A 54,958-nucleotide genomic window follows, 5' to 3' on the forward strand; every position below is an offset into this window, starting at 1 on the left:
ATACCAGCTAGTCAGCAACGCCATCAGCGGCATCGGTATCAGTGCGATCAGCGTCAGCTTCCAGCTGATTGTCGCTGCCATGGCGATGATGACAAATCCACCCGTTGAAACAGAATCGACAAACGTAAGAACACCTGCACCAGCTGTCTGCTGGATTGCCGAAAGATCATTCGTGGCGTGCGCCATCAAATCGCCCGTTCTCCTTTTCTGGTAAAAGGATTGCGACATGCTTGTGAAATGATCATACAGCCGGCTCCTCAACAGACGAGCCAATTTTACAGCCGACCCAAAAATCATGATTCGCCAGTAATAACGGAGGGAATACATCGCCAACCCTGAAGCAGCCAGTACAAACATCCATGTACCCAGCTTCCCTGCCGTAAGTGTACCTTCCGTTATTTCATCAACAATAATGCCGATGACCCGCGGCGGCACAAGCTGGAGCAGCGCGACAAACAGCAGCAGGATGATTCCTGATATATACGCTTTTTTCTCCGCTTTAAAATACCACATCAAATCTTTGAATACGCTCATATGTATATCCCCCAAACCCCTCAAATGCTTAAATAGTTTAACAAATATTTGTAAAATGGGGAAGATTTTTTATCTTCTACTCAAATAAGATTTGGTCTTTCATGGTCTCCCATATAAGAATTTTTCCCATAAGAAAAAGGGCATTAGCGCCCTTTTTTCAAATTCTTATTCTAAAGCTTGCTTCAAATCCTCAATCAGGTCTTCTGCATCCTCGATTCCGACTGAAATACGGATCAAGCCATCAGTTATGCCTAGTTCAGCCCTTCTTTCTGCAGGAATGGATGCATGAGTCATCTTTGCCGGTACAGAAATCAAACTTTCGACTGCTCCCAGACTTTCAGCGAGGGTAAAATAGTTAACCTTCCTTAATACTTCAGCCGCTTTTTCTGCACTTCCAACATCAAAGCTCACCATTCCCCCGTATCCGCCAGCCTGCTGCTTGGCGAGTGAATGCTGCGGATGCGTTTCAAGGCCCGGGTAATATATTTTTTCCACACTGGAATGACTTGAAAGGAACTCGACGATTTTTTTCGTATTTGCTTCGTGAGCCTCCATTCGCAGTCCAAGTGTTTTCATCCCTCTCACCAGCAGCCAGGAATCTTGCGGACCTAAAATCCCGCCAGTTGAATTTTGAACAAAATGAAGGTCTTCTGCAAGTTGATCATCATTAGCAACGACCAATCCGGCAACAACATCGCTGTGGCCTCCGAGATATTTCGTTGCAGAATGAAGGACAAGGTCCGCCCCTAGTGTAAGTGGTGTCTGCCAGTATGGTGTGCTGAATGTGTTATCAACGATTGTAAGCAAGCCATTCTCCTTTGCCAATTGGGCACATGCACGAATATCCGTCACTTTTAACAGAGGATTCGTCGGCGTCTCGATATACAGCGCTTTTGTGTTTGGCTGAATGGCTGCTTTCACCTTTTCCAGATCCGTTGTGTCTACAAAAGTGGACTCAATGCCGATTCGGTTAAGGACTTTGCTCATGATTCGATATGTGCCGCCATAGACATCGTCTGTCAGGATGACATGGTCACCCGAACTGAACAGCATCATTACTGCAGTAATAGCGGCCATCCCCGAACCAAAAGCAAAGCCTCTTTTCCCCTCTTCCAGATCCTTGATTAATTCTTCAAGGGCAAACCGTGTCGGGTTTCCTGTCCGTGAATATTCATATCCACTATGAATTCCCACATCCTCTTGTTTGTAGGTGCTAACCTGGTAAATGGGAAAAGATACTGCGCCCGTCGTTTTATCGCCGGGAATACCGCCATGGATCAATTTTGTTTTCCGTTTCATTTAGATACCCCCGTTATAAATTTTTTTGCTTAAATATCGCTCGCTTCCATCCGGAAAAACTGTAACTATATTTGTTCCGGATGAGGCTTTCCTGGCTTCGATCAATGCAGCATGCAAGACAGCACCGGATGAACTGGCCGCAAGGATTCCCTCCCTGGAAGCCAGCTGTTTCACCCGTTCGAATGCGTCTTCATCTGAGATGGTATGGATTTCGTCGAAGTAAGCCCTATCCATATAGCCTGGCAGAAATTCCATGCCAATGCCTTCTGTTTTGTGCGGACCTGACTGGCCGCCGTTAAGAATCGATCCTTCTGGTTCTACAATCACAGTCTTTACATCTGGATTTTTCTCTTTTAAGTACCTTGCTGTTCCCATGAAGGTACCACCTGTACCTGCTCCTGCTAAGAATATATCAATCTCTCCATCCAGATCTGCCCAAATCTCCGGACCCAGTGTTTTATAGTAGGTTTCGGGATTCGCCGGGTTGGAGAATTGCGAAGGCGAGTAGGAGCCAGGAATTTCCTTTAACAACTGTTCCGTTTTGCGGATTGCTCCTTCCATTCCTTGTGAAGTAGGAGTATGGATGATGTTTGCCCCAAGTGCCTTCATGATCGCCTGTTTTTCCAGACTGAACTTCTCCGGGACCACAAATATCACGTTAATTCCTTTATTGATTGCTGCCAGCGCCAATCCAATCCCAGTGTTGCCAGCAGTTGGTTCGATCAAAGTCCCTCCATGAGCTAATTTGCCTGTCTGGAATGCCTCATTGATCAATTCCATTCCCAGCCGGTCTTTAATGCTTCCCCCAGGGTTGAGGTATTCCAATTTGGCAAACAAACGGACATTTTCGGGCAAATCGAATTGTGTCAACTCTATCATCGGTGTATGTCCGATCAGTTCATGGATGCTTCGATAAACCGTCATTTCACTCTCTCCTTATTCTGCAAATACCTGGCGCCACTCATCTTTCTTCTCAAGCATCTTAGCAGCGATCTCCTTGGCTCCCTCGAGACTGTGGCTCGCTGCCCATCCGCATTGAATTTCATTGCAGGCAGGGACTTCGTCTGCAGCCAGTACATCATTCAAGGTTTCTTCCAGAACCTCGAGAATGTTATCATAATCATCATGATTGATTACCGATAAATAAAAGCCAGTTTGGCATCCCATTGGACTGATATCGACGACTGTGTCGTGATGATTGCGGATATTCTCTGCCATCAGGTGTTCCAAAGAGTGGAGACCTGGCATTTCCATATGTTCCTGATTCGGCTGGCAAAAACGGAGATCATACTTATGTATGACATCGCCGTTTGCACCCTTTGTGGTACCTGCCAAACGGACATATGGCGCGACAACCTTTGTATGATCCAAATTAAAGCTTTCAACATTCATTTTCTTGACCATTATTTCTTCAGCTCCTCTAACATTAGTAAAATCAATTCTGCGGAATTTTTAGCGGCCGTAACAAGGTATTGGTCGAATGATATATTCGAGTCCTTTCCGGCGATATCGGATAGCGACCTGATAATCACAAAAGGAATGGCAAACTGGTGTGCCACCTGCGCGATTGCAGCAGCTTCCATTTCTGCCGCGTATAGATCCGGCAGCTTTGAACGGATGAAGTCTACCCTTGCAGGATCATTCATGAACGAATCCCCTGAAGCAATCAAGCCCTTCATGACCTTGATGTCCTTGATCTGCTCTGCGCTTTTAACTGCGACATCGACCAGATTTTCATCCGGTGCGAAATATGCCGGCATTCTTGGGACCTGCCCGTATTCGTATCCAAAAATGGTCACATCCACGTCATGATGCCTAACCTCTGTTGAAATCACAACATCGCCCACATTCAGCTCCTCGTGGAACCCACCTGCAGACCCTGTATTGATGATAAAATCTGGCTGATATTCTTGAACCATAATTGCCGTCCCCATGGCTGCGTTCACTTTGCCGATTCCTGACTTCAGCAATACAACCTCAAGGCCATCAATTTTCCCAAGGTAAAAATCACTTCCTGCCAGATTGGTATCTTCCCTGTCCTGAAGTTTGCTGCGAAGCAGCTCCACTTCTTCATCCATTGCCCCGATAATTCCAACTCTCATAGCTACGACTCTCCTAAACTATCGTTATTTTTTGCTTCCTTTCACGGCTTCCATCAGCCAAACATAGGTATTTAACTTCTGGAACTCGACAAGGAAACCATTTTGCCGAAAGATCTCCTCCAAGACTTCAAGGGTTGTATAATACTCTCTCTGCAGATCCTCAAGGAGGTTTTCATATCCATGTTCCTTTACAAGTCTATGTCTTTCTTTGCGGTCATCTTCATTCAAATAAGCCGTATCTGCAAATACAATTTTTCCGCCATCTTCTAATAAATCAGCATACCGTTTTACCGCCGTGTCCTTTTCGGTATCCGTCAGATGGTGAAAAGCATATGTGCTGACAATTGAATCCACTTTTTCAGGCAGCTCAGGAAATTCAATAAAATCTCCATCATATAAAGAAAGATTCATGAAGCGCGCTTTTGTTTTCTCCCTCATGATTTTGGAAGGCTCGACTCCATATACTTTCCTGCCAAGCGCAATCAATTTCTCCGTGAGATTTCCAGTACCGACGCCAAACTCAAGCACGATACCCTCCGACTTACTTGCCACCACGTCTAATATTTTATCATAATCTTCAAAAACTTCTTTATACTCAGCATCGTTACCTGAGACGGTTTCGTCATAAAACTCTGCCCAATCATCAAACAAAGGGATGAATTCCCTGCCCATTTTTTTCACTCCGTTTTTATATTTTATAATTCCTATAAGTATACTATGAATTAAAACGTTATAGGTCACATATTAGCATACGAAGATTCTGAAATCAATTTATAATTTCCGGAAAAGAATCCCTTCAACTGAAGAAAACAACAAGCTGGTAGTGTATACTTAATTTAATCATGAATTTTTCAGGGGGAAAACATGGGTAAGAGAATTCTGGTTGCTGAGGATGAAGTACGAATCAGCCATTTATTAAAAATGTATCTGGAAAGAGAAACATATACAGTTGAATTGGTTGCTGACGGAGAACTGGCATTAAAGAAAGCTCTATCGGAATCATTCGACCTCATCATCCTGGATATATTAATGCCAGGTAGAGATGGCTTTTCTGTTTTAGAGGAAGTAAGAAAAACGAAAACCACTCCCGTCATCATGCTTTCTGCCAAAGGTGAGTCTCAGGATTTGAAACGAGGAGAAGAGTTAGGAGCGAACGAATACATCCTGAAACCGTTCAGTCCTCGGGATGTCGTCACAAAAATAAACGCACTGCTAAGCTAAGAAATGCAAAGCCCTCCATCCACGGAGGGCTCTTCAAATTAATTATGTAATACGTCGAGCTGCTTACTATCTAAGGATTTTTCCCTCTCCGCACTTCATTGATCGCTCCGCATAATTCGATTTCATTGCCATTGACAATGATTCCATCTTCTTCTCCACAAGCAAAAATGCTGGAGTCGTGAACCATTGAGTAATCAAGAATGGCTCCCTGCTGCTGATCATAGGATTCCCAGTGGGGAAAAAATTCAAAAACAACCAGCCCCAACCCGTCTAACTGGTCCAATTGCACCTCGTTTTCATCAAAGTACTTGGCTATTTGGATTGTTTCACACATAATTATACTCCCCGCGCTTACTCCAATCAACGGCTTACCGCTTTCAGCCATCTGCTTGATCAGGGGCAGAACACCCTTTTCCTTTAAGTTCTTCATAAAATAATAGGTATTGCCCCCAGAGAGAAAAATTCCATCACAGTTGGATAATTCTTCTACTATATTCTCCTGGCATTCCTGGTCCACATCCACATAAAGAAACTCTGTAACTCCTAACGCTTCAAGTTCCGGTTTGGCCATGGAGAAATACTTTTTATCCCAATCAGTTTGGGATGGGATGTATGCAAGCTTAAATCCTTCACTGCCAATCAGCTTCGAAATCTTCTCTTTTAAAAAAGGATTTTTCACGCGCACATTACTTAATAAAGCCAATCTGTACATATTCACACCTCTGATTTTACATCGATATATAAATAATGTTTCGTCATAAACATCGGATGTTCCTCTGCAGAAAAGCAAAAAGCCCGACTGAAAGTCAGGCACGCCACATTTACTTCCTGTTTGCCCAAATAACAAAGGGGATCAGGATGAGCGACAGAATGCCGCCAGCAAGTGACAGGAAGGCAAAACTGGAATTGGCTACTACCATACCGGAAAGCATACCGCCCGTTGCTCCGGATAAGGCAACCATCACATCAATACTACCCTGCATTTTAGCGCGGTTGACCGGATTGGTTGCGTCGACAAGCAACGCTGTTCCGCTGATCAAACCAAAGTTCCAGCCTAGGCCGAGAAGGATCAGCGCGAGTGTAATCCAAAGCATCGATTCACCTGGTGCAATGGAAGCCACTACCCCCGAAATCAACAGTGTCACACCTGACGCGATCGCCATCGTCTTACGGCCGATTTTATCGACTAAAACGCCCGTCAATAGGGATGGCAAATACATTGCTCCGATATGGAATCCAATTACCATTCCGACTGCACTTAAACCATGCCCGTGGTGGCCCATATGGACCGGTGTCATGGTCATGATCGCGACCATCACAAGCTGGGAAAGTACCATGATTAAAGCGGCAACCCCAATCCCGCGCCTATCAGTCGAATAGGTTTCTTCAATATAATCTTTAGCTTTGCTGGCATTCCGCTCGGCCAGCGCAATGGCCCTTGCTACAACAAATGGGTCAGGGCGAAGGAAAAACAACAGCACCAACCCGGCTATGATATAGGCTGCAGCTGCCAGAATGAATGGTCCTGACAAGGCAGGGACCCCGACTGACAAAGCAAACTCTCCCATCGCCTCAACCAGGTTAGGGCCGGCAACCGCGCCGAAAGTAGTCGACACCATTGCAATACTGATCGCTGTTGCACGCTGCTTCTCATTCGCTAAATCTGTACCTGCATATCGAGCTTGCAGATTTGTCGCGCTGCCTGCACCATAAATCAAAAGTGAAGCAAAAAGAAGATAGATGTTATTGGTCACTGCAGCGAAGATGACACCAATAGCCCCAATGCCCCCTGTTAAAAAACCAGAAGCCAAACCTGCCCGCCTGCCATACCGCTGCGAAAGCCTGCCGACAACCAGGGCGGCTCCTGCCGAACCGAGGGTAAATAGGGCGGTAGGCAAACCGGCCACTGTATCGGTACCGAGCATATCCCTTGCCAGCAAAGCACCGACGGTAATGCCTGCAGCCAAGCCAGCACCACCAAATATTTGGGACAGGACCACAATCAGAAGGGTCTTTTTATACAGTGCTTTTTGTTTCTCAGGTGATTCTATATAGCTCTGCAGCCAGGCTGGCTGGTCATTTATGGCCGCTGCATCGTCAGACTGTTGTTTCATATCTCAGCTCTCTCTTTCTGAATATCATTTGTAACTACATAATACCACTTCAGGTATATTATAAGTGCACTTTCTACCTGCCTTTTAAAAAAAAATATATTTAGGTGAAAACCGCAAAGTTATTCGAACTTATTAATTCTTCCCTGATTGATTCTGATAATTCCTGATGATCATTCCCGATGACTTGATCATCCCCATCTGTTCATAATAGGGCTGCAGGTTTTCGTCACACATCAGGTCAATCATATAAGTGCCCTCCAGCTCTTTAAGCATCCGACTTACCAGCTCCTTGCCAACCCCCTTGTTATGATATGCTGGCAATACCTCTAGAAATGGAATATAAGCGGAAAGAGTATGATCTGTTATGGCTGTAATAAAGCCAATTACCCTATTTGCTTCCTCATCTACCGCAATGATGACTTTATCACTTTTCTTTAGCAATTGGATATGAGTTTCTGTGTCAGGAGCATCCGGCCAACCGACAAAGAATCCTTCCAGCATTCCAGCTGAAATCCCCGCGGCATTATTTTTATATATCATGATAATCCCCCTATCGATGGCCGTCTTTACGTGCCTGGATATACCCATAATAGGCATAAGTCCCATTCTGACTCAAATCTTTAACCTCGAACCCGCATTTTTTATAGAAACTGAAATTATTGGCAGATGTATGGGCAAACCAGTCTCCGTGAGGCAATTTTTGCAGGCAAAGTTCCACCAGCTTTTGGCCAATGCCTTTACCGCGGTACTCCGATAGGATTGCTAGATCCATGATATTGGCGGCCATGATTTTATCAGAAATAACCCTGACCATTCCGACCATTTCCTCCTGGTCCCATACCGTGAATGCCCAAGTTGAATTCTCGAAAATCAGCGTAAACTTTTCCTTCTGCCATTCTGGCGTATTCCTTACCCAGCCGGCATCCTTGAACAATTTCTCCACCATCTCTGCAGGAACCCCTTCTGTTCCTTCTAGGATAACCAGTCCGTTAAAATACTGATACATAAATGATTTCCCCCTTTTTTATAAGGGATTATATTCTTTGCAATAGATGGAATATCCTGCCAATTTTACCATTTGGGATTGACTGTTTAATTTACTCCATAGTAGCAAAGCCTAATTTCAGGAGGTGTGTATGATGGTAAGAATCCACAATCCAGTAACCGGTGATAAACGCAAAAGAGGGATAGACGGACAGCTGCACGGAGGAATGCTCGAAACTGCTGACGAGTTTTTCGATTCGATCTTCCAGCAAAAAGCAAAGAAACAGGACGAATCGGAACCTGATGAACAAAAATAACGCCTGGTTGGCGTTATTTTTTATACATTCAATACAACATTGATCATCCTGGCTACCAGCCCATAAAGAAAAGCACCCATTGAATTGGGTGCTTTTCCTCTATTATTTTCCTGTCTGCTTGTTCATTGCTGACATCATTTGATTGATTTTCTTCTGGGATGGTTTCATTCCCATTTGCATCATCATCATTTTAAGCATTTGTTCATTGATTGGCGGATTCTTCTTCAGGTAGCTCTCCATATATCTGCGAGCAATGAAAAATCCTAGCGCTACACCGGCAAGCAATGCCAGGAAGCCAACTAGAATATAAGTCCACATAAAAAACTTCCTCCTTCATGTTGTCTAACATACAGTGTACTAAACCAAAAGCTATTATACAATATCTGTCGATTTTTTTCTCTATAATTTCATCATATATTTATATATATTTTCGTTCCTTGATCGGCTTTAGCCAGCCGTATTTTGTTGAATCTAGGTCAATTGCCAAAAAAGAAGACTCGCATTTGCGGAGGATTTCAAAAAATACTGTCTCTGCGTCAACGGGGCCGCGTGAATCCAATTCAAGCCATCTATCATGGACCTTTAATGTCGCTGAGCTATTATTAGATTTATTTTCAAAAATATAAACTCCGTCTTCCAGTTTAAATCCTTTTACTTTAGAAAGCTGTTGATGCAGCAGCTGATGGATGCGCAGTACAGGTATCGATTTCGTAACAAATCCGACCTGTTTCGCGAGGATTGATTTTAATTCGCCGTTTGCTTGACTATATTCCAAAAACAATTGATAAAACATCCGTTCTCGACCAAAATAATGAGAGGCAAATTCATCTTCAATTAGATATAGCTGGTAGGATCTCACTAGATCCCCTCCTCTGCAGACAAGCTTTTATTTTATTATAGGAAAACGTTTGGCCTGCGTTTGTCTAAAGATGCTGCAAAAATCAACTAATTTTGTCGAATTCAAAACTTTCTTACATTTAATTATAAATTTTCCCATTTAAATTGTCACGGAATTAGAAAACTGCCAAATTGTTCAGCTGAAATGGAATACTTGCCGATTTACAGGGGAATATATCATTGTTGAAAAGAAAGAGAAAGGATGAATGAATTTGGCTACCGTACTTTATATTACAGCAAATCCTAAACCCGTGGAGGAATCCTTCGGTCTATCTGTCGGAGAGGAATTCCTCAAAGCTTATCGCGAAAACAACCCTGATGATGAAGTCATCAGACTTGATCTTTATAAAATGGATATTCCGCTAATTGATACAGATGTTTTCAGCGGCTGGGGGAAGTTGCAACAGGGTTCTGCATTTGATCAGTTAAGCGACGACGAAAAGCATAAGGTCAGTGCCATAAACACGCTGACAGACCAGTTTATCTCTGGTGATAAATATATTTTCGTAACACCTTTCTGGAATTTCAGCTTTCCTCCTAAGATGAAAGCTTATATTGATAATATCGCAATTGCCGGCAAAACCTTCAAGTACACTGCTGATGGGCCTGTAGGCTTGCTGGGCGGCAAGAAATCCCTCCATATCCAGGCTCGCGGCGGAATCTATTCAGAAGGTCCAGCGAAGGATCTTGAATTCGGCGACCGTTACCTTCGTGCCGTTTTAGCATTCATGGGTATCACCGATATTGAAACACTGGCAATTGAAGGCATGGCGGCAATGCCAGATAAAGCACAGGAAATCAAGCAGCAAGCCATCCAGCGCGCCAATGAGCTGGCAAAACAATTTTAACAACAAAAAAAGCCTGGAAACAGGCTTTTTTTCTTACTTATTTTATTCCGTCCAAAGGAATCTCTTTGCGATGGTCGAAACTGAATAAAGTCCCTTCAGCAATCGCCTGTTCTTCTGCAGCCCCCTGCTGTGCAGCCTGGTTCAGTACCGCACCTTCCAATGGAATATCCTTTCCATATTCGAACATTGCATACACCTCCTGATATTTAGTATAGGTATTTGTTACTAATATATTTACCATGTTAAGTCTTTTTTCCTGCTGACTTGGGAAATTTTTTATATTTATATAGATATGATTACAAAATAAAAAAACACCCGAATTTTTTTCGGGTGTGTCAAAATAAATTGATATTGGAATTAGAATGACCGCTTTGTCATGGATTCACCCAGATCAGCCGGAATGCTGACAGTGATGGTTTCCATATGCTGGGCTACCTTGGTACTGTAGGTGAAATCACCATAACAGTAAGGATAGCGAAAATTGTTTTTATCGCCTCCGCAATTGTAGATTTGCGGGTTTTTCTCAACCTGCATCATCGAAAACTTCTTTGCCAGACCCTCACTGTGCTTGCCTCCGTTTATGGCGACAAAGTCGATGTAGCCGATTCCCATATTATAGGCCTGGATGACAGTCGGGAAATCAACCTGTTTTTGATTTCCATAGGTAACGGCCCGTTGGAAATACTTCACGCCCTGCTGGATGCTCTGCTGAGGGTCCTGTATCGTATTAGGGGCCAGTCCCAATGATTCAGATGCCTGCATAGGATCGCCTCCTCTTCCCCTGCTTTCTTGCATCATCAACGCTGACACCGTGATAGTATGTTCATCGAGTCCGACTTTTTTCAGTTCTTCTTCAATGATCGGAGTATACTTTGCGACCTCTCCGATTGAATTGTTAACATCAAGATTGATTGTCTGCACTCTCTGATGATATAAATCAAAGAATCTATCAAAAAGAATAAATCCAACAAATAACGTGAACAGCAAAAGAACAAGATTGAAATTACGTTGGACCTGTTTTTTCTTTTTGGATTTCTTTTTATTGTATTTCATCGTTTCTCTCCCAAATCATATACTTGATTTCTATTTTATTATTAATCAAAGAAAGATGAAAGGGAGCCGCTATTATTTTGCAGCTCCCTACTCATTATTCTTCATAAATCATTTTTCTCGTCATTCCGCCGTCGATGACTAAATCCTGCCCGTTAATGAAGTCATTCTCCGGATCAGCCAGATAGAGACATGCTTTTGCAATATCTTCAGGATTCCCAACACGATTTGACCAATGCTGAAGATGGTCCTTTTCCCTCAACTGATCGTAATCCTCCGTTTGAATCCAGCCAGGGCTGATGGAATTGACCGTAATTCCATTTGGCTGAAGTGAAGCTGCGAGAGCATGGGTCAAGGAAACGATTCCACCTTTTGAAGAAGCGTAAGCCTCTGAATTGGGTTCAGACATGGTCGCCCTGGTAGACGCGATATTGATAATCCGTCCACCCTCTTTCATCCTCCGAGCCGCCTCACGGGAGCCTATAAAGACACTTCTGAGATTCGTGAATACGACGTCCTCCCATTCCTCTGTTGTCAGTTCAAACAAAGGCTTGAATCTGGAGACCCCTGCATTGTTGACCAGAATATCAATCCTTCCAAAGTCCTTCATTACTCGATCTATCAGATTTAAGATGTCCTCTTCTATGCTGACATCTGTCCGATAAAAGACCGCTTTCCCGCCTGCCTCTTCAAGTAATCGTACAGCCTCTTTCCCCTTTTCTTCATCCTTGTCCGCTATACAAACGATCGCCTCTTCTTCGGCGAACGCTTTTGCAATCCCTTTGCCAATCCCATTTGCACCACCAGTAATGATGACTGTGGCCCCGGTGTACTTTCCTTTCATACTCTCATCCTTTCATTCCAAGAATTGAGTTCAATGCAGAGCACTCTCTCTTTACATTACCACAGATGCAAGTCTTGTAATTAAGGCTTACTTCATTTTATGTAACTGGACATCAAAAGCATTAAGCAAGAAAATGACCCAAATAGCAGACAGTCCCCATGTCAAAAGTGGATTTTTAAAGTGCAGCCTTAATAAAGAAAACATAACAATATTGAATAGAACAGACCATCCAATATTCCAGCCGCCATGATGATTTATTAAGTTCAAATACCGTTCGTTTATGTGTTCGATCAATGTGTATACTCCTACCCAGGTGAAAACCCACAGGATCTTTTTCCAGCGGACACTCGGAAACCGGCCAAGATAGATCAGGATGGTAGAAGGGTAGACGACAAACATAATCATTAAGGCAATGACTGTATGATTAACAAGAATCGATTGCCCGAAAATCGATTCTTGATACGTCCATTTCATTTGATTATAAAGCAGGACACCTTTGAGCAAATCTCCAGTAAAGAAAAACAGGATGGTGGGATAATACTTTTTCCACCCTTTCCAGTCCCCCCATATTATGGCGGCTATTAGAAACAAAGCGTTATAAACAAAGTGCATGGATTTCACTCCAACTTTTTTTTTAGTTTTTCCCATTCTAATAAAATCATGAAACCCATGCACCATTTTTTGAAACGGCGAAAAAAGGCCAGACTGGAAGCCTGGCCTTTTCGTTTATTTTTGACTCTCAGCAGAAACTTGCCATTGTACGCCGAATTTGTCTGTAACCTGTCCATATGCAGGACTCCAGAATGTTTCTTGAATAGGCATTGTGACATTCCCGCCATCCTGCAGCTTTTCAAAGACTTCGTTCGCTTCTGAAACATCGTTGATCAATAGAGCAATCGTCACCTGAGATCCGAGCTGGTACGGACCTCCAGGAAAATTATCGGAAAGCATTAAACTCGCATTGCCGATTTTCATCTGGGCATTCAATACCAGGTCCTTTGCTTCTGGCGGCAGCGGATTCCCCGGATTTCCGGGCATGTCACCGAAAGTTTGAAGACTGAGCACTTCAGCTCCTAATGCATGCTGATAAAATTTCACTGCTTCCTGGCCATTTCCATTTGTTACAAGATAGGGAACAATACCTGTGATCATGAGAGCACCTCTTTTCAAATTTAAGAACAAACGTTCGTTTTTAAGCTTACCAGAATTTTCATAAATAAACAATATTTCATTTTGCCCAGATTCTAGTTAACACAAACAAGTAATTGAATGCAAAAAAAGCGGAGGGGGCCCGCTTTTCAATAATTAATATGGAAAGTCATTTCCGCTCTTATCCCGGATAATGACCTCATATTCATCATTTTTTACAAGTGAGTTTGCTTTTTCCATTTCTATGAAATCCTCAATCTCGCTGCGAATTTTCTCTACCGTCTTTTTTGCGTTTTCATCCGAGGGCTTCAGGCTGGTTTTGATGAACATTTTCATCTTACGATCTTTATAGGAATAGCCATAACCGGAAACCTTATACTCTTTTTTCATGCCAAGCCCTTCAAAGATACTTCTTAAATATGATGTCCATATTCCTTCTCGCTCATTTTTCTCTACATCCACATCTGTAATGAAAACATCTTTTTCAGAACCAGCTGCTTTTGCAATCTCAAGGGCTGCTTTTCTAATTTCTTCTCCCCTTGCTTCAGTAAGTGGAATCTCAACTTCGATTTTCTCATTGAATGGGTTGACCATTAAGATTTCATACCCTAAGGATTTAAGTTTTTCGTCTACCTGTATTCCCAGTTCTTCATCCTTTTTCTCTTCGACTGTCATCGGCGTATATTCAGGCATGTATGATGATACATGAACTTTATAGGAATCATACCCTTTGCTTTTCATCACCTTATCGATGATCATGGTGATTTTTTCCCGTTCACGGTCAGCATCCTTCTCCGACCCTTCAATGGATACAGAGATTTCTTTCGTTTCTCCTGGACGCAACCCTAAAGCGAAATGTTTATAACCTTCCTCTTCCATCGCTTCCCAAAGAAGAACATCCATAGGTTCTGATTTGAAAATCTGGCCTAAATATGGAATTTTAGATGCCATTTCAGCAACTGAAGGATTAAGGAACGCTGAAGAGGTCAGAACGCCAAATCCGATAATGGCCGCTGCTGCAAAGTGAAAACTCTTCCTGCTTCTTTTTCTTCCTGTTGTTTTCTTTATTGGGTCCGCCTCAGTTTTTATATTCTTAGCAAAATCATATAAGGATGTGGGTACCTCGATTTTATCCAAATCTGCTTTTATCTCGTTTTTAATCTGATCATCCATCTTCATTGTGTGCTCACCCCTAAAATTTGATTTTCCGATAATCTTTCTTTTAAAGCGTTCCTGGCCCTATGAAGATGGGATTTTACTGTTGAAACTTTTAATCCCAGCAGATCTGATACTTCCTGTATCGATAGCTCCTGGTAATAGTAAAGGAGCAGGACATTACGATAATCGCTGTTTTTTAATGAATGGATTCCCTGTCTGATCTCATGATCGGTCTCCTCTTTTATAACAGTTTCCAGTACTTCTCGTTTGTCCTTTATGTAGTCCAACTCAATTACGGTCTCTTTCATTCTTCCGTTCTTTCTTAAAATATCGATGGACCGATGTGTAACCAATTTATAAAACCATGTACTGAAGTAGATAATTTCTTTCCCGCTCATGATATTCCGGTATGCTTCAATCATCGCGTTTTGAACGACTTCTTCTGCCTGCTCCTTAGAACGGACAATACTGAAGCTGGTTCTGTAGCTTTTTTCAATCAGCGGATTAATAAGCTCAGCGAATGCCGCATCTTCACCGTTTCGGATCCGTTGCATCAATTCCTTCTGTTCCATCGGCAGCACCTCCTTATTTGTTCTATTCTTTAGGCGCATGTAGTTGAGTAAAGGTTGCGTTTCCCTAAAAAAAATTCATAAAGAAAACCCGCCTGCTGGCGAGTTGTTTATTCAGAGATATTTAAGCTTTTGTCTTTATGCCAAACTTAAACACAGGTACATAATATGATTCATTCGCCTTCATATTAACATTCTTTTCCAATAAATTGCACAAAAAAACGAGCATGATAAATTCATGCTCGTTTTAGTAGTGATTAGTTTTGTTGAAGCAATGCTTTCACTCGTGCAACGACGTTGTTCACTGTGAAACCATACTCTTCCATGATTTTTTCACCAGGAGCTGATGCACCGAATGTATCAATCCCTAGTACTTCTCCTTCGTCCCCAACATAGCGGTGCCATCCGAGAGAAGATCCCATTTCAATGCCCAGACGCTTCTTAACAGACTTAGGAATGACACTTTCTTTGTATTCCTTAGATTGCTGTTCGAAACGATCCCATGAAGGCATACTTACGACTGCAACGTCAATTCCTTCAGAAGCCAGTGCTTCCTGTGCTTTTACAGCAAGTCCAACTTCAGAACCTGCAGCAAGAAGCAATGCATCTGCTGTATCTTTACCAGCTGGGGAAATCACATAAGCACCCTTAGATACACCATCGTAGGCGTTATTGTCAGTGTCCTTGATTGTCGGCAAATTCTGGCGAGTCAATACAAGAGCTGTAGGTGTCTTAGTTGATTCTACCGCAAGTTTCCATGCTGCTGCTGTTTCGTTTCCGTCAGCTGGACGAATGACACACAGGTTTGGCATAGCGCGAAGGCCCGCCAACTGTTCAACTGGCTCGTGAGTAGGCCCATCTTCTCCTACTGCGATGCTGTCATGCGTGAAAACATAAGTGACAGGCAAGCCCATCAATGCTGCAAGTCTGATCGCAGGCTTCAGGTAGTCAGAGAACACAAAGAATGTTCCGCCGAATACTTTCAATCCTCCATGAAGAGCCATACCGTTCATAGCTGCACCCATTGCGAATTCCCGCACACCGAACCAGATGTTGCGGCCTTCGAATGAACCAGGGAAGAAGTCACCTGTTCCCTTGATCATCGTTTTATTTGAACCCGCAAGGTCCGCAGATCCACCGATAAGGTATGGAAGATTCTTAGCGATTCCGTTTAGTGCTTCTCCAGATGAAGCACGGCTCGCCAGGCTCTTGCCTTCTTCATAAACTGGAATGTCTTTATCCCAGCCCTCAACCAGCTCACCCTTCATGGCTTTTTCAAGCTGGGCACCCAGTTCAGGGTATTCACTCTTGTACTTGGCAAATAGCTCATTCCATGCCTGCTCAGTTTGTTCGCCTTTATCTGCGATTTGCTGCTTGAAGTGATCATAAACTTCACTTGGAACATGGAAGTCTTCCTCGAACGTCCACTTATAAGCTTCCTTGGTAAGCTTCAATTCATCAGCACCTAGTGGAGCACCGTGAACATCCGATTTACCAGAAAGGTTTGGTGAACCGTATCCAATAATGGTTTTAACTTCAATCAAAGCAGGGCGGTTTTCGTCAGTCTTCGCTTCTTCGATCGCTTTGGCGATTTCGTCAAGATTGTTGCCGTCTTCTACACGGATGTATTGCCATCCATATGCCTTGAAACGATCAGCTACACTCTCAGAGAAGGATTTGTCCAGATCGCCATCCAATGAAATGTCATTTGAATCGTAAAGAACGATCATTCTGCCCAGCTTCAGGTGAGCTGCAAGGGAAGCGGCCTCAGCCGATACACCTTCCATTAAATCGCCATCACCACAAATGCTGTATGTATAGTGGTCTACAATATTGTAATTGTCCTTGTTGTATACAGCCGCAAGATGACGCTCTGCCATTGCCATACCAACAGCCATCGCAATCCCTTGACCCAGAGGACCAGTCGTTGCATCTACCCCTGCAGTGTGTCCAAATTCAGGGTGACCCGGTGTTTTGCTTCCCCACTGGCGGAAGTTCTTGATATCATCCATTGATAAATCATATCCTGCAAGGTGCAGCAAGCTGTAAAGCAACATGGATCCGTGTCCTGCAGACAATACAAATCGATCACGGTTGAACCATTCAGGATTTTTAGGATTGATGTTCATGTATTGAGTCCATAGAGTGTAAGCCATCGGAGCAGCGCCCATCGGCATGCCAGGGTGGCCCGAATTTGCCTTTTCAATTGCATCAATCGATAATGTACGAATGGAATCAATTGAAAGCATATCAATTTTATTAAACATTAAATACATCCTTTCTATAAGTACTGACTACATCCTTAATATTATAGCGAGAGAAATTATTATACAACAAATTGTGCCTGAAGGAGACAGAAAAGGCCGTATTGTTATTTATTTTGACACAAACTCGCTTCTGTTATGTAAAGCTAGCAGAGTTAGCATTTATAAATACAAATAATTAAGATAAAACTGAAGTTCCTCAACCGTGTTTTTCTCATATCTTGAAGTTACTAAACACTGCATTTAAATCCTGGCTCAGGAGCCTGCTTGATGTGTAAAGAACACACATGGAAAATAAAAAAGGAATACACTATTTTACATGTATCCCTGAGTATATTAATGCAGCTTGTTCTTTGCTTTTTCTTCCTTAAGCTTTTCTGGAGTAACATCGTTTCCTTCTGGGTCAACAATGGTAACTCCTTTAAGCGTGTTTAGCATGGAAGAGCGGAAAGACTGTAAATATTCAGCGCGAAGCTTTGTTTGTTCTTTGGCTTCAGCTTCTGTCAGCTTTGATGACTTTGCTTTTCTTGCCAGTTCATTGATTCTAGTAATTTTATCACTTGATAGCATGGTAAAGCTCCTTTGTAAAAAAGATACGTCAAAAGTCATCTTACTAAAAATAGAGTGTTTTTACAAGAATTGAGCTCCTCATTCTTTTGTTTCCATGTACTCCAGGTATCTTCGATTCACCGTTGCCTTTGACACATCATAGCCGAAGCCTCTCAGTGTAGCGGCTATTTCTGCAAAAGTGAGACCATTGTTTCGAAGCCTGATGATTTCTTCAATCGGCATTTCTTTTCGATCCCGTCCAGCGTGGTCTCCTTGATTCTTAAGGTTTCGCTGGGGCTTGTACCCGTGATCGATGGCACGTTTCATGCCGCGTTTAATTTTTATATTGTGGATTTTCCGCTGGTATTCTTCGACCATACTGACTATTTGCAAAACCATCGAATCAGATTCCGACAGCTGCAGCTCCCCATTGTGGGAAATACTGTATAGCTTCACATTTTCTTTCAATATACAATGAAGAATGGCTACTTTCGCGTTTCCCCTTCCAAGGCGTGTTTCATCCTGGATGAGCAAGGCATTGACTGAATCGTCCTTGATTAATTCCAACAGTTCCAATATACCATCTCTTTCAAGGTCATATCCGCTGGCCTGTTCCTTTATTATCCTGGCGACTTCGAATCCGCAATGACTTGCCAGGCGAAGCAATTCCTCCTCCTGTCTTGCCAGGGAGGTTTCCTGTGTTTCCTTTGTTGTGCTCACACGGCAATAGATTAGTGCTTTCATGGTGTCTCCTAATTCCAGCTATGATTTATTCTTCCGCTCCTGCAATCTGGGTGGGTTCCAAATGATCGGCGATGACAGGGATGACGATTTCATCACCTGGATAAATTCGTTCACCGATAATTCCATTCTCTTTCTCGACCCAGCTGATAAATTCACGATCTGAAAGATTGTGTTTATGTCCGAAACTCTCGGACAGCTCCCATAATGATTGCCCTTCTTCTATAGTAACAGTTATGTATGCATCATCGGTATTCAAATGGACTTTCGCCACTAAGGTAAACATCAGGCTGACAGCCAGCAACACGATTGCGTATGAATAGTTATTCCATAATTTTTTCATATCCAACACCTCTTAACGAATATATGTTCGGTTTATTTGTTTTCATTATAAATCGAACATTTGTTTTGTGTCAACTCATATATTCGAACTTATGTTTGTATCTATAGGAAGGACATGGTATAATAAGGACAAGAAAATATACGAGGTGCGTGAATATGACAAAATTATCAAAGCGTCAACAAGATATATTTGAATTCATAAAAGGCGAAGTCAAGAAAAAAGGATATCCACCATCCGTACGTGAAATAGGCGAAGCTGTTGGACTTGCTTCAAACTCCACTGTCCATGGCCATCTTGCTCGCCTTGAGAGCAAGGGCTTGATCAGACGCGATCCAACCAAGCCTCGTGCTATAGAAATCCTTGAAATAGAAGAAGATAGCCGCATCCCTAAATATAAGGTGGTTAACGTACCTGTTGTCGGTAAGGTAACAGCTGGTATGCCGATCACGGCGATTGAAAATGTAGAAGAGTACTTTCCTCTTCCGGATCGTCTTGTTCCACATGATGAGCAGGTATTCATGCTTGAAATCATGGGAGACAGTATGATTGAAGCCGGCATTCTCGATGGCGATTATGTAATCGTTAAACAACAGAAGACTGCCAACAACGGGGACATCGTTGTAGCGATGACGGAGGATGATGAAGCGACTGTTAAGCGTTTCTTCAAAGAAAAGGATTATTTCAGACTCCAGCCGGAAAACCCTACAATGGATCCGATCATTCTTCGCAATGTATCGATTCTCGGAAAAGTAATCGGAGTATATCGCCATATGCACTAAAAGCAAGCGTCCATCGCTTGCTTTTTTTCATTCTATTAAACTTATAAAGACGTACCTAATGGGAGATAAGCACATTTTAGCTTGGAAATGGGTAGATGCACTAGCGCCTTGTCCTAATCTACATATGATGTACTGTAAGTATTTTACGGATTGGGAAGGAGTTGAAAATGTTATGGGATACCATCGTAGTGATAACGATGTAGCTGGCATTTTTTCCCCTCACAGGGACAGAGACAGGGATCGAGTCAGGGCTACTGTAGATTTTGATGACCTGTGCCGTGCTGTCCGCCGCTGTATTATCGAAGACCTTCGCGACGCTGACCGTCGTGACCGCCGTGATGATCGCCGTGACCGTCGTGACGACCGTCGCGACCGCAAGAGATGCGGATGCGGATTCTGGTAATATCAAAAAATCCCGATTGGCAACTAGCCTCTCGGGATTTTACTTTTCAACAAGGATTAAACCTTTTCTATTTTAACTTTATATCTGTAACAGGCAGTACATCTGTTATGGCAGCCATGTAATCTTCTTTCTGTTTTTCAGTAACCCACAGATGGACCGCGCCTTTATCCTGGCTCGTTCTGATCAGACGGCCCATTCCCTGTATCAAACGCAGCAGCATATATGGTATATCTACTTCTTTGTTAGGATTTTTCGCATGCTTCCGTTTGGCCTGGAATACAGGATCGTGCGGCGGGAACGGCAATGAAGAGATAATGACCTGGGTCAATGACTCTCCTGGCACATCCAACCCCTCCCACAAACTGTATGAACATAGGACAGCAGTCACCTCATTCTGGAAGTCCTTGACGGTTTCGCTGATTTCCCGGTCCCCTTCAAACAAGATATTGAATTCCCATTCCTGGTTATCCGACCAGCTCCTGAAGCGCTCCATTTCTTGCATGGACGAAAACAGGACAAGCGAACTGCCTCGATTGTTCCTTAGATCTCCACCAATAGCCAGCCATTTATTCGATTCATCATTCTCAACATGTACTGCCATTTCCATTTGTGCTTCATAATCGAATGGAGACGCCACAGTAAAAGAAGAATATTTCTCTATACCGAGACTCTTTGCGATATATTCAAAGTCACCGGCCTGCGATAATGTCGCAGAAGAGAAGACAAAAGGAATGTTTTGCGAGAACACTTCCTTCTTCAGAATGTCCTCAACAAGCCGGGGCATAATCACAAGAGAAGTTTGCACTTCATTTTCCTCAAGCCAGAAAATCCCCTCATCATTTTTCAGGAAAATGGATAAACCATATGCGAAAAACTCAAGATATTCTTCCATGATTTTTAAATGGTACTCGTCGATAAGGAACATTTCAGCATCAAATACCAGCTGGTCCATTAACTCACTGACCTTTTTCTCAAGTGTCTCAGCAGTATTTCTAATCACAGGAAGCATAGGTACTTCCTTCCGAGTTGACCCTTCGACCGCTGATGAGTTCTCAATCAGCAGATCAAACCATGCATCGTGCAGCTCGAGAATATCCTCTATCAAGTACAATGAGTCTTCCCTTACGTCCTGATGCATATATCCTGTCAGGACAGTGGTCAGTGTTTGTGAGTTAAAACGGTACGTCAAGCCTTTTTGGGCTGCAAATTCCAGTAAGTGCCCTTCGTCGAAAATGACGGTGCTTGCTTCTGGAAGCAACGGCATCTGCCCTTCACGCTTGCGTGATTCTTTTGTCCACACATGCTCCATATAGAAGTCATGGGAGCAAATGATCAAATCACCTGCGTGACGGTAATAATCGCGATTCAATGTCTGTCCGCAGCGATGACGCCAGCTGCAGGTTGAACATTGCTGCAATGGGTCCCAGGCGATGGAAGACCATTTTTCATTCGTTACCCAAGGGTATTCTTTGCGGTCTCCATACCGAGAGAACGAGTTCATTGAAATTCCTTCATCAAATATAAAATCAGGAAGCTGATCGTGGACATCGAGAATTTCAAAGTCATCAGACGTATTGGATAGATCGTCCAGCTTTTTAACACAGACATACTGTTCCCTTGCCTTTGCAAGGCGGACGTCTACCTTCAAGCCTAATGCCTGCTCGAGTTTCTCAATATCCCCGCCCTCTTTGACAAGCTGTTCAATGAGCGTTTCATCCGAGCAGGAAACGATTGCAGGCTTTCCCATATAACGAGCATATAGGATGGCATAAATCAGGTAGACAAAAGTTTTTCCAGTTCCTACCCCTGCTTCGGCAAAGACGATTCCCTTATTTTTAAACGCCTGCTCCACCTGGAACGCCATATAAATTTGTTCATCACGCAGTTCATAGCCTTTCTCAGGCAATATATCGTAAAACACATCACCAATATAATCACCCAATAAATCAAAGAACGTATCATTCTTGGTAATGGTAAATGGAAGTTTATTTGTCATGCATGTTCTCCCTCACAATTGATTCCCGGCAAAAAAGCCAGCTTTTATCATAACAGAAAACGAGTCAGATAGTGAAAAAAATGTCTTCATAATTTGGTTTTAAATTAAGATTTCAGTTTTGGGATTTTCTGCTAAAATTTTTTAAGGGAGGTGGAGTATGTTTGAGAAAAACAAGAAGTATATATATATCGCAACGATCGCAGTATTGCTTATAGTAATCGTTTATCAGAATAACCGATTTTCAGATTTAAAAACGGCAGTCGGAAGTGGCTATTTTAGAGATGTTCGGTCCGCTATTTTTCTCCTGGAACAAGATGGTGACGTGGACTTTTGGGTTCAAACTCTGAAACAGGCAGAAGGGCAAATAACCTTAGAACGGCATCTAAGCGAGATGACTCTTTTAGGCAGGAAGTTCATGGAAATGGACGGGAAAATCCTGCTTATCGGCGAACAATTGAATTTGCTAGCGGATCAGTACCGAGAACTAGCCGTGAATATTCATAATGGTATGTCCTATGACCATAACGCAGAGGAAATTATCCGGAATTCATCCTTTTTGCAAAAAGTTCTAAAAGAAGCCGAAGCTATTTCAGGTGAAAATGGAAAGAAATATTATCAGGAGTTCACCAATACCGATTCAGAAACATCGAATCTGGTTTGGAAAGAATATAAAAAGTTTGTTGAGGAGGCTGAGGAATGAATTATTTTATCCGGCCAGAAACCGATCGCGACATCCAAGGCATTCAGGAAGTAAATTATTTAGCTTTTAACAGTCAGGAAAACGAGGCCCGCCTGGTAAAGCTCATCCGCACTTCAGAATATTTTGTACCTGAGCTAAGTCTTGTGGCAGTGAATGAAGATGAGGAAATCGTCGGCCATATTCTTTTCAGTCTAATCCATCTTGTAACAGAAGAAGGAACTGTACCCACTCTCGGTCTCGCCCCCATGGCTGTAAAGCCGGGATGTCAAAATAGCGGTATCGGTTCTTCCCTTGTCTCCAAGGGATTAAATGCCTGCAAGACTTTAGGCTTTAAACATGTGTTTGTCCTGGGACACCCAAATTTCTATCCACGATTCGGCTTTTCACCTGCCAGCGGGTTTGGAATCAGCTCCCCATTTCCTGTTCCTGAAGAAGTGTTCATGGCTCAGGAACTTGAAAAAGGATCGCTCACTGGGCTGAAAGGAAAGATTGAATATCCTCCTGCTTTTAATGCAGTAAGCTAATACTTAACAAAAGTGTCTTAACTGGGCACTTTTTTATTTTGGGTGAATATGATTTACCACTTTCTCAAAGTGTAATTCTACACCAAAAGAGCATATAATGAAGAAATCCTAATGAATGAGGTGTGTTTGATGAAAAAAGCGGTACTTTTTCTGGTCATTTTTTTGACCTCTGTCAATTTCTTCTTCAATGGAAATCCGCTCTCAAAATCCTATGCGCAGGAGCTGGCAGTCGAATATCTGGAGGAACAATTCCAAGGCCAGAAGTTCATTTTAAACAATGAAGGTTATTACCCGGGGGAAGGCACGTACATTATTGGATTTCAGTCTGAAGACAAATCGATTTCTGGGTTCCTTGATGTCAGGAAAGGAAAAGTAAGACTAGATAAGGGAGTTGCACAATAAGTGCATCTCCCTATTGATTCATTTTAGGGTTAAAGATTAAATCGAAAAATGCTATGGCGAATGCCAGACCAAGCGGAGCTCCAAAATCCCATTGATCAAGAGCCTCTGGGCGATAAAAATAGTCCGCCAGCCGATTAACAGCCATGAATAATACAAAGGCACCTAAAAATTTCATGATTCTTCTTCCGATAGCAATCCTCGGCAATCTCCTCAGGTTCAACATTACTAGGATCACTTGATACAGCACAAAGAGCAGCATGAAGATGACAAATCCCATGACAAACATGAATGCTATAGAGGTGTCGATATCCATATAAATGATGAACATTGTGATAGAAAGCCCCAGGAAAAATAACGAATATAAACTGATATTGATCCATTTCCCTTTTTTCATAGTTGACCATCTTCCAATTCATCAAGATCCATTTGCAGCCATCTTTGCACCAAATCCTCATCGTCCTTGATATGCAGGATATCCCAGATGCTGAACATCTTTGGGATATAGAAGGCATCCTCAACATCTTTTTCATCTGTCATCTGATAAGGAATCCACAAGTCGTACAATCCAATATCAAGGTATTGGTCCTCCTTGAATGTAGGCATGTAACGGCTGAATGGTTCAATTTTTGCGTAGTCATTCAAAATAGATGAAATCACCTTTGCCTTACTCTCAATATTCGTTTCATTGATATCGGTAATCATCAATTTTGAATGGTTTAAGAACTGATAAAAATCCTCCAGATCGACATGCTCCCAGCCGTCCCTGGACAGATAGGCATCATATTCCTTGAATAGTTCATCCCGATCGATCTGCACACCGGCGTTAATTCCATAAACTGCGGGTGAGTGGTATAAATAATTCGTGAATATATAATTCTCCTCGATTTCTTCTTCTCCATTATACCTGTAGCTTTTTGCATAGAATGTCATATCCTTCTCGCGTTCAGGGGCAAAAATCAATAAAGGATTACCCGCATTCCCTGAATGTTTCATCCCGACGAAGATAAATCCTTCACCATAACGTTCAGTCAGTTCCGCCTGGATTTCATTCTGGTACGGATCCCCTGCTGCCGGTTTCAGGATGAAAAAATATACACAAACTACCCCTGTCAAAGCAATAAGGAGGATAAAGATGAAATGCTTTATGTAATTCTTTTGAATGGGTTCTTTCTTCATAATCGTTTCCAATGCTTACTCTCCTGCTATTCAATCATAAACTCAGACTTTAAAAACTGGACTTCTTTTTCATCTGTCAATCTGCCATATCCTTCATTTTCCTTGTTGCTAATGATGGTAGCTGTTCCTTCTTGAAACCAGACACGGTACTCATATAAACTTTCAGGCATATTCTTTTCTTCCTGAATAAAGAAAATCGCAAGCACGTCTTCTCTTCTCACCATTTCTGCCTTCGTGTTTGGCTCCCATTTGATTTTAGCAAAAGCGTTCTCAATTTGGTCAAGCGTTTGCTTGTCAGGGATAATCTTTTCCTCCCCTATCTTAGTACCATCTGAGGACATTCGTTGCACATCAATCCGCGTCAGCTTTGGCTCGAAATTTGAACTGCAGCCAGTTAAAAGAAACAAAATTAAAGTTGCGAAAGTTAGTAATCTCATTGTGGCCCCCTGTTTTAGAACTTCATAAATGATTCTCTTTATACCATCTCTCATCAAAATCCAGTTTCAATGCGTCTCCAATACAGCTGCCAAACCGAATAAATCCACTTCCTCGAGCTGTTATGATGTTGCCATCCCTTACGACCAAATCATTTGAAAGGTTGTTCAGCTCAAAAACTCCTGACTCTTTGATCGCTTCATCTGTTAATCCCACGGTAAATTTCTTGCCCTTAAGTAATCCTGCTTTTGCAAGCAGCAGCGGTGAGCTGGATATACTCGCAATAACAGATCCTTTTTCAGCCAGCTCTTTAATGAACTGTACATAATGATTCATATCTGCCAGAGCCATGATATCCATACACCCAGGTAATATTAGACTGTCAATCTCTTCAAAGTCGGTTTCACTAACCGTTTGATCTGCAAGGCAAGTTAAACCTGATTCACCTTTTATTGGTGAATGATCGATCGCAACGGTCAACACGGGCTTTTGACCCTGCATCAAAATCTATAATGCTACACTTAACTCGTATTCACTAAATTGGGGGTATAGCAAAACTGCAGTCTTTTTCACAGCTTTATCTCCTTATAATAAGTTCGTACTCTTCTTCGGATAGACAATCGTCCGTGTTAACCACTGTTAGGAACCTTTTGTATAACTCCTGTATATCAGATTGTTGATCGATTAATTGGATTCTATCCTTATATAACTCTTCACTTTCATACATATGTATTTCCATCCACTTTGTTTGGTTATACTTACTTTTTAAATGAAGCGTCTGCTTGTCTATGTATCTGGCATAAATCTGCTCAGCTTCCTCCTGGATCTGGAGATACTCCCTTTCCATGCCTGGCTTTATATGATAGCTGTATACTTTAACGTACATTATAGGCCACCGGTCACCAAACTCCTTTTCCTGTTTTCTATGAAAGAGCCTTAAGCAAAAGGGCTTTATGCCCTTCCGCTAATGCAAGCAGTTCAAATCGATTAGTTACGATCTTATTTTTAATTGATTTGGCTTCATTAATTGCAGACGCATAAAGTTCTTCATTTATTAAACCTGATGAAAAGGCCTCCTCCAATTCACTTTTATCTTTTAGGATCACTTCCCCCTGCCGGCAGGACGATGAGATCAAGGAAAAGGTCTTCCATCCATGGACGGCCATTCTCTGAACCTATTTCACTGCAAATATCAATGTACCATTGAACGATTTCACCTTCTTCATTGAACATGGTCGTCACTGAATACCTTTTTGCTTCGGGAAAATGCTGCAGCCAAATATATCCGTCATCCGCTATGCAGAGTCTCTTATCTCCATACTCGACGAATAATGGTTCAGTTACCTCTTCCATCTTCACTAAAGTGACATATCCCCTGAAACCAGGCTCATCCAAATGGCATTGTGCGAACTTTTTGCGTGTTACTCGCAGCCACTCCCTCCGATCGCCATACTTTCTTTTCAGCATAGGTTTATTCATACAAGTCTCCCATATTGCTGGTCAATGGAATTTTGTTTTCCTGTAACTTTTCCAGGATCCTGAACTTATTGCTTTGTACCTTGCTGTCGTACGGCAGGTCGATGACATACCCATCCATGGTGGTAAACCTGTATTGGTCCAGCACTGTTGTACCGTTGTCGTTTTTCACAAAGATTTCTTCAGCTTTCTTGATCTCCTCCCATTTATATGATTGGATGGCATTGAAGGATTTCTCTTCGTTAAAATGCAGCCCTTCCTCATCCATGTAATAATAATTCGATACACCGAACATGAAGAATGGAATGCTTCCCAACATCAGGAAAAGCGTAATCCAACCAGAAAACCTGAAATCAAATTTCCATTTTATAATTAAGTGGATCAGCAGAACGATCGCAATCCAAACCATCCCCATCATAAAAATGATATAAGCAGAAGGCGGTGTTACATAAAACCATTTGTCATGTGACAGATAGAGATAGTCCTGTATCAAATAAACAAGGACCAGTGGCATAAACAAACTGCTGATGAGTAATATAATGGCCGAAACCAGGATTATATGACTGGTTTTCTCTGTATTAATGGTTAGACGCCCCACATCATTTCCCTCCTTTTTCCAGTATGATTTATATACGGATAAAAGGAGGGGAGGTTTCAAAAAAGTCAGAAAACGAATTATTTTATCTGTATGTATAATTAAAACTGACGTTCCATCGGTTCTTTACAATTGGCGTATCCATTCCTGCTATAAAACTCGATACTAGTGTCGCTCGGCCATACAATTATGAATTCATACTTCTGGTCTTTTGCCCACTCATTTACACTAGAAAGCAGCTGGCTCCCTATTCCTTTCCCTCTGTAACACGGAATAGTGTAGACATTTGTCATATATGCAAATGGATTTGTCACCCGTCCCGGACGTGGAACTTTCTGAATCAATTCAACATATATGTGCGATACAATTTTTTCATGATCCTCTGCAACCCAGATGAACCACTGACCGTTGTCAATGGCTTGCTCAAGAAAACTGCTGCATTCTTCCGCAAATGCACTAAATGCAACACCTTCCCCCATCTCAGGGTAATCCTCCACGGTAAAATCCCATCTCATTTTTATGAGTTGCTCGATATCATCTTTTTTCGCCAATCGATATTCCACTCAAGATTCCCCCGCTGGTCTATAATAAATGGCCTGTTCCGCATTGAATCGAATCAGCGTTTTCTCCCGCTGCATCCCGACTTTTTCAAGAAGTCTGCATGAAGCTGTATTTGCTGTCTGGGTTTCGGCTATTACTCTGGGAAGCTTCAATTCTTCAAATGCGTATTTGATTATAGCGTTAACGCATTCCGTTCCATATCCTAATCCCCACCATTCAGGCAACAGCTGGTAGGAGATTTCCTTCCACTCACCATCATGATGGTTTGTGATCGAAACCATCCCGATAAACTCCTCAGACTCTTTTTCTTTGACAATCCAAAAATGAGAGCCCTCTTCCAATAGCAACGCTTCTCCTGCAGCCAACAGTACTCTTTCCTCAATCACACCGCCAAGATATTTCCTTACTTCCTGATCCATGTATAATTTCTTTACATCGTTAAAGTCTGACTTTGTTAACCTTGAAAGGACAAGTCGTTCTGTCCGCAACAATGGCTTCACCCCGTTTTTAAGTTTCTCTTTTCTCTTCTGCCAAAGAGGCAGGCCAATCCAAATGGAAGCAGCGGCATCAATGCCAGGATACGGAACCAATTTTCCGCTCCAAGGAAATAGAGAGATGGCAGAAGTACCGCTGCCCCGCTCAACACCAGGTGCTTCCACGATTTACTCAGCAAGCCAAATACAAAAAGCACACCTGAGGCAGCAACCAACAGCCAAAAAATGTTTCCTGACATGATTTTCCCCTCCTTAAATTCTTAATCGCTAAGCAGCCAAAAACCACCAATATTCAATCCCTTAACTTCTTCGATGTTTCCTTCCTTGTCTTTTAGTGTTAATGCCCCCTTGGCAAAAACCATATACCAATCGAACGATTCTTCAACAATCGAAAATGTGTTTACCTCGGTCTGCAACAAATCATCCGATGTTATCTTCTCAATCACTTTCACGCATTCCAGGGACAAGCATTGATATTCTGTTTTTTCATTTATATAGTCTGTGAAGGAATCTGAGTGTGTTGGTATGCTTGAGCTGTAAATAAATAGCAGCATTAAACCCGTGGCAAGAATGAGGGACTTACTGAATCTTTTTTCGGCCAGGATGATTTCCAGCCCAATGATCGAAACTAGGGTGATCCACAGCATCCAGGTAATATCAAATAACATATGGACAAAATACGTATTAAAGGCAATCAGGATCAAGTATTGAATGATTCCCGCCAGCGAGCGGGAAGTCATTTTTTCCGATACTTCCAGAACCATTTCCTTTGCTGTTTTTGAATAGAATACCTGATATATGGATAATACCAGGGAAACTATCATAAAAAGAATGCCGACAAAATCCAGGCTATCATCCATCGCTCAATCACCATGCCTCAAAAAACTTAATAGTCAAGTTCCCAGGTGAACCATCGGCCATGGCCTTCGGTCTCCCCGATTGTAGTCAAATATTCCTTCCCTTCCATATAAAAATCAAGATGGAGTTTCCTATCAAAAATATTATTATAAATATGAAAAATATCCCTGCTTGATCCTATCTCTTTAATTTGCTTTAACAATTTTTCCTTCGTCTCCAGTGGCATTTGATTGGCAACGTGGGTATGGAAAACACACAGAACCTGTTCATCCGGAATCTAATCAGCCAACGAATTGAGAAGTTGTACACCATCCCCCTCAATCAGCCTCGCTTCTTTACTGCCTACCAATTGGGCTGCTTTTTCAAAAAGCTCGCGCCGCTCCTGATGTTCGGGCCAGATCAGGGCCTTAAGCCACATATAATCATCATAGTTCCTCACGTCATTAATATGCAGATCCATTCCAATCCTAATCGCTACCTCTGGGATGGACATCTGTTTTAAAGGAGAAAGATTCCCTCTGATTTCAGAAGTTAAGTGGACAGGAGAATTCACATTGCCAAAGACTTTATCAGAACAATAAGAATAACTGTATTTGTCGAAAAAGAGCTGCAGGCCTGCACTCGTACCGATTTCAAGCAATGCTAAAGGCTTTCCGGCTTTCTGATATATATAGCTGAAAACAGGATAAAGATAAGCACATCTTCTGACTTCATTTGTCTGGACAATTTTACTGTTTAACAGCTGGATTATTTCTTTAGAGTACATCCTGCAAAAATCAGCGAATACTTCATACGCATCTTCAGGCTTCCCGGGTTTTACAGTCATGCTTGGGTAATAGGTGTTTAGTGGATGTTTTTCCCTAATCAATAGTAGATAGTGTACCGCGCCAAAAAGCAAATTAGGTACCGGCTGTCCTACTCTGGCAGTTGAAGCCAGTTCAAGGATTTCCTGATCTTCAGAAATTCTCAATGCCAGGATTTCATATAATCAACTGGATCCTCTGCATTCCTTCATGGCAAAATCCTTGAATTTTAGCGAAAGGCGATTAGGCATGTTCATGACCTCATTACTTAAATTGAATTTTTCCAATGATCCATTTGATGGCAAAAAAACTGAAATACACTATAAACCACGCCAAAAACACAAGTAAAAGATAGTTTCCCCGCAACAGTTCAGTAGGGTGTTCCTGCGGGCTGACAAATCCAAGTTCAAACGGAAACGCATCGGGCAATGGTTCCAATGAAGTATGCTGCTCAATGATCGGCAATGGGAGGCCAAGTCTGTGTTTGCTGAGATCATAACCCGATGTAACAGTCACGGAATCAAAAAGCGGTGTAATTGATACTCCGATCAAGGCAATCAAATATGACAACAGCCATAACCTATATTCATGCATTCTAATCAGCAACTTAATCCCACCACAAATACAATTTTTTTGTCTCTTCCATTTCTTCAATCAATTCACCAAGACTGCCTGCCCCTTGTTCCACGATATCAGGACAGAATTTATAAGCTTCTTTCGCGAAAGACTTCAAATCTTTCTTACCGGGAAAGACAATGAAATTTGCCTCGACCCAATCGAAATCCGCGCCTATGATTGTGAATGGATACTTTTTATGCCATTCCTCCAACTTCTTGATGACCATCTCATTGCTTATATCATAATTGTCGCCATTCGTCTGCTGGACGCTAAGAATATCCATCTGATCAGTCCCTTTGATAACTGCGATTTGGCTGCGCTCATGGTCGCAAATAAACGCATGATACCCTAGCTGATTCAATTCTTTTCGCAATTTCAAAACGAGCTCTTCTGCCTCATCTTCTTTTGTATTGATTTTAAGTCCTGCCAGTTCCGGGGGATTTTCTGTGTACATATCCGTTCTATAAAATGGCAGCAACCGGCTGTTAGAATTTTGTTTAACAACGGATAGAGCTTCAGTTGAAATCCCTGCTTCTTCAGGATTCACCTCTGTTTCCTGGCTCCTCCCAAACGTAAAGATCTTTTTCCAATTCAAATTGTCCAACTCCTGCTTTTTCAAATTAATGTCTTTTGTACACTCTATCTATTCGTTAACCAAAAGCACTTTTCCTTTTTCATCCATTTGAAAACATGGTCAGTCGGATCATTCGTTCTGCTTCTTGCATGCTTTCTTTCAGCCAGATGGGTGACTTCGGGTGGTTTAAGACCTCTTCAGCTGTCATCCAATAGACAGCCTCTACTTCATCGGGACTCTTCGCAAATGGCTCACCAGTGGTAAGCTCACAGAGAAATACCAAATCAAGTACTTCTCTTCCGTCCTCGAGGACAAAAGAGGTATTCCTGACATATTGGACGCCATCTTTGATGCTGACTCCAACTTCCTCATACAACTCCCGCTTCAGAGTGCGTTCAAGCAGGTCTTTTGAGAAACCCTCGTTCTCCACTGTGCCTCCAACTAGTGAAAGCAATCCCCCTGCATGCCCTTCCTTGGAACTCCTTTGGATAATCAACCATTTACCGTCTCGATAAACAGCACCTTCAACATTGATCATGAACATTTCTTAATCTCCTTTACAATCTGTTTCACTGGCTTCCGAGCTGTTTGGAAATCCCTCGTTTAAGCCAAAAGACCTGTAACTTTTTTTAGATGTCAGACTTTCGACTTTTCCTTAAAAAGTTACGCATAAATTGAACTAATATTAATATACTGAAAATTCGATAAATTTACACATGCTTTTCCAACATTACAACTTGTATAATAGTAGTACACCCAGAGAGTTACCGAAGGGTCGCCCCAAAAAAATCTGGACTTAGGAGTGTGAAGAATATGTTGGAAAACATTCTTTTCGCAATGGTCATTGGAGGTTTTGTCGGGCTTACGGCGCATGTGAGAAGAAGAGGCAAGATCATCATGCCAAGAAAGACAAAGAAATTCATCTATCTTGGTTTCCTTGAGGAAATTTTAACCGGAGCACTGGCAGCAGCCCTGCTGGTCGTCTCCTCAGAGGCAGATTCACTGTTTAGGGTTTTTTTGATGTCCATCATGGCCGGGTTTGGCGGTGATGCCTTACTACGAGGACTGGAATTATTCAGAATAGGCAGCAGTAGCCACGGCGGGGAGGAAATTGGCAGTGAAAAAACCAATACCTCAGCCTGATAGAAAGAAGTTTGCGAAAGCCATTGGGCAAGCAGCTTCCAAAGTGCTTGTTTTTTTTTTGATAAAAATGAACTTGGGAAAATCTCTCCTCATCCATTTCTTCTTTTATTACCTCATAACAGCTACCTCATAAAACGCCAAAATGTGTTTCTCTATAAATCCAGCGCGTTTGTAAGCTCGAACAGCTCCCTGATTGCCTGCTTCCACACATAAAGTGATTTCATGAATCTCATGAAAAGAAAACATGAATTCGAGACTTTTCTGAATCAAACTGCTGCCTGTTCCATGGTTCCTCGCCTCCGGGATGACAGCCAGGTAATGAAGATCCCCTTCACCATATTCAGGATTTGCTTCACAATAGGCATAGCCAAGAAAATTGTCATCTTTATGAGCGATGAACAGTTTATTTTCACCATCCAATTTGTCAATAATCATCTTTGCATCATAATAGGTTTCGGGAAATGCTTCATCGTGCAGCACTTTAAAAAGTTCATGGTCACTCTCTGTCACTTCTTTTATGGAAAGATCGGAGTTTGTCTTGATTTGAAAAGCATCCTTATGGATTGCAAGGATGCTTTGATCTTTTTTCCTTTTTGCCCCTAAACTCTCCATAAAAGATTGACCAAGTTCGTTATGTACATTATAAAATCCATACACTTTTTCAGGAACGTTTGAAAGCTGATTGAGAAGTTGCTTCCATAAGCTTAAGGCACTTTCCAAATTTCCGTTATCACTTATAAAAGGACCCCATAATTCTCCGGTATGTGTCTTCTGGTCATAAGCCAGTCCGAGAACCCCTTTTACTTTCCCATTTTCGCAGGAAAAAACAAGGGATTCTTCCAATGGCAAATCTGAGAAATCAGTGAGAAGTGTACCATGAATTTCTTCTGTCTCAGTTCCAGCATAGCCACAATGATGGTGAGCTTGGTTATTGACTTTGCTTATCAAATCAACAATGTCAGTCAATTGGCGCATCCTTTCACTCCCTTTACATTTTTCAGAAGAGCCGGGGAAAAGTAAGAATAAAACTTTAAGGGGAAACAAAATGGACCTTACACTTTTCAAGATGATCAGCAAGCTTTCAGGCCGGTTTCCATTAGTGGACGGCTTGATGATTTTCGTTTCAAACCGTATTCGCTACACGTATTTAATGATCATTGTGTTGATGCTTTTTAAAAATCGAAAAAACAAACGCATTGCATTGGAAACATCCAGCTCAGTCTTGTTGAGCATCATTGCGCAGTTCTTTATTAAGGTGATTTATCATCGGCCCCGTCCTTTCAAGCGGAGAAAAGTCGGAATCCTGATTCCCTCGAAAATGGATTCATCCTTTCCGAGCAAACACACCATGCTCACGTTCGCTGCTTCAACAACAATCTTGATGTTTCATCGGACACTGGGAAAAATTTTGATATGGCTGTCTGTCCTTACTGGTTTTTCGAGAATTTGGGTCGGACACCATTATCCTTCCGATATACTCGGCAGCGCGCTTCTGGGGTCGGTGATCAGTCTAGTGACTCGCTTCATTTCCTTCAGACAATATGGCACCAAGCCTGAAGATAACTGATGACTATAAGCAGGAAGCACGCATAAGTTCCATAGCATGGTTCCTGCGATCTTTTATAAATAGATCTTCAATTGGCAGGGCTATGTACCAGGTACCCATGCACTGATCTGTCAGTACTGGCCGATCGTATAACAAATCAATAACGAGCCGATTATTTTTCGGGTTAGTCGTCAGAGATAATACCAACTCCTGGTACACCTTTTGCATCATATCTGCATCAAATACCCTCTCCACAGCAATCCTGCCAGCCATGCTATCCCACCAGGCTAAAAATGCCGCTGAGCTTTCAGTAAACCCATGGTGGCCCTCTTCGTTCTGGACAAATAATCTTTCAAACAAAAGCTGCTGGTCATGAATGATTCCGTAGTGATCCAACCTTCTATCCGAATTTTTTTGAAGAGTTTCCTTCCATACCGCTTTAAAGTTAGTTATGAACTCCTCCCCTGGAAGCAGCCCCCACTTGCTGCTATCCAAATAGGGGTGCAGCAGCCGGTTTTCAGCCTTCCTGTCCTGGTTTAGAAAAATATTCTGAAGAAAAACCAAATAGTTCAATGAAAAAGGCGCATGTGCTTCCAATTCAAAATCGTTTGCTTGCATGATTTCTCACCCTTATGTACAATTTTCCCTTACTCAGCTTTCTGCTCAATCCAAAACCTTTTCACTACATTACCGTTTTCTTCTGTAAAACTGGCGTCTTCCTTTCCGCCATTCCTTAAAATTGTCCGTTCTGATGCTACATTGTCCGCATCGCAAACAACTAGTACTTTTTCAATCCCTAATTCTTTCGTTTTCTCTAAAGAATAGGCAAGAATTTTTGTCGCATATCCCTTCCGCCTCTCGCTCGGACGAATACCGTACCCTATGTGGCCGCCGCAATTTAACAATTTTTCCGTAAGCGCATGCCTGATGTTCACCACACCCAAGACAGCATTGCTCTCATTGACGAGCCAATAAGTCGAATCACGCACCCAGCCCTCTGGCAGGTCCACACCGTTTTCATTATTCATCAAGAATTGAACCATGCCTGCAAAATCAGACGGTTCCTTCTCAATCACCCACGGAATCATATCCTCTCCGCTAGCTTTCCATTCCTCGTAAAATTCCAGGTACTCCTTTTCCAATTCAACCGATGGCTTTGCCAAAAACACATTCTCTTTCATTGTGATTCTCCTCTGTCTATAATGTAAGGCTTATAAACTTTCTGTTTTATGATTTTACAATGTCATTATGAGTCCGTCATACCCACACTAAATAAAATCTACTAACCCCTGAATCTCGCTGCCTGAATCAATTTCAAACTTTTCCCCATTTCTCCTGATAACTGCAGTCCCTCAATTGGCAGCCAGGAACAAATGAAAACAAGACCTTCGTCTTCTCCGTCACCCTCGACAATATGATCCCATCTCTCTGGCAATTTTTCTATTATCCTCAGCAGGAAAACATGCCTTTCCTGAACTTCATTCCTATATTCATTAAAATAGGAGTAGACCTCCAGTTTCTCCAAAAGCTGCACATCAGTGATCCCTGTTTCCTCTTGGATTTCCCTGAATAATGCTTGTTCTAATGGTTCGCCAGCCTCTGCTGTTCCGGCTGGAACCTGCAATCCTGCTTCAGGGTAATCACGGTGTCCATGGACTAGCAACTCTTGCTTTCCATGCTTTTCACGAATGATATAAGCAAGAACCTTTTGTTTCAAATAACCCACTCCTTATAGATGGTATGAAGCCAACTGTTCACCCCACGGTGCCACTTCCGTCTCCACGAACCCTGCCTTCTTGTATGCAGCTCTGGCACCATCGTTTTCTTGATGATAGCCAATCATGATGAGCCGGATCCCAGAGGTGTTTATTCTCTTGATTTCTTCGACAACTGTTTTCACAGCTTCAGTCCCATGCCCTTTTCCCTGGTACGCCTGATCTACCATCAGGCGATAGATCCAGTAATTCTTATCATCTGGATCAATCCCATACATCGTGAAGCCGATCATTGTCTCTCCTGAATAAATTCCAGCGGCATGGAATTGGTCCAGGAATTGAACTTCCGCTATGGAATATAAATTGGACGCGACATATTGCTTTTGCTCTTCCTTCACCGTTAATTCAATCGCTTCTTCCCAATTGTCTTTTGTTATAGGTACTAATGTTAAGCCCATACTTCTCTCTCTCCCCATCATGCCTTTTATGACTTTTAGCTAATTTTACCATTGGGAATTTGGAACTCAACCATCTTTTTAAAAATTCCTGAATTAAGAAAACTGCCTTCACTTGAAAAGCAGCCTTTTAACCTATTATTGAAAACGTTCTGCATTCAAGGGCAAATCCCAGACTTTATTTAAATACGCTCTCATTCTCTGTTCATATTCAAACGGATATGGGTAGCCAAGACTTGCTCCCACCTCCTGGCACAAGCGGCTGAACAGGTCTGCCATACGAAAGAGGGCTTCCCAATTTTCCTCAAGACCCGCTCCTGCATAAGTGGCTTCAAGTTCTGCCCATGTTTCCGAGTCCAGATAGCGCTTGAACCAGCGTCCGTATTTATTTGGGTTTACGCTCCATTCATGATGCACACCGATATACCACTCGATGGCCGGCTGCAGGTAATGAGTACGGATTACGGAATCGAGCATGTATTTCGCGAAGTACAGTTCATCACGCCATAAGCTATTTGCAACGTACGCAGTATCTCCCCAAAAGCTGTTGATGATATCTGCGAATACTTCCTCAGCGGGCGGTTTCGTTATGTATGCCTGATAGGATGGAGGCTTGATTCCCTTTGTAACGCCATCTTTATCCAGCAATACCTTATATCCATTGTCATATTTTGCAGACAGTTCAGACATACTTGCTAAACTTTTAACATAATCATTACTCGTGATCTGAAAATCAATCTTCGTTCCGTCTTCATAAAGAACAAGGCGCGTGCGCCACTCCCCATCCTGCAAGCTCACCTTCTTGATGAGTGATCCGAACTGTTCCAGCCAGCCATCGTCGAGCATAAACGTATCTAAATCTTCAACGAAGATCTCAAAATCGTAATCTGTGAACAAATCGGTAAGAGCATGGGGATTTGCCCGGGAGCTCGTCATCAGGATGGTTCGGACATTCTCCTCCTTGCGGGCCCAATCCAGTAATAGACCGAGCATTTCCTTTTCTTGTTTCATTCGATACTCCCTCTCCCTCTCCCTATTCCTTGCTTAATCTCTCTACCTCTTTCTCAAGAAAATCAAGTCGCTTATGGATGCGATAGAAAATCGGCAGGTATGCAATGATTACTATGATGAACCATCCCACCTTTCCCACCTCCTTGCTAATTGTAGTGCTGTTATGATTATTTCGCCTTCTAAATTACCAAATCCTTCAAAAAAGAAGGTTATCGCCTTCAATCCATTCATTTATTTGTTTTTTAAAAAACTCTTTGTTACAGTTAAAGTAAGGAGAGTTTTCACTATATAGATGTTACTAACTAATTTTCTTTTGATGCAAATAAAATAAGGAGTGTACATAATATGGAAGCAACCTTTAAGCACAGTGATGAAGTAACCGAGTTCATCCGAGTGAACCGGGATCTATTTGAACAAAAATTATTATCAGAAGCCGTGAATGTTGCATCTAAAATCCATGAAATTCTTCAAAAGGGGAATATCGACCTTCTTAAAAACGCAGAAAAATTGGTTGTTTATATTGTTAAACAGCAGGAAGCTGAGCTGATTGCATTCGCGGAACAAGAAGGAGTAGCCTGGGCAGAGCATTCCCTGACTGTTGCCTTCAAACTGGAATGGGTTCAGGCAATCCGGCGCACATTATGGCATTTCCTGAATCAATACGGCCATTTAAATGACCGTTATGATGAACGCGATGATTTTTTCGAGTTGGAAAAGACCATTAATGACCGTGTGGACCAGTTTCTGAATACTTTCTTCCTGAGCTATACGGCGTACAGAGAAGAAATCCTTAACTCACAAAGAGAATTGGTTGAGCACTTGTCTGTCCCAATCATCCCAATTAGCAATTCAGTGGCAGTATTACCTTTGATCGGAATGATCGATGAATACAGAATGCGTATCATCGAAGAAAAAGTCCTGATGGATATTGCCAGATTGAAGGTACAAACTTTAATCATGGACCTTTCAGGGATTGCGGATATGGAAATGAACGTGATCGATCACTTGCAAAAAGTCCTGAACGGGGTAGTAATGATGGGCTCCAAAGCCGTGATCACCGGTATGCGTCCTGAGCTCGTAAGAAAGATGATCCATACCGGAATTAACTTTGAACAAAAAGCAGAAACAAGAGGAACCTTGCAGCAAACATTGAAATCATATTTATAGTATTTTTCATTCATTCTATTTAAGTTCTAGACTCAATACGCCGTATTAAACGGCTTTTGAGTCTTTTTTATTTTTGAGGACGTTTCATTTTTGGTGAAAGTAGACACAAAGACCTATTTCGTGGTTTGTCTCATATTGTCAAAACATTCGTACTTTTTACACTATTAATAGATTAGCAAAGTGTTTTATCATTTATTTAGCGTCCCGAAATGTTTAATCATAGAATTAGACATACAGGGACGACAATTTTTCCGAAAGGGGATACATACATGAAATTAGGTAAGAGGTTCATGAAAATCGCAACTGCTGCTTTGATTTTGCTGCTTGCTTTCAGCTCATCATCTTACGCAGCTCTCCAACCTGGGGGACCATCCACGAATGGCAATACTAACATCAACAGCACCCTCTCTTACAAGGAAGTGATCAAAATCCTTGAAGACATTGAAAGAACAAGCAAAGGGAAGGTTGAAGTATCCACTCTCGATCAGTATGGAAAGTCTGAACAAGGCCGTAGCATCTACGTCGCTAAAGTTGGGACAGGCCCTCAAAAAATCTGGATCCAGGCCCAAATCCATGGAAATGAGAAATTGGTTACCGAAGCAGCGCTTCAGCTGCTAAAGACCTATGCAAACAGCGGAGAGAGAGATGTACAAAGAGTTTTGCAAGAGGCAACATTGTATTTTATCCCAATGTACAATCCTGATGGAGCGGAGATGAACATCCGCCATACAAAGGTGGCACAGAACGGAAAATTAATTGACTTGAACCGTGATTGGACTCTTTCAGGTTTTGAGGCAGCAGAATCAAAAGTTGTCTATGCCTACTGGGCAGACGTTCAGCCTGACTTTGCCATCGACCTTCATCATCAGGGTTTAAAGCAAGTCTATGGGACGAACGAGTCGACTTCTTTCTCGCTTGGAATCTCACTGTCTCCGGATGGGCCTACACTTTCAAAAACACCGTATAATGACATTACCAAGCAAATGATGGCTTATGTCTACGATGAGTTGAAAGATTATGGCTATACTCATATTGACCGTTACCAAGTTGGAGTTAATCGTGAGCAAGGAATTGGCTATGATATCGACATCAAAGGCGGAGTTGTTTCAGCCATGATGCTCGGGCTGAACTATGATAACCTGAATCCTGAAGGACACAGCCACCCAGCTGTATTCTTTGAAACGAAAGGAAACTCTTCGGACGGAAGCCTTGGCCAAAAATCAAATGGCTACCTGACAAAACAGAATTATCTCGCATTAAAAACTTTAGTATACGGATATGTTACCGGTGAAGTCGGAACCGTAAACCCTGATGACTGGTATAATATTCCGTATTATCCTCTTGCCGGGTACATGACTGATTACGCAGGCACGATCCCTGCCGGACTAGGCAGCGGATACTAAAGGATGAAGAAAGAGAGTGCCTGAACCGGACACTCTCTTTTTTTCATCATTCTTATGAAAGGGATTGAGCTATTAAATCATCAGAATCTCTCGAATATCCTCTTCTGTCAGCGTTGAAGAAGCTCTTTCTTCGATTATTTCCTCGATCATGTTCCTTTTCTTGTCCTGCAGTTCATTCATCTTTTCCTCGATGGTTCCTCGTGAAATCAATTTGATCACCTGGACTTTATTTTTCTGGCCCATACGGTGTGCCCGGTCTGCAGCCTGCTCTTCCACCGCGGTGTTCCACCATAGATCATACAGAATAACCGTGTCGGCTCCCGTGAGGTTAAGCCCAGTGCCGCCGGCTTTCAGGGAAATCAGGAAAAAGTCCCGCTCGCCATCATTGAATCGATTGCAGGTCTCAACCCGTTCCTCGGATGGGGTCTGTCCATCCAGGTAAAAGAACGGTATCCCCTGATAGGCTAATTCCCTGCCGATCAATCCAAGCATCTTGGTGAACTGCGAAAAAATCAGGACCCTTCTGCCTGCAAGCCTTGATTCCTCGATGATTTGTTTCAGCTGTTCAAATTTTGCGGAACTTCCCTTGTATCCATCCACAAACAAGGCAGGATGACAGCAAATCTGGCGCAGCCTGGTCAAACCGGCGAGGATCTTGATCCGATTCTTCCTGATTGTATTCTTATCAAGCTGCTTTAATGTTTGGTGACGCAGCTTTGCAAGATAGGCTGCATAAAGCCTTTTCTGGTCAGGCAGCAATTCGACAGTATCGATTGCTTCAACCTTTTCAGGCAGCTCTGCCAGCACATCCTCCTTCACCCTTCGCAGCAAAAAGGGACGGATCCTGCGGGCAATGGTTTTGTTAGTCAAATGGCTATATTCCTTCAGACCCTGGAAAAGTTCAGGAAAAACTACGCGAAAGATCGACCATAACTCTTCGATTGAATTCTCGATCGGCGTCCCCGTCAAAGCAAAATGATGGTCAGCCTTTATGTTCATGACTGCCTTCGCTGTTTGCGTCAATGGATTTTTGAACGCCTGGGCTTCATCAAAGAATACAGTATGAAAATTCACTTTTTCATACAAATGGATATCCCGGCGGAGCAGCATATAGGACGTGATGACAACATCTATGCCGTCCATATCCCCCAGCAGTTGGGCCCGTTCTTTTTTATCCCCATCGATGATGACCGCCTGGATTTCCGGAGTGAACTTCATGAACTCACTCAGCCAGTTATAGACTAAGGATGAAGGGCAAACAATCAGGATGGGAAGCTTTTGTTCCCGTACATTTTCGAGTTCGGATGCTATATATGTGATGCTTTGTACTGTTTTGCCCAGTCCCATGTCATCAGCAAGAATACCGCCAAATCCATAGCCTGCGAGAGTCTTCAGCCATTGGTACCCCTGGATCTGGTATTCGCGCAAAATCTGCTTCAGTTTTACCGGCACCTCATACTTGTCCCGTTCAGGACTGCTGATTTCAGCTAAAAACTGGCGGAACGATTCCTCCTGCAAAAAGACAGATTCATTATCAGCTAGATCGAGCATTTGCATTCCTCGGATAATTGGCACATTCAGCCCTTTCTCCAAATCTTCATTCTGGATTGGACCGGCCTTTAAAAACCGCTGGATTTCTTCCCATTCCCGAGTCTCCAGCGACATGAGCGCACCATTTTTCAAGCGGTAGTATTTGCGTTTTTCCTCAAGAGCTTCAAGCACATCACGAATTTGTTTTTCCGGGATGCCATCCATTTCAAACTTGAATTCGAGCCAGTTTGTACGTTCTTTTTTCACTCTGACCCGAATCTGAGGGCGGGCGGGCTCCCTGAAAATCCGGTTCCTCACCGCAGTTGTCGCATACACCTGTACCAGCTTTTGAAGCTTTGGCATCATATGGTACAAAAATTCATACTCAAGTTCTTCATTATGAAGGAGATATCCGCCATCCGTTTTGGCAAACGAACTCTCATCTAGCATCTCAAGTATAAGATCTTCTTTTTCAAGGTCCCTGATTAATAGAGAATTCACTCTGGGCTCCCTGTCCTCCAAAGGATTGAAGACTATATCTCCATACTGAAATTCAAGCCCTGCAAGCAATCTATTATTCACTCTGTCGAGGTACAGCCCCGCTGCCAAAGGTTCTGTCAAAAACTGTTTTGTCAAATCGCCATCAATCTGTACTTCCCCGATCCTGCGCAACCCTGGAACCACTTTCTCCACAAAAAAGCCCATCTGCCCTGGCAAAATCGGAATACTGTTTGTGCTTGATCCATCAAGCATGTTTCTCAGTTCAAAGAGTCTTGCGCAATCAGAAGCTTCCAAAACAATCATTTGCCCATGGATCATGACCAAATTATATTTTGGGAGAATCTCCAGCTGATCCAGGCCAGCTATTTTTAATGAATAGTGTTGTTCATTGTCTTTTTCAAAATTGAACAGCAAAGGCAGCTTTTCTGTGGAAACATTGAAGGGAACCAGCTTGCCTTCGAATTCTATCTTCACACCGGACATATTTTGAATGCGCGATAACAACTTGGGCCAGCTTGAAGGAGGAATGAGTAAAGTTTCTCCATTACCGTACTCCTGCTCAGCATCCAGGCAAATTTGCATGAGAAGTTTGATCACCGCATCTGTTTCATTAAGAAAACAATGAAGCTTCGGATCATAGGTAAACAGGCCGGAAAGTGAGACAGATTCACTTTTGGCAACAGTTTTTAAGAAGGTGTGAATGTCCCTGATTTCAATTGGTCCTATTGCCATTGAGATTCCCAGCATTGATTGTTCTTCTAATTGGACCATTTTGACGATGAACTCGCTATTCAAGACCTTCCTCGTTTCAAAATGGACCTGGTGTCCGCTCGTCCGGCGTGGTTCATCATTGAAAATTGACAATAGCCCTTCAGCGAGAGCTGTGTTCTGTTCCCCGCCCTTCAGCAAAGCATTCTCTGGTTTGCTCCTTTGCATGTCAAGAATCGCCAGCAAGACAGCGGCAACATGCTGGCATTCATGCTTGACCGAAGCCAGTTTAGGACAGGAACATTCTGCTGTGAACTTTTCTACCTCAGTTTTATGTACAGTGACAAAGAACTCATCCGCACCTGTTACGGTTCCTTCTGCCCTTTCTCCATCAAAACGGCCAATGCTCACTTTACCCGCTTTGTGAAACGCATCTCCTCGCTTGTAGGAAACAGTTCCGCACAGATCCTTGATGACTTTTTGGTTCAGCTGTATGTCCATCCCTGCTTCCTCCCCGAATGATTGATAGTTCTTAGTGTAGTCGTAAAACAATCATTTGTTAAGCCAGAAAGTAAAAAAGCACGGAGAAATCTCCGTGCTAGTATGGCAAAGTAAGCTGCCAGGAAACTCCAAACCTGTCCTCTGTCCAGCCAAACTTTTTGCTGAATGAATAGTCTCCTAACGGCATCAGCACAGAGCCGCCTTCCGAGAGTGATTCAAACAACCGGTCGATTTCATCTTCTGTACTGCAAGTCAGGAAGATCGAAATGGATGGTGTAAAAGTGAACTGATGCTCGATGTTGCTGTCAATGCAAATGAATTCCTGCCCTTTTAGCGAAAAGGCTGCCTGGAGGACGGTACCTTCTTTCCCAGGCCCTTCTGCTCCATATCTTGTAATACTGGTTATTTCCGAATCCTCGATGATTGAAGTATAGAAATTCATTGCTTCCTCAGCATTGCCTTGGAACATTAAAAACGGGGTGACTTTTTCCATAAATCCTCCTTATTCATCGGACTCAACAAAATGTTTGAGTGCAGATAGTTTGTTATCCCAATAAAGCTCAAAATACGATAGCCATTCATGCAGTTCCTGAAGCGGCTCCGGATGTAATGTATAGCGTGTTTCACGCCCGACCTTTTTAGCAGTCACCAGGCCTGCTTCCGATAACACAAACAGGTGTTTATTGATGGCCGTCCTTGTGATCGGGAAACTGTCTGCAATAGAGGCTATTGCCATTTCCTGTTTTGACAGCAGCCTCAGAATTTTCCGCCGGGTCGGGTCTGCCACCGCTTGAAAAACATCATGTTTCGCCTGGGAAGCTGACATGTCAGCCCTCGATATAAGATGGCAGTTTTTCGTTCACAATCTGATCCCAGCCATTGTCCATTCTTTCCATGATCATTGTATGTGATTGTCCAAACTCGGTGACTTTTTCAGGATCCCAGCCAGAATGGATCAAAGTGAATTCAGTCCTGCTGCTGTCCAGTTCCTTTAATAAAAATTGCAAATGCCAATCCTTGCCCCAGTCAAAGCCCAATCGATAAGGGGGCTCCAGTTCCGTCACCTTACAAGGTGAATCGCCGAATGGACCAGCATGGAGGATGAAGTCTGCGCCAAGCTCAGGTACAAATGTATTTGGCATCCACCAGCCTGCGATGCCTTCAGATGTGGAGACAGCTTTCCATGCTTTTTCAATCGGAGCATTCAAAATTACGGTTTTGCGAATTTCAAGTTGAGTATCCAATATCTAATCCTCCTGTATGTAAAAATGTAATATCTATAAAATATAACACCATTTGGTGTCATGTCAATAAAATGACCAGGCACTGAGTAGTACCTGGTCGTAATTTTTTATATTTCAATGATAATCGGCAGAATCATCGGCTTCCGTCTCGTTTGCTGGAAAATGTGCTGGCCGACTGCTTTTTTGATGCCCTGCTTGATGACATTCCAGCGATGGATATTTTCCTCCTGGAGTTCAGTCACCGTTTTTGTCACGATGTTATTCACATCCCTCATAAGATCTTCAGAGTTTTTGACAAAAACAAATCCCCGCGAAATCGTGTCAGGACCGCTGATGATTTTCCGCTCAGCCTTACTCAAGGTCAGCACAATGACCAGCATGCCGTCCTCTGAAAGCTGCTTCCTGTCTCGTAAGACGATTTCCCCAACATCGCCGACGCTTACACCGTCCACATACGTATCACCGGCAGGTACATTCCTCGTCTGCCGCGCCTCTCCGTTTTCCACATCCACGACATCACCATTTTTAATGATGAAGGTATTCCCTTTCTCGACTCCGACCGATTCTGCCAGCAATCTGTGATGATGGAGCATACGATACTCACCGTGAATCGGAATGAAATATTTAGGCTTCATCAGTGTGAGCATCAGCTTAAGATCCTCCTGATAACCATGGCCGGAGACATGCATGCCTGTTGTGCTTCCGGACCCGTAGATCACTTTTGCGCCAAGCTTGAAGAGATTATCGATGATTTTAGAAACATCCTTTTCATTCCCAGGTATAGGCGAAGCAGCCATAATCACTGTGTCACCCGGATAAATGGACACATCGCGATAGTTCCCTGTGGAGAGCCGCGCCAGAGCAGCCATCGGTTCACCCTGGCTGCCTGTACATAAAATCGCCACCTTGTCAGGATCCAGCTGGTCCACGACATTCGGTTCAATCAGCATGCCTTCCGGTACAGTCAAATAGCCGCGCTCAATCGCCACGTCCACAACATTCACCATGCTCCTGCCCAGCAAAGCAAGCTTTCGGTTTGTCTTGATCGCTGCCTCTACCACCTGCTGAACACGATTCACATTCGAGGCAAATGTTGAAACAAAAATCTTCCCATCCGCTTTCATGAACGCTTCTTCCAGATGGCTAGCCACCATCCGTTCTGATGGGGTGAGCCCCGTCCGCTCTGCGTTTGTACTTTCAGATAAAAGTACTTGTACACCTTCTGTCCCAATCCTGGCCATTTTATGGATTTCAGACTGTTCATCATTCGCAGGCGTCAGGTCGAACTTGAAGTCCCCTGTATGCACCACATTTCCCTCCGGTGTATGGAAGACAATCCCCAGGCAATCAGGAATGCTGTGGCTTACCTTGAAAAAGCTCACCTTCACCTTGCCAAAATCCACTTCAGAATCCGAAGTGATTTTTTTCAGTTCGGTTCCTCTCAAAAGCTTGTGCTCACTTAGCTTGAGTTCAATTAACCCAAGTGTAAAATCTGTTGCATACACAGGGGCTTTCAGCTTTTTAAAGAAATAAGGAACCCCGCCAATGTGGTCTTCATGCCCATGGGTCACGATCAAACCGCGGATCTTTTCCCTGTTTTCCTCAAGATAAGTCATTTCGGGAATGATCAAATCAATCCCGAGCAAACTCTCATCAGGGAATTTCCCGCCGCAGTCAATCACAAAAATATCGTCATCATACTGTACCACGTACATATTCTTGCCGATTTCATTGATACCGCCTAATGCAAAAATCGATAAAGTCACTGTTCGTCCTCCTAATCCATACTAGATTTCCTTATTGTTGCCTATCCAGTATTTGTTTATTTATGGATTGCAGGTTTCTATGTGTTCGATTGGAACTTTTTGCTCTCGGCACCCGGCATTGGGCTTATTGAAATGTTTTATAACACCTTTTTGGGCCTTAGAACTGTTTTTTGGGCTTCTGAACTCATATGTACCCTTTATGCCACCCAGTATCCGTCATTTCTTCAGAAATTTTCATGCTCTCCCAATGAACCTGCTCCTTACCGCATACTGGAAAGTCCTCTGTTTATAAAATTAATGATAATCTCGGCCATCTCTTTAGGTGTTTTGTCCATCCCATTCTCTAGCCAGTTTTTGATGACATAGATGCTGCCGCTCATCACGAACATGATAATATATTCAAAGGTTTGCTGATCGCCAGCGCGGTCAGGGATCCAATTTTTAAAAATGAATTCCTTCGTGATCATCATGCCCTTTTTCTGAAAGTGAATATCGGTGTTCTCGCTGAGCAGCGTTTTGCAAACTTCGCTCTTAACCGAAATGTACTCCATTACTTTCTCGGTCATCTGCAATGCTTCTTCTTCTTTTGAAAAATTGTATTGGCTCAGTGTTGCGACCATATCTTCAATGAATTCAGCTTCAATCACAGAAAGCAATTCGTATTGATTGGAAAAGTGCGAATAAAATGTAGAACGATTGATGTCTGCCAGTTCACATATTTCCTTGATTGTGATGCTTGAAATCGGTTTTTGTTTCAATAATTCCAGAAGACTATCCTTTAAAACCAACTGTGTATATTTTTTTCGTCTGTCCATGAAAAGTCATACCTTTCCTGCCATATTAATAATTCATTACGTTCCCCAACAGAAAATAAGATTGTGTTGGAAATCAAACAAAATGTACCCAACTGTTTGTTGAATGGACAACACCGTGTCGATATAATGATAAAGTGTAAATGCAATAGGCTCAAGAGAGGAAGAAAAATGAACAATATCTCAGGACAAATTATAAAACATAAAAAAGCTGTTGTGATTGCGTTTATGTTATTCGCGTTAGTCTCATCGGTTGCGCAATTTTTTGTTTCAGTCAATTACAATATGGTCGATTACTTGCCAGAGGATGCTCAATCGACGCGGGCAATAGAGATTATGGAAAAAGAATTTATAGCCTCTGTTCCTGATACTAGAGTCATGGTCAAAGATATCTCCATACAGGAGGCACTTGACTATAAGGATAAAATGGCCGCGATTGACGGAGTCTCCGATGTCATCTGGCTGGATGATGTCGTGGACCTGAAAACACCACTGGAGATGGAAGATCAACAGACGGTTGAAAATTATTACAAAGATGGCCACGCGCTCTTTTCAATCAGTGTCCGCTCTGGCGATGAAGTGGCTGTAACGGACGCGATTTATGAATTGATTGGTGAGGACGGGGCTATCGCTGGTGAAGCCATTAATACTGCTACCTCCCAAAAAATGGCGGGTACAGAATCTTTTTATGCGGCCCTCCTGCTCGTTCCGATCATTATCTTCATCCTGGTCATCTCAACGAATTCATGGATTGAGCCTGTATTTTTCCTGACAGCCATCGGAGTTTCTGTCTTGATCAACCTGGGAACGAATATTTTCATCGGAGAGGTATCATTCGTGACCCAGTCGGTAGCCCCAATCTTGCAGCTTGCTGTTTCTCTTGATTACGCTGTTTTCTTGCTTCACAGTTTTTCAGATTACCGTAAAAAACTGCAGGATCCGGAGGAAGCAATGAAACTGGCTATGAAAAAGTCGTTCCCGGCAATCACGGCGAGTGCGGCTACCACATTTTTTGGCTTTATCGCTCTTACGTTCATGAAATTTGAAATCGGCTCTGATTTAGGGCTCAATCTGGTCAAAGGAATTGTCCTGAGTTTTATCAGTGTGATGGTTTTCCTTCCGGCTTTCACTCTTCTTTTTATTAAATGGATGGACAAAACACAGCATAAAAGCTTTGTTCCAAGCTTCGCGGGAATCGGCAATTTTGTCATGAAAATGAAATTCCCAAGCCTGCTCCTTGTATTGGCGATTCTGATCCCAAGCTTCCTCGCGCAGAGCAATACAGCTTTCACCTACGGCCTCGGTGACCAGCCGGAAAGCACACGCGCAGGCATGGACTTTATTGAAATCGAGGAAGCATTTGGCCAGACGACGCCGATTGTCTTATTAGTCCCTAAAGGGGACGCGGCAAAAGAAACCGACCTTGTTGAAGAATTAGAAGAGTTGGATTATGTGACGAGCGTCATTGCCTATGTGAATTTGGTCGGATCAGTTATCCCTCCTGAATACCTGGGTGAATCGATCACCGATGAATTTTACTCAGAGAATTACAGCAGGATCGTCATCAATACAAATCAAGGAACAGAAGGCAATCTCCCCTTCTCGATTGTCCAAAAAGTTGAGGAAGCCGCTGCCAAATATTATGGTGACGATGCGCTCAGCCTTGGTGAAAGCGTGACGCTGTATGATATTAAAAATGTTGTCAATAAAGACAATATTGTCGTCAATGTGCTGACAGTCGCCACGATTGCAGTTGTCCTGCTGGCAACGTTCCGATCGATTTCGATCCCGCTCGTGCTGCTGATCACGATCCAATCTGCAGTCTGGATCAATTTGTCGATCCCCTATTTTACCAATTCATCATTGGTATTCGTAGGTTATTTGATCATCAGTACCGTTCAGCTGGCCGCAACAGTTGATTACGCAATCTTGCTTACAGAAGCTTACCAGCATAACCGCAGGGAAATGCCGCCTGTAAAAGCAGTGATCAGAACGCTTGATGAAAAGACATTCTCGATTTCGATCTCGGCTGCGATTTTATCAAGCGTCGGGTTCATCTTATGGATTACCTCATCCAACCCGATTGTTTCCTCGATCGGATTGCTGCTTGGCCGAGGAGCGCTGCTTGCGTTTGTCATGGTTGTATTCCTGCTGCCTGCATTGCTTGTGGTACTCGATAAATTCATTAAAAAGACAACTTATAACGCTAACTTTTACGAGGAGAAATGATGATGAGAACAAAACCATTACTGTATGTCACCCTGGCGTTCATGAGTTTCTTGCCTTCATTTCTTAGCTATACAGTTGAAGCTGAAACTGTAAAAAAAGAAGGCAAACTCACTTCCAAAGATGAAGTAGTGTATGCAACGCTTAAAGCCAATGGCGACCTGGACAGCATCTATGTAGTCAACACACTGGATGTGGAACAGGCTGGCGAAATACTCGATTACGGGGAATATAGCAACCTTAAAAATCTGACTGATTTAGCGGAAATCAGCCAGGAAGATCAAACCGTGAGATTAGAAGCGCCCGAGGGCAAGTTTTACTATCAGGGAAACCTTGAGGACTCCGAGCTTCCATGGAATCTCAGCATTTCCTATTCATTGAATGGACGAAAGATTCAACCCGCAGAGCTTGCCGGCCAAAAAGGACACCTTGAAATCAGCATCGAAACAGGGGCCAATAAAAATGTGGACCCGGCGTTTTATGAAAACTATTTGCTGCAGATTTCTCTCATGCTGTCCAATTCCTATCAGAATATCGAAGCTTCTGGCGGAATGGTCGCTAATGCAGGTAAAAATAAGCAAGTGACTTTTACCGTAATGCCTGCTCAGGAGGAAAGGCTCAGCGTCGAAGCAGATGTTGAGGATTTTGAATTTAACGGAATTGATATTGCGGCTGTTCCTTCAACCCTGCCGATTGATACTTCAGAAATGGAAAATATGACAGAAGATATGTCTACCTTATCTGATGCAATTGGGGAGCTTCACAGCGGAGTGACAGAACTGAGAAATGGCGTTTCTCGATTAAACAACGGTGCCGCTGCATTGAGCGACGGATCAGGCAAATATAAAAATGGAATCGGCCAAATGAACGGGGCCGGCTCAGATCTGGTTGGCGCATCCCGTTCAATCGGTGATGCTTTGAAGAAGATCAGCACATCCCTATCCGGTGGTGCTGATCAAACGGATATGTCCAGCCTTAGTGAATTGCCTAAGGGACTTACTCAAATAGCAGCCGGATTGGAGGAAACTTCAAATGGCCTTGCCACTTTGAGAAAGAACTACTCGCAGGCCTATGGAGCTTTGGATGGAGCGATTAAGGAAATCCCTGCGGCGCAGCTTACAGAAACCGATATCGCTGGATTATATAATAGCAATGCAGATCAAAGAGTCGTGAAGAGTTTAGTGGAGTCCTATACAGCTGCACAAAAAGTGAAGGGTACCTATGACCAGGTGAAACAAGCTTTTGCTGCAGTGGACCCTGCTTTAAAGCAATCAGAAGATGCTTTACGAAACATGAGTGCTGCACTGACTTCGATTGCTAATGAAGTATCAGGTTCACTTGAGAATATCGACGCCGGCGGAATCGCAGAGTTGCAAAAAGGAATGGCAGCTTTATCTTCCAACTATGGAGAGTTCCATTCCGGACTTGTAAAATATACAGACGGAGTCAGCCAGCTCTCCTCTTCGTACACTCAGCTTCATTCAGGAATTGCTGAACTGTCAGGAGGCACGAACAAACTGGCAACAGGTGTAAATGAGCTCCATAACGGCACGAACGAGCTCCATCAGGAGACAAAAGACCTTCCTGAACAGATGCAAAACGAGATCAATGAAATGATCCAGGAATATGACAAGTCTGATTTCGAACCGGTATCCTTTGTTTCATCCAAGAACGAAAAAGTCAAAACCGTTCAATTCGTCATCAAGACTGAAAGCATTCAATTAGAAGAACAAAAAACAAAGAAAGCAGTACCTGTAAAAGAAAAAGGGTTCTGGGATTTGTTGATGGATTTGTTTAAATAAAAAAACTGTAGACCAACTCAAGAAAATCGGGTTGGTCTACAGTTTTTTTTGAAGTAATAAAGGCTGTTGATTTCCGTTCCAGGCGCTTCGCTTTCCGCGTGGCTGGCGGTGAGCCTCCTCGACGCCGCTGGCGTCTCCGGGGTCTCACCTGTCCAGCTGATCCCGCAGGAGTCTTCGCGCCTTCCACTACAATCATCAGATTTTTAATTCAACATCAGGCTTGATATGAGCCAATAAAAAAACAAGCGATTTTTTTCGCCTGTTTTTTCTATTTACTTCTCAATCCATGTATACATATACTGTTCGTCTTCGATTTGCTTCGCTTTCTTCACGGTTTTCAGTGGCTTGAAGGTGTCGATCATGACTGCGAGTTCGAGTGTTTCTTTTTTGCCGATGCTTGCTTCTGTTTTACCTGGGTGCGGTCCGTGCGGGATGCCGCTTGGGTGCAGGGTGATGGAGCCCTCCTTTATTCCTTTGCGGCTCATGAAATTGCCTTCTACATAGTACAGCAGTTCATCGCTGTTGACGTTGCTGTGGTAGTATGGCGCGGGAATGGCTTCAGGATGGTAATCATAAAGCCTTGGAACGAAGGAACAAATAACATAGTTATGTCCTTCGAATGTCTGGTGCACTGGCGGCGGCTGATGGATACGGCCCGTGATTGGCTCGAAATCCTCGATATTGAAAGCCCATGGATAAAGATATCCATCCCAGCCGACCACATCAAGCGGATGATGGTTCAGGACGTGACGGTGCAAATGACCGCGCGTCTTGGTGATGACCTCATGCTCCCCTTTTTCGGAGAATGTTTCAAGCACCTCTGGTCCGCGGATATCACGCTCACAAAACGGGCTATGCTCTAGCAGCTGTCCGTATTCGTTGCGATAACATCGAGGTGTTGTTATTTGGCTGAACGACTCGACAATCAGTGCCTTTGTCATTTCAGCCTCATCTGGAACTACCCTGTAGATTGTTCCGATTGGAATCACGATATAATCACCAGGACGGTAATCCAATGTGCCGAACATCGTCTCCACTTTACCGGATCCATGATGGAAAAAGAACATCTCATCTCCATCACCATTGCGGTAAAATTGCTTCATCGGCTCGGTGATATTGGCAAAACCGATCAACAGGTCATCATTTCCAAGGATATACTCTCTTCCATTCAGAGCGTCTCCCGTTTTGGTGATTTGATCTGTCAGGAAGTGCCTGTGGTTCAGCGACTCCTGGTCTTCATATTCAGGCATATAGCTGCCGATCAATTCACTCTTCACTACTTCAGTTGGCATGTGGTGGTGATAAAGTATTGACTGTGTGCCAGAAAAACCTTTTGTTCCCATTACCTGCTCCCTGAACAGCGAACCATCTTCCTTTTTAAAAATCGTGTGCCGTTTCTTCGGGATTTCACCAAGCTGGCGGTAATACATGAAAACACCTCTTTCTAATCTTGTATAATCTTATTTCTCAGGACACCAAGTCCAGTAATCTCCAATTCTACTTCATCTCCTGGCTCAAGCCAGCGGTGAACCTCGGTTCCAAGCTCAAGGATGCAACCAGTTCCCACAGTGCCCGAACCTATCACCTCACCAGGATAGAGCGTCGTGCCGGCAGATGCCCGTTCAATCATTTCACCGAACGAATAATATAAATCCTTCATATTCCCTTTTGAAAGTTCCTTGCCGTTGACGCGGGCAACCATCTCAAGGTCATATCCTTTCCCCGCTTCTCTGGATTCCAGTTCATCTCTCGTCACCAGGTAAGGACCGAAAGAAGTGGCAAAATCCTTTCCCTTCGCCGGGCCAAGCCCGACTTTCATCTCCCGGCGCTGCAGGTCGCGTGCGCTCCAGTCATTCATGATAAAAAAGCCAAAAATATGCTTTTCCGCGTCCTTCGCCTTGATATTCCGGCCTTCCTTCCCGATGACACAGGCAATTTCCAGTTCGTAATCCATCCATTCGCAAGAATGCGGACGCCTTATTTCTTCTTCATGCCCCTTGATGGCGAGATGGTTGGTAAAATAGAACACCGGGATTTCGTACCATTCTGAAATCATTTCAAGGCCCCGGTTCTCACGGGCTGTTTTTACATGCTGCTCGAATGCATAAAAGTCACGTACACTCTTCGGATTCGGCAGCGGTGCTTTTAAGCTTACTTCTTCAAATGGATAGGAGCCGTTTCCTGTTTCGATCAGGCCTTTATTTTTTTCAATATACTCCATGAATTCCTCATGGTTTTCTATGAATGCCAGCATATTGTCAGGCAAAGTGCCGTTCGATGCTTCGTGCATATCAACTGCCATATTCCTGGAGTTGATCCAGCCTGCACTCTTTGTTCCGTCTTTTTTTGTAAACGTAATGAATTTCATGCTATCACCTATTTTCTTTGCAGCTCAAATGTTTTTGCCAGCGGAAGTGTATAGGTTGCCCCTGCCAGCCTGCCCACCGGATTCAATTTCTCGGAGTTGATGCGCCCGCTTTCATAAAGCTCATCCGCAACATGCACATGGACGACCTTGCCGATGACAAGGCTTCCTGCTCCAGCTTCTTCCCCGCCAAAATGAAGGACCTGGTCCAACACACATTCGAGATGGACCTTTGACTCCTTGACCCGCGATGGCTTAACCGCCACGCTATCAGCCTTGGTCAAGCCTGATGCTTCGAATTCATCTACATCTGCAGCGAATTCAGTGGCACAGTCATTCATCTGCTCTACGAACTCCTCACTAACAATATTGATGACAAATTCCTTTGTCGCTTCAATATTTTGCAGTGTGTCCTTTTTCGCTCCATCTGTCCCTCTTCTCATAGGAGAAAAGCAGACCATCATCGGATTCGCACTGATGACGGTAAAGAAACTGAACGGTGCCAAATTGGCGTTCCCGTTTTCATCCTGGCTGGATACAAAGGCGATTGGCCTGGGGAGGACAGAGCCCTGCAAAAGCTTGTATGCGTCTCGCCATTCAAGCATATCCGTTTTGATTTCCAAGGCTTACACCGCCCTCTCATGAAACTGCTGGCTGACAATTTGTAAAATGAATTCATGGTCTTCACGTGTTCCCAATGTGATCCTGAATGCTTCCTTGTAACCGGGAAGCTGCATCTGCCTGACCAGGACACCATTCTCGGTCAAGGTCTGGATGACCGGCCTGTTCGTGAAGGCATACAGGAAGTTGGATTGAGAAGGGAAACTATCAATCTCCAACTCTTTGAACTTCCCACTCAGGAAACATCTTTCTGCACTATTTTTAACTGAGCAGTCCTGGACAAAAGCCTGGTCCTCAAGCGCCGCTACCGCCGCCGCCTGGGCCAGCTGGTTGACATTGAACACGTCCCTGACTTTATGGAGCTCCTTTGCGATATCTTCATGCATGATGCCATAGCCCACGCGCAGACTGGCAAGACCATAGATTTTTGAAAAAGTCCTGAGGATTACAAGGTTCTTGTACTGATCAAGCAGCGGCATCGTATCAAGGTATTCCTCAGAATCGGCGTACTCAAAATAAGCCTCATCCATGATGATCAGAACATTTCCCGGTACGCTGTCAATAAACGAGAGCAGCTCCTGCTTTGCGACAATCGTGCCGGTCGGGTTATTCGGATTGCATACAAACACCATTTTTGTTTTTTCGCTGATCGCTTCCTGCATCTTTTGGAGATCGTGTTTTCCGTCAACCATTGGAACCGTGACCGCTCTTCCCCCCTCAATCAGCACATTCGTCTTATAGCGAGGGAAGGTCACTTCTGCCATGACCGCTTCATCATTTTTATCAATGTATGCCCTTGTCAGCAGGCGGATAATTTCCTCTGAACCGTTCGTGACAAGGAAATGCTTCTGGTCCAATTGATAATGGGCCGACAGTTTCTCCACAATCCCGGAAGTCATTCCATCCGGATAAAATGCCAAATGAGCAGATGCCTGCATGATTGCTTCCCTGACTCTCGGTGATGTTCCATATCCATTTTCGTTATCCGAAAGCTTCCTTACCGTCGTGATCCCATATTGTTCCTTGATTTCTTCAATTGTCTGGCCGAGGGCATATGGTGTGATT

Annotated in this window: 69 protein-coding genes and 1 pseudogene (2 of these 70 cut by a window edge); 14 read left to right on the forward strand and 56 right to left on the reverse strand. The window is 43.1% G+C overall.

From position 1 onward, the window contains the following. The 6 genes from EJA10_RS04320 to EJA10_RS04345 all read right to left on the reverse strand — a co-directional run. On the reverse strand, nt 1-534 hold the start of the coding sequence (locus EJA10_RS04320; protein ID WP_125478763.1) for an ABC transporter ATP-binding protein. The gene continues 1,215 nt to the left of window position 1, outside the view; only the first 534 of its 1,749 coding nucleotides appear in the window; the start codon lies at nt 532-534; its stop codon lies beyond the left edge, outside the window. A 165-nt stretch (nt 535-699) separates the two neighbouring features. After that, nucleotides 700-1,833, reverse strand: coding sequence for a bifunctional cystathionine gamma-lyase/homocysteine desulfhydrase (locus EJA10_RS04325; RefSeq protein ID WP_125478764.1), 1,134 nt, complete (start codon nt 1,831-1,833; stop codon nt 700-702). Then, nucleotides 1,834-2,757, reverse strand: coding sequence for a PLP-dependent cysteine synthase family protein (locus EJA10_RS04330; protein WP_125478765.1), 924 nt, complete (start codon nt 2,755-2,757; stop codon nt 1,834-1,836). 12 nt (nt 2,758-2,769) lie between these two features. Beyond that, nucleotides 2,770-3,237 (reverse strand): S-ribosylhomocysteine lyase, encoded by a 468-nt coding sequence (locus tag EJA10_RS04335; protein ID WP_125478766.1) that lies wholly within the window; start codon nt 3,235-3,237, stop codon nt 2,770-2,772. Continuing rightward, entirely contained in the window at nt 3,237-3,935 is a 699-nt protein-coding gene (mtnN, locus tag EJA10_RS04340) for a 5'-methylthioadenosine/S-adenosylhomocysteine nucleosidase (RefSeq protein WP_125478767.1), read from the reverse strand. Before mtnN ends, EJA10_RS04335 begins: the two co-directional genes overlap by 1 nt. A gap of 24 nt (nt 3,936-3,959) precedes the next feature. Then, nucleotides 3,960-4,607 carry a class I SAM-dependent DNA methyltransferase gene (locus EJA10_RS04345; RefSeq protein WP_125478768.1) on the reverse strand — a complete coding sequence of 216 codons (648 nt, stop codon included), beginning with the start codon at nt 4,605-4,607 and terminating at the stop codon, nt 3,960-3,962. A 192-nt stretch (nt 4,608-4,799) separates the two neighbouring features. On the opposite strand from EJA10_RS04345, the gene EJA10_RS04350 reads away from it, so the two are divergent. Then, nucleotides 4,800-5,156 (forward strand): response regulator transcription factor, encoded by a 357-nt coding sequence (locus EJA10_RS04350; RefSeq protein ID WP_125478769.1) that lies wholly within the window; start codon nt 4,800-4,802, stop codon nt 5,154-5,156. Between the two features lie 70 nt (nt 5,157-5,226). On the opposite strand, the gene EJA10_RS04355 is transcribed toward EJA10_RS04350, so the two are convergent. From EJA10_RS04355 to EJA10_RS04370, 4 genes are all read right to left on the reverse strand, one after another. After that, the gene (locus tag EJA10_RS04355; RefSeq protein WP_125478770.1) at nt 5,227-5,868 is read right to left on the reverse strand and encodes a Type 1 glutamine amidotransferase-like domain-containing protein; all 642 of its coding nucleotides are present in this window, start codon (nt 5,866-5,868) and stop codon (nt 5,227-5,229) included. Between the two features lie 109 nt (nt 5,869-5,977). Further along, nucleotides 5,978-7,270 (reverse strand): MFS transporter, encoded by a 1,293-nt coding sequence (locus tag EJA10_RS04360; RefSeq protein ID WP_125478771.1) that lies wholly within the window; start codon nt 7,268-7,270, stop codon nt 5,978-5,980. Nucleotides 7,271-7,402: 132 nt separating this feature from the next. Further along, nucleotides 7,403-7,810, reverse strand: a complete 408-nt coding sequence (locus EJA10_RS04365; RefSeq protein ID WP_125478772.1) for a GNAT family N-acetyltransferase — start codon at nt 7,808-7,810, stop codon at nt 7,403-7,405. 10 nt (nt 7,811-7,820) lie between these two features. Further along, on the reverse strand, nt 7,821-8,276 hold the full coding sequence (locus EJA10_RS04370; RefSeq protein ID WP_125478773.1) for a GNAT family N-acetyltransferase: 456 nt from the start codon (nt 8,274-8,276) through the stop codon (nt 7,821-7,823). 130 nt (nt 8,277-8,406) lie between these two features. Here EJA10_RS04370 and EJA10_RS23245 point away from each other — a divergent pair, with 130 nt between their 5' ends. Then, a complete protein-coding gene (locus tag EJA10_RS23245) occupies nt 8,407-8,571 on the forward strand; it encodes a hypothetical protein (protein WP_170169062.1) in 165 nt (54 codons plus the stop codon). Between the two features lie 102 nt (nt 8,572-8,673). On the opposite strand, the gene EJA10_RS04375 is transcribed toward EJA10_RS23245, so the two are convergent. Beyond that, nucleotides 8,674-8,889: a YneF family protein gene (locus tag EJA10_RS04375; RefSeq protein WP_125478774.1), complete on the reverse strand. Its 216-nt coding sequence runs from the start codon at nt 8,887-8,889 to the stop codon at nt 8,674-8,676. A 100-nt stretch (nt 8,890-8,989) separates the two neighbouring features. After that, nucleotides 8,990-9,430, reverse strand: a complete 441-nt coding sequence (gene sirA / locus EJA10_RS04380; protein WP_125478775.1) for a sporulation inhibitor of replication protein SirA — start codon at nt 9,428-9,430, stop codon at nt 8,990-8,992. A gap of 250 nt (nt 9,431-9,680) precedes the next feature. Between sirA and EJA10_RS04385 the strand changes: the two genes are divergently transcribed. Further along, nucleotides 9,681-10,316, forward strand: coding sequence for an FMN-dependent NADH-azoreductase (locus EJA10_RS04385; protein WP_125478776.1), 636 nt, complete (start codon nt 9,681-9,683; stop codon nt 10,314-10,316). Between the two features lie 37 nt (nt 10,317-10,353). On the opposite strand, the gene EJA10_RS23250 is transcribed toward EJA10_RS04385, so the two are convergent. From EJA10_RS23250 to yneA, 11 genes are all read right to left on the reverse strand, one after another. Continuing rightward, nucleotides 10,354-10,503: a hypothetical protein gene (locus EJA10_RS23250; RefSeq protein WP_170169063.1), complete on the reverse strand. Its 150-nt coding sequence runs from the start codon at nt 10,501-10,503 to the stop codon at nt 10,354-10,356. Between the two features lie 170 nt (nt 10,504-10,673). Next, entirely contained in the window at nt 10,674-11,369 is a 696-nt protein-coding gene (locus EJA10_RS04390; RefSeq protein WP_125478777.1) for a lysozyme family protein, read from the reverse strand. Between the two features lie 94 nt (nt 11,370-11,463). Then, nucleotides 11,464-12,210 carry an SDR family NAD(P)-dependent oxidoreductase gene (locus EJA10_RS04395; protein ID WP_125478778.1) on the reverse strand — a complete coding sequence of 249 codons (747 nt, stop codon included), beginning with the start codon at nt 12,208-12,210 and terminating at the stop codon, nt 11,464-11,466. A gap of 87 nt (nt 12,211-12,297) precedes the next feature. Beyond that, nucleotides 12,298-12,822 (reverse strand): CBO0543 family protein, encoded by a 525-nt coding sequence (locus EJA10_RS04400; RefSeq protein WP_125478779.1) that lies wholly within the window; start codon nt 12,820-12,822, stop codon nt 12,298-12,300. A 114-nt stretch (nt 12,823-12,936) separates the two neighbouring features. Then, nucleotides 12,937-13,362, reverse strand: a complete 426-nt coding sequence (locus EJA10_RS04405) for a VOC family protein (RefSeq protein ID WP_125478780.1) — start codon at nt 13,360-13,362, stop codon at nt 12,937-12,939. 153 nt (nt 13,363-13,515) lie between these two features. Beyond that, entirely contained in the window at nt 13,516-14,538 is a 1,023-nt protein-coding gene (locus EJA10_RS04410) for a DUF4030 domain-containing protein (protein WP_125478781.1), read from the reverse strand. After that, nucleotides 14,535-15,089 carry an RNA polymerase sigma factor gene (locus tag EJA10_RS04415; protein ID WP_170169064.1) on the reverse strand — a complete coding sequence of 185 codons (555 nt, stop codon included), beginning with the start codon at nt 15,087-15,089 and terminating at the stop codon, nt 14,535-14,537. The genes EJA10_RS04410 and EJA10_RS04415 overlap by 4 nt, the downstream gene beginning before the upstream one ends. A 254-nt stretch (nt 15,090-15,343) precedes the next feature. Further along, nucleotides 15,344-17,353, reverse strand: coding sequence for a transketolase (gene tkt, locus EJA10_RS04420; protein ID WP_125478783.1), 2,010 nt, complete (start codon nt 17,351-17,353; stop codon nt 15,344-15,346). A 333-nt stretch (nt 17,354-17,686) separates the two neighbouring features. Beyond that, nucleotides 17,687-17,920 (reverse strand): DUF896 domain-containing protein, encoded by a 234-nt coding sequence (locus EJA10_RS04425; protein WP_125478784.1) that lies wholly within the window; start codon nt 17,918-17,920, stop codon nt 17,687-17,689. 78 nt (nt 17,921-17,998) lie between these two features. After that, on the reverse strand, nt 17,999-18,643 hold the full coding sequence (locus tag EJA10_RS04430; protein ID WP_125478785.1) for a YneB family resolvase-like protein: 645 nt from the start codon (nt 18,641-18,643) through the stop codon (nt 17,999-18,001). Between the two features lie 25 nt (nt 18,644-18,668). Then, a complete protein-coding gene (yneA, locus tag EJA10_RS04435; protein WP_125478786.1) occupies nt 18,669-18,983 on the reverse strand; it encodes a cell division suppressor protein YneA in 315 nt (104 codons plus the stop codon). Nucleotides 18,984-19,138: 155 nt separating this feature from the next. Between yneA and lexA the strand changes: the two genes are divergently transcribed. Together lexA and EJA10_RS04445 are read left to right on the forward strand one after the other, a co-directional pair. Then, on the forward strand, nt 19,139-19,762 hold the full coding sequence (gene lexA, locus EJA10_RS04440) for a transcriptional repressor LexA (protein ID WP_125478787.1): 624 nt from the start codon (nt 19,139-19,141) through the stop codon (nt 19,760-19,762). A 172-nt stretch (nt 19,763-19,934) separates the two neighbouring features. Then, complete coding sequence (locus tag EJA10_RS04445) at nt 19,935-20,165, forward strand: hypothetical protein (protein WP_125478788.1); 231 nt, start codon at nt 19,935-19,937, stop codon at nt 20,163-20,165. Nucleotides 20,166-20,232: 67 nt separating this feature from the next. Here EJA10_RS04445 and EJA10_RS04450 read toward each other — a convergent pair whose 3' ends face one another. Further along, complete coding sequence (locus EJA10_RS04450; RefSeq protein WP_125478789.1) at nt 20,233-22,161, reverse strand: ATP-dependent DNA helicase; 1,929 nt, start codon at nt 22,159-22,161, stop codon at nt 20,233-20,235. Between the two features lie 157 nt (nt 22,162-22,318). Between EJA10_RS04450 and EJA10_RS04455 the strand changes: the two genes are divergently transcribed. The 3 genes from EJA10_RS04455 (at nt 22,319) to EJA10_RS04465 (ending at nt 23,787) form a co-directional block, all read left to right on the forward strand. Then, entirely contained in the window at nt 22,319-22,861 is a 543-nt protein-coding gene (locus tag EJA10_RS04455; protein WP_125478790.1) for a hypothetical protein, read from the forward strand. Beyond that, nucleotides 22,858-23,385, forward strand: coding sequence for a GNAT family N-acetyltransferase (locus EJA10_RS04460; protein ID WP_125478791.1), 528 nt, complete (start codon nt 22,858-22,860; stop codon nt 23,383-23,385). The genes EJA10_RS04455 and EJA10_RS04460 overlap by 4 nt, the downstream gene beginning before the upstream one ends. Before the next feature lie 129 nt (nt 23,386-23,514). Beyond that, nucleotides 23,515-23,787, forward strand: a complete 273-nt coding sequence (locus EJA10_RS04465; RefSeq protein WP_125478792.1) for a YfjL-like protein — start codon at nt 23,515-23,517, stop codon at nt 23,785-23,787. A gap of 10 nt (nt 23,788-23,797) precedes the next feature. On the opposite strand, the gene EJA10_RS04470 is transcribed toward EJA10_RS04465, so the two are convergent. The 16 genes and pseudogenes from EJA10_RS04470 to EJA10_RS04540 all read right to left on the reverse strand — a co-directional run bounded on the left by EJA10_RS04470 (nt 23,798) and on the right by EJA10_RS04540 (nt 31,921). Further along, complete coding sequence (locus tag EJA10_RS04470; RefSeq protein ID WP_125478793.1) at nt 23,798-24,181, reverse strand: hypothetical protein; 384 nt, start codon at nt 24,179-24,181, stop codon at nt 23,798-23,800. Beyond that, on the reverse strand, nt 24,178-24,975 hold the full coding sequence (locus EJA10_RS04475) for a hypothetical protein (RefSeq protein ID WP_125478794.1): 798 nt from the start codon (nt 24,973-24,975) through the stop codon (nt 24,178-24,180). The genes EJA10_RS04470 and EJA10_RS04475 overlap by 4 nt, the downstream gene beginning before the upstream one ends. Nucleotides 24,976-24,989: 14 nt before the next feature. Beyond that, the gene (locus EJA10_RS04480) at nt 24,990-25,400 is read right to left on the reverse strand and encodes a hypothetical protein (protein ID WP_125478795.1); all 411 of its coding nucleotides are present in this window, start codon (nt 25,398-25,400) and stop codon (nt 24,990-24,992) included. A 22-nt stretch (nt 25,401-25,422) separates the two neighbouring features. Further along, a complete protein-coding gene (locus tag EJA10_RS04485; RefSeq protein WP_246017687.1) occupies nt 25,423-25,899 on the reverse strand; it encodes a DJ-1/PfpI family protein in 477 nt (158 codons plus the stop codon). A 76-nt stretch (nt 25,900-25,975) separates the two neighbouring features. Then, nucleotides 25,976-26,284: a hypothetical protein gene (locus EJA10_RS04490; protein ID WP_125478796.1), complete on the reverse strand. Its 309-nt coding sequence runs from the start codon at nt 26,282-26,284 to the stop codon at nt 25,976-25,978. A 37-nt stretch (nt 26,285-26,321) separates the two neighbouring features. Continuing rightward, nucleotides 26,322-26,504, reverse strand: coding sequence for a hypothetical protein (locus tag EJA10_RS23735; protein WP_246017681.1), 183 nt, complete (start codon nt 26,502-26,504; stop codon nt 26,322-26,324). Further along, nucleotides 26,488-26,877 (reverse strand): ribonuclease FAU-1 family protein, encoded by a 390-nt coding sequence (locus EJA10_RS04495; protein ID WP_246017682.1) that lies wholly within the window; start codon nt 26,875-26,877, stop codon nt 26,488-26,490. Before EJA10_RS04495 ends, EJA10_RS23735 begins: the two co-directional genes overlap by 17 nt. After that, nucleotides 26,870-27,472 carry a hypothetical protein gene (locus tag EJA10_RS04500; RefSeq protein ID WP_125478797.1) on the reverse strand — a complete coding sequence of 201 codons (603 nt, stop codon included), beginning with the start codon at nt 27,470-27,472 and terminating at the stop codon, nt 26,870-26,872. The genes EJA10_RS04495 and EJA10_RS04500 overlap by 8 nt, the downstream gene beginning before the upstream one ends. A 98-nt stretch (nt 27,473-27,570) precedes the next feature. Then, on the reverse strand, nt 27,571-28,032 hold the full coding sequence (locus tag EJA10_RS04505) for a GNAT family N-acetyltransferase (RefSeq protein WP_125478798.1): 462 nt from the start codon (nt 28,030-28,032) through the stop codon (nt 27,571-27,573). Further along, nucleotides 28,033-28,518, reverse strand: a complete 486-nt coding sequence (locus EJA10_RS04510; RefSeq protein WP_246017683.1) for a GNAT family N-acetyltransferase — start codon at nt 28,516-28,518, stop codon at nt 28,033-28,035. Nucleotides 28,519-28,526: 8 nt separating this feature from the next. Next, entirely contained in the window at nt 28,527-28,763 is a 237-nt protein-coding gene (locus EJA10_RS04515; protein WP_125478800.1) for a hypothetical protein, read from the reverse strand. A 21-nt stretch (nt 28,764-28,784) separates the two neighbouring features. Beyond that, entirely contained in the window at nt 28,785-29,384 is a 600-nt protein-coding gene (locus EJA10_RS04520; RefSeq protein WP_125478801.1) for a hypothetical protein, read from the reverse strand. Nucleotides 29,385-29,410: 26 nt separating this feature from the next. Continuing rightward, nucleotides 29,411-30,442: pseudogene (locus tag EJA10_RS04525) on the reverse strand (DUF2332 domain-containing protein). A 7-nt stretch (nt 30,443-30,449) separates the two neighbouring features. Continuing rightward, entirely contained in the window at nt 30,450-30,791 is a 342-nt protein-coding gene (locus EJA10_RS04530; RefSeq protein WP_125478802.1) for a hypothetical protein, read from the reverse strand. Between the two features lies 1 nt (nt 30,792). After that, on the reverse strand, nt 30,793-31,398 hold the full coding sequence (locus EJA10_RS04535; protein WP_125478803.1) for a DUF4253 domain-containing protein: 606 nt from the start codon (nt 31,396-31,398) through the stop codon (nt 30,793-30,795). A gap of 79 nt (nt 31,399-31,477) precedes the next feature. Next, nucleotides 31,478-31,921 (reverse strand): NUDIX hydrolase, encoded by a 444-nt coding sequence (locus EJA10_RS04540; RefSeq protein WP_125478804.1) that lies wholly within the window; start codon nt 31,919-31,921, stop codon nt 31,478-31,480. A gap of 269 nt (nt 31,922-32,190) precedes the next feature. Between EJA10_RS04540 and EJA10_RS04545 the strand changes: the two genes are divergently transcribed. Continuing rightward, nucleotides 32,191-32,520 carry a DUF4257 domain-containing protein gene (locus EJA10_RS04545; protein ID WP_125478805.1) on the forward strand — a complete coding sequence of 110 codons (330 nt, stop codon included), beginning with the start codon at nt 32,191-32,193 and terminating at the stop codon, nt 32,518-32,520. Between the two features lie 108 nt (nt 32,521-32,628). Here the strand turns inward: EJA10_RS04545 and EJA10_RS04550 are convergent, their stop codons facing one another. Further along, a complete protein-coding gene (locus EJA10_RS04550) occupies nt 32,629-33,495 on the reverse strand; it encodes a GNAT family N-acetyltransferase (RefSeq protein ID WP_125478806.1) in 867 nt (288 codons plus the stop codon). 70 nt (nt 33,496-33,565) lie between these two features. Between EJA10_RS04550 and EJA10_RS04555 the strand changes: the two genes are divergently transcribed. Next, nucleotides 33,566-34,087, forward strand: a complete 522-nt coding sequence (locus EJA10_RS04555) for a phosphatase PAP2 family protein (RefSeq protein ID WP_125478807.1) — start codon at nt 33,566-33,568, stop codon at nt 34,085-34,087. 3 nt (nt 34,088-34,090) lie between these two features. Here EJA10_RS04555 and EJA10_RS04560 read toward each other — a convergent pair whose 3' ends face one another. The 5 genes from EJA10_RS04560 to EJA10_RS04580 all read right to left on the reverse strand — a co-directional run bounded on the left by EJA10_RS04560 (nt 34,091) and on the right by EJA10_RS04580 (nt 37,247). Further along, nucleotides 34,091-34,684: a hypothetical protein gene (locus tag EJA10_RS04560; RefSeq protein ID WP_125478808.1), complete on the reverse strand. Its 594-nt coding sequence runs from the start codon at nt 34,682-34,684 to the stop codon at nt 34,091-34,093. 29 nt (nt 34,685-34,713) lie between these two features. Further along, nucleotides 34,714-35,247 carry a GNAT family N-acetyltransferase gene (locus EJA10_RS04565; RefSeq protein WP_125478809.1) on the reverse strand — a complete coding sequence of 178 codons (534 nt, stop codon included), beginning with the start codon at nt 35,245-35,247 and terminating at the stop codon, nt 34,714-34,716. 101 nt (nt 35,248-35,348) lie between these two features. Next, nucleotides 35,349-35,783 (reverse strand): NUDIX hydrolase, encoded by a 435-nt coding sequence (locus EJA10_RS04570; protein WP_170169065.1) that lies wholly within the window; start codon nt 35,781-35,783, stop codon nt 35,349-35,351. A gap of 12 nt (nt 35,784-35,795) precedes the next feature. Continuing rightward, nucleotides 35,796-36,239 carry a GNAT family N-acetyltransferase gene (locus EJA10_RS04575; protein WP_125478811.1) on the reverse strand — a complete coding sequence of 148 codons (444 nt, stop codon included), beginning with the start codon at nt 36,237-36,239 and terminating at the stop codon, nt 35,796-35,798. A gap of 135 nt (nt 36,240-36,374) precedes the next feature. Then, nucleotides 36,375-37,247, reverse strand: coding sequence for an aminoglycoside 6-adenylyltransferase (locus EJA10_RS04580; RefSeq protein ID WP_125478812.1), 873 nt, complete (start codon nt 37,245-37,247; stop codon nt 36,375-36,377). Between the two features lie 345 nt (nt 37,248-37,592). Here EJA10_RS04580 and EJA10_RS04585 point away from each other — a divergent pair, with 345 nt between their 5' ends. Together EJA10_RS04585 and EJA10_RS04590 are read left to right on the forward strand one after the other, a co-directional pair. Beyond that, nucleotides 37,593-38,414: an STAS domain-containing protein gene (locus EJA10_RS04585; RefSeq protein ID WP_125478813.1), complete on the forward strand. Its 822-nt coding sequence runs from the start codon at nt 37,593-37,595 to the stop codon at nt 38,412-38,414. A gap of 269 nt (nt 38,415-38,683) precedes the next feature. Further along, nucleotides 38,684-39,817: a M14 family zinc carboxypeptidase gene (locus EJA10_RS04590; RefSeq protein ID WP_246017684.1), complete on the forward strand. Its 1,134-nt coding sequence runs from the start codon at nt 38,684-38,686 to the stop codon at nt 39,815-39,817. A gap of 72 nt (nt 39,818-39,889) precedes the next feature. Here the strand turns inward: EJA10_RS04590 and EJA10_RS04595 are convergent, their stop codons facing one another. The 6 genes from EJA10_RS04595 to EJA10_RS04620 form a co-directional block, all read right to left on the reverse strand. Next, nucleotides 39,890-43,057, reverse strand: coding sequence for a DEAD/DEAH box helicase (locus EJA10_RS04595; RefSeq protein ID WP_125478814.1), 3,168 nt, complete (start codon nt 43,055-43,057; stop codon nt 39,890-39,892). A gap of 97 nt (nt 43,058-43,154) precedes the next feature. Continuing rightward, on the reverse strand, nt 43,155-43,550 hold the full coding sequence (locus tag EJA10_RS04600) for a VOC family protein (protein ID WP_125478815.1): 396 nt from the start codon (nt 43,548-43,550) through the stop codon (nt 43,155-43,157). 9 nt (nt 43,551-43,559) lie between these two features. Continuing rightward, a complete protein-coding gene (locus tag EJA10_RS04605) occupies nt 43,560-43,883 on the reverse strand; it encodes an ArsR/SmtB family transcription factor (protein ID WP_125478816.1) in 324 nt (107 codons plus the stop codon). Between the two features lies 1 nt (nt 43,884). Then, the gene (locus tag EJA10_RS04610) at nt 43,885-44,301 is read right to left on the reverse strand and encodes an SRPBCC family protein (RefSeq protein ID WP_125478817.1); all 417 of its coding nucleotides are present in this window, start codon (nt 44,299-44,301) and stop codon (nt 43,885-43,887) included. A 107-nt stretch (nt 44,302-44,408) separates the two neighbouring features. Next, complete coding sequence (locus tag EJA10_RS04615; RefSeq protein WP_125478851.1) at nt 44,409-46,016, reverse strand: ribonuclease J; 1,608 nt, start codon at nt 46,014-46,016, stop codon at nt 44,409-44,411. Between the two features lie 311 nt (nt 46,017-46,327). Beyond that, nucleotides 46,328-46,882, reverse strand: a complete 555-nt coding sequence (locus tag EJA10_RS04620) for a TetR/AcrR family transcriptional regulator (RefSeq protein ID WP_125478818.1) — start codon at nt 46,880-46,882, stop codon at nt 46,328-46,330. Nucleotides 46,883-47,050: 168 nt separating this feature from the next. Here EJA10_RS04620 and EJA10_RS04625 point away from each other — a divergent pair, with 168 nt between their 5' ends. Together EJA10_RS04625 and EJA10_RS04630 are read left to right on the forward strand one after the other, a co-directional pair. Continuing rightward, nucleotides 47,051-49,108 (forward strand): efflux RND transporter permease subunit, encoded by a 2,058-nt coding sequence (locus tag EJA10_RS04625; RefSeq protein WP_125478819.1) that lies wholly within the window; start codon nt 47,051-47,053, stop codon nt 49,106-49,108. Then, nucleotides 49,105-50,907, forward strand: a complete 1,803-nt coding sequence (locus tag EJA10_RS04630) for a YhgE/Pip domain-containing protein (RefSeq protein ID WP_125478820.1) — start codon at nt 49,105-49,107, stop codon at nt 50,905-50,907. The genes EJA10_RS04625 and EJA10_RS04630 overlap by 4 nt, the downstream gene beginning before the upstream one ends. A 272-nt stretch (nt 50,908-51,179) precedes the next feature. On the opposite strand, the gene EJA10_RS04635 is transcribed toward EJA10_RS04630, so the two are convergent. The 4 genes in view from EJA10_RS04635 to hisC are tightly spaced (at most 21 nt apart) and all read right to left on the reverse strand, a layout consistent with a single transcriptional unit that may run on beyond the window. Continuing rightward, entirely contained in the window at nt 51,180-52,337 is a 1,158-nt protein-coding gene (locus tag EJA10_RS04635; RefSeq protein ID WP_125478821.1) for a homogentisate 1,2-dioxygenase, read from the reverse strand. A gap of 14 nt (nt 52,338-52,351) precedes the next feature. Then, entirely contained in the window at nt 52,352-53,275 is a 924-nt protein-coding gene (locus EJA10_RS04640; RefSeq protein WP_125478822.1) for a fumarylacetoacetate hydrolase family protein, read from the reverse strand. 8 nt (nt 53,276-53,283) lie between these two features. Next, nucleotides 53,284-53,877 (reverse strand): flavin reductase family protein, encoded by a 594-nt coding sequence (locus EJA10_RS04645; RefSeq protein ID WP_170169067.1) that lies wholly within the window; start codon nt 53,875-53,877, stop codon nt 53,284-53,286. Nucleotides 53,878-53,898: 21 nt separating this feature from the next. Then, nucleotides 53,899-54,958 carry the 3' portion of a histidinol-phosphate transaminase gene (hisC, locus tag EJA10_RS04650; protein WP_246017685.1) on the reverse strand. Its footprint extends 32 nt past the window's final position, so the window shows 1,060 of its 1,092 coding nt (coding positions 33-1,092); the start codon falls outside the window, past its right edge — the gene reads right to left on this strand; its stop codon occupies nt 53,899-53,901.

The sequence above is a fragment of the Mesobacillus subterraneus genome, from assembly GCF_003937825.1.
Taxonomy (GTDB): Bacteria; Bacillota; Bacilli; order Bacillales; family Cytobacillaceae; genus Mesobacillus; species Mesobacillus subterraneus.

Bases quoted from the DNA above. Each gene is read 5' to 3' on its own strand.
- EJA10_RS04345 (WP_125478768.1), bottom strand. From the start codon at position 4,607: ATGGGCAGGGAATTCATCCCTTTGTTTGATGATTGGGCAGAGTTTTAT.
- EJA10_RS04450 (WP_125478789.1), bottom strand. From the start codon at position 22,161: ATGACAAATAAACTTCCATTTACCATTACCAAGAATGATACGTTCTTT.
- mtnN (WP_125478767.1), bottom strand. From the start codon at position 3,935: ATGAGAGTTGGAATTATCGGGGCAATGGATGAAGAAGTGGAGCTGCTT.
- EJA10_RS04490 (WP_125478796.1), bottom strand. From the start codon at position 26,284: ATGTACGTTAAAGTATACAGCTATCATATAAAGCCAGGCATGGAAAGG.
- EJA10_RS04555 (WP_125478807.1), top strand. From the start codon at position 33,566: ATGGACCTTACACTTTTCAAGATGATCAGCAAGCTTTCAGGCCGGTTT.
- EJA10_RS04465 (WP_125478792.1), top strand. From the start codon at position 23,515: ATGAAAAAAGCGGTACTTTTTCTGGTCATTTTTTTGACCTCTGTCAAT.
- lexA (WP_125478787.1), top strand. From the start codon at position 19,139: ATGACAAAATTATCAAAGCGTCAACAAGATATATTTGAATTCATAAAA.
- EJA10_RS04415 (WP_170169064.1), bottom strand. From the start codon at position 15,089: ATGGAACAGAAGGAATTGATGCAACGGATCCGAAACGGTGAAGATGCG.
- EJA10_RS04370 (WP_125478773.1), bottom strand. From the start codon at position 8,276: ATGTATCAGTATTTTAACGGACTGGTTATCCTAGAAGGAACAGAAGGG.
- EJA10_RS04565 (WP_125478809.1), bottom strand. From the start codon at position 35,247: ATGAAAGAGAATGTGTTTTTGGCAAAGCCATCGGTTGAATTGGAAAAG.
- EJA10_RS04580 (WP_125478812.1), bottom strand. From the start codon at position 37,247: ATGAAACAAGAAAAGGAAATGCTCGGTCTATTACTGGATTGGGCCCGC.
- EJA10_RS04640 (WP_125478822.1), bottom strand. From the start codon at position 53,275: ATGAAATTCATTACGTTTACAAAAAAAGACGGAACAAAGAGTGCAGGC.
- EJA10_RS23245 (WP_170169062.1), top strand. From the start codon at position 8,407: ATGATGGTAAGAATCCACAATCCAGTAACCGGTGATAAACGCAAAAGA.
- EJA10_RS04635 (WP_125478821.1), bottom strand. From the start codon at position 52,337: ATGTATTACCGCCAGCTTGGTGAAATCCCGAAGAAACGGCACACGATT.
- EJA10_RS04620 (WP_125478818.1), bottom strand. From the start codon at position 46,882: ATGGACAGACGAAAAAAATATACACAGTTGGTTTTAAAGGATAGTCTT.
- EJA10_RS04480 (WP_125478795.1), bottom strand. From the start codon at position 25,400: ATGAGATTACTAACTTTCGCAACTTTAATTTTGTTTCTTTTAACTGGC.
- EJA10_RS04585 (WP_125478813.1), top strand. From the start codon at position 37,593: ATGGAAGCAACCTTTAAGCACAGTGATGAAGTAACCGAGTTCATCCGA.
- EJA10_RS04395 (WP_125478778.1), bottom strand. From the start codon at position 12,210: ATGAAAGGAAAGTACACCGGGGCCACAGTCATCATTACTGGTGGTGCA.
- EJA10_RS04445 (WP_125478788.1), top strand. From the start codon at position 19,935: ATGGGATACCATCGTAGTGATAACGATGTAGCTGGCATTTTTTCCCCT.
- EJA10_RS04645 (WP_170169067.1), bottom strand. From the start codon at position 53,877: ATGCTTGAATGGCGAGACGCATACAAGCTTTTGCAGGGCTCTGTCCTC.
- EJA10_RS04375 (WP_125478774.1), bottom strand. From the start codon at position 8,889: ATGTGGACTTATATTCTAGTTGGCTTCCTGGCATTGCTTGCCGGTGTA.
- EJA10_RS04600 (WP_125478815.1), bottom strand. From the start codon at position 43,550: ATGGAAAAAGTCACCCCGTTTTTAATGTTCCAAGGCAATGCTGAGGAA.
- EJA10_RS04615 (WP_125478851.1), bottom strand. From the start codon at position 46,016: ATGTACGTGGTACAGTATGATGACGATATTTTTGTGATTGACTGCGGC.
- EJA10_RS04605 (WP_125478816.1), bottom strand. From the start codon at position 43,883: ATGTCAGCTTCCCAGGCGAAACATGATGTTTTTCAAGCGGTGGCAGAC.
- EJA10_RS04550 (WP_125478806.1), bottom strand. From the start codon at position 33,495: ATGCGCCAATTGACTGACATTGTTGATTTGATAAGCAAAGTCAATAAC.
- EJA10_RS04485 (WP_246017687.1), bottom strand. From the start codon at position 25,899: ATGCAGGGTCAAAAGCCCGTGTTGACCGTTGCGATCGATCATTCACCA.
- EJA10_RS04325 (WP_125478764.1), bottom strand. From the start codon at position 1,833: ATGAAACGGAAAACAAAATTGATCCATGGCGGTATTCCCGGCGATAAA.
- EJA10_RS04630 (WP_125478820.1), top strand. From the start codon at position 49,105: ATGATGATGAGAACAAAACCATTACTGTATGTCACCCTGGCGTTCATG.
- EJA10_RS04540 (WP_125478804.1), bottom strand. From the start codon at position 31,921: ATGTTCATGATCAATGTTGAAGGTGCTGTTTATCGAGACGGTAAATGG.
- EJA10_RS04595 (WP_125478814.1), bottom strand. From the start codon at position 43,057: ATGGACATACAGCTGAACCAAAAAGTCATCAAGGATCTGTGCGGAACT.
- EJA10_RS04430 (WP_125478785.1), bottom strand. From the start codon at position 18,643: ATGAAAGCACTAATCTATTGCCGTGTGAGCACAACAAAGGAAACACAG.
- EJA10_RS04400 (WP_125478779.1), bottom strand. From the start codon at position 12,822: ATGCACTTTGTTTATAACGCTTTGTTTCTAATAGCCGCCATAATATGG.
- EJA10_RS04545 (WP_125478805.1), top strand. From the start codon at position 32,191: ATGTTGGAAAACATTCTTTTCGCAATGGTCATTGGAGGTTTTGTCGGG.
- EJA10_RS04515 (WP_125478800.1), bottom strand. From the start codon at position 28,763: ATGTCAGGAAACATTTTTTGGCTGTTGGTTGCTGCCTCAGGTGTGCTT.
- yneA (WP_125478786.1), bottom strand. From the start codon at position 18,983: ATGAAAAAATTATGGAATAACTATTCATACGCAATCGTGTTGCTGGCT.
- tkt (WP_125478783.1), bottom strand. From the start codon at position 17,353: ATGTTTAATAAAATTGATATGCTTTCAATTGATTCCATTCGTACATTA.
- EJA10_RS04495 (WP_246017682.1), bottom strand. From the start codon at position 26,877: ATGAATAAACCTATGCTGAAAAGAAAGTATGGCGATCGGAGGGAGTGG.
- EJA10_RS04355 (WP_125478770.1), bottom strand. From the start codon at position 5,868: ATGTACAGATTGGCTTTATTAAGTAATGTGCGCGTGAAAAATCCTTTT.
- EJA10_RS04410 (WP_125478781.1), bottom strand. From the start codon at position 14,538: ATGAAGATGGATGATCAGATTAAAAACGAGATAAAAGCAGATTTGGAT.
- EJA10_RS04625 (WP_125478819.1), top strand. From the start codon at position 47,051: ATGAACAATATCTCAGGACAAATTATAAAACATAAAAAAGCTGTTGTG.
- EJA10_RS04560 (WP_125478808.1), bottom strand. From the start codon at position 34,684: ATGCAAGCAAACGATTTTGAATTGGAAGCACATGCGCCTTTTTCATTG.
- EJA10_RS04425 (WP_125478784.1), bottom strand. From the start codon at position 17,920: ATGCTATCAAGTGATAAAATTACTAGAATCAATGAACTGGCAAGAAAA.
- EJA10_RS04390 (WP_125478777.1), bottom strand. From the start codon at position 11,369: ATGAAATACAATAAAAAGAAATCCAAAAAGAAAAAACAGGTCCAACGT.
- EJA10_RS04575 (WP_125478811.1), bottom strand. From the start codon at position 36,239: ATGGGCTTAACATTAGTACCTATAACAAAAGACAATTGGGAAGAAGCG.
- EJA10_RS04335 (WP_125478766.1), bottom strand. From the start codon at position 3,237: ATGGTCAAGAAAATGAATGTTGAAAGCTTTAATTTGGATCATACAAAG.
- EJA10_RS04460 (WP_125478791.1), top strand. From the start codon at position 22,858: ATGAATTATTTTATCCGGCCAGAAACCGATCGCGACATCCAAGGCATT.
- EJA10_RS04405 (WP_125478780.1), bottom strand. From the start codon at position 13,362: ATGATCACAGGTATTGTTCCCTATCTTGTAACAAATGGAAATGGCCAG.
- EJA10_RS04360 (WP_125478771.1), bottom strand. From the start codon at position 7,270: ATGAAACAACAGTCTGACGATGCAGCGGCCATAAATGACCAGCCAGCC.
- EJA10_RS04520 (WP_125478801.1), bottom strand. From the start codon at position 29,384: ATGGATGATAGCCTGGATTTTGTCGGCATTCTTTTTATGATAGTTTCC.
- EJA10_RS04350 (WP_125478769.1), top strand. From the start codon at position 4,800: ATGGGTAAGAGAATTCTGGTTGCTGAGGATGAAGTACGAATCAGCCAT.
- EJA10_RS04330 (WP_125478765.1), bottom strand. From the start codon at position 2,757: ATGACGGTTTATCGAAGCATCCATGAACTGATCGGACATACACCGATG.
- EJA10_RS04470 (WP_125478793.1), bottom strand. From the start codon at position 24,181: ATGAAAAAAGGGAAATGGATCAATATCAGTTTATATTCGTTATTTTTC.
- EJA10_RS23250 (WP_170169063.1), bottom strand. From the start codon at position 10,503: ATGTTCGAATATGGAAAGGATATTCCATTGGAAGGTGCGGTACTGAAC.
- EJA10_RS04590 (WP_246017684.1), top strand. From the start codon at position 38,684: ATGAAATTAGGTAAGAGGTTCATGAAAATCGCAACTGCTGCTTTGATT.
- EJA10_RS04365 (WP_125478772.1), bottom strand. From the start codon at position 7,810: ATGATATATAAAAATAATGCCGCGGGGATTTCAGCTGGAATGCTGGAA.
- EJA10_RS04455 (WP_125478790.1), top strand. From the start codon at position 22,319: ATGTTTGAGAAAAACAAGAAGTATATATATATCGCAACGATCGCAGTA.